This is a genomic window from Phycisphaerales bacterium (genome assembly GCA_016716475.1).
Taxonomy (GTDB): Bacteria; Planctomycetota; Phycisphaerae; order UBA1845; family Fen-1342; genus JADJWG01.
Genome location: JADJWG010000002.1, coordinates 1324925 through 1382595 on the forward strand (window position 1 = coordinate 1324925; position 57671 = coordinate 1382595).

General features: G+C 65.1%; 45 protein-coding genes (1 of these 45 cut by a window edge). 28 read left to right on the top strand and 17 right to left on the bottom strand.

Annotated features, from left to right (window positions below; all coding sequences use genetic code 11):
• Nucleotides 1-38 precede the first annotated feature (38 nt).
• From IPM18_13125 to IPM18_13160, 8 genes are all read left to right on the top strand, one after another.
• Entirely contained in the window at nucleotides 39-707 is a 669-nt protein-coding gene (locus IPM18_13125; GenBank protein ID MBK9120521.1) for a hypothetical protein, read from the top strand.
• Nucleotides 708-789: 82 nt separating this feature from the next.
• Nucleotides 790-1209: a DUF3060 domain-containing protein gene (locus IPM18_13130; GenBank protein ID MBK9120522.1), complete on the top strand. Its 420-nt coding sequence runs from the start codon at nucleotides 790-792 to the stop codon at nucleotides 1207-1209.
• A gap of 158 nt (nucleotides 1210-1367) precedes the next feature.
• Nucleotides 1368-1919 carry a hypothetical protein gene (locus IPM18_13135; GenBank protein MBK9120523.1) on the top strand — a complete coding sequence of 184 codons (552 nt, stop codon included), beginning with the start codon at nucleotides 1368-1370 and terminating at the stop codon, nucleotides 1917-1919.
• A gap of 35 nt (nucleotides 1920-1954) precedes the next feature.
• A complete protein-coding gene (locus IPM18_13140) occupies nucleotides 1955-2554 on the top strand; it encodes a TlyA family rRNA (cytidine-2'-O)-methyltransferase (GenBank protein ID MBK9120524.1) in 600 nt (199 codons plus the stop codon).
• A 60-nt stretch (nucleotides 2555-2614) separates the two neighbouring features.
• On the top strand, nucleotides 2615-3724 hold the full coding sequence (gene waaF / locus IPM18_13145) for a lipopolysaccharide heptosyltransferase II (GenBank protein ID MBK9120525.1): 1110 nt from the start codon (nucleotides 2615-2617) through the stop codon (nucleotides 3722-3724).
• Nucleotides 3721-4650, top strand: a complete 930-nt coding sequence (locus IPM18_13150) for a hypothetical protein (GenBank protein ID MBK9120526.1) — start codon at nucleotides 3721-3723, stop codon at nucleotides 4648-4650. The genes waaF and IPM18_13150 overlap by 4 nt, the downstream gene beginning before the upstream one ends.
• Nucleotides 4647-5516, top strand: coding sequence for a hypothetical protein (locus IPM18_13155; GenBank protein MBK9120527.1), 870 nt, complete (start codon nucleotides 4647-4649; stop codon nucleotides 5514-5516). The genes IPM18_13150 and IPM18_13155 overlap by 4 nt, the downstream gene beginning before the upstream one ends.
• Nucleotides 5513-6694, top strand: coding sequence for a glycosyltransferase family 4 protein (locus tag IPM18_13160; protein MBK9120528.1), 1182 nt, complete (start codon nucleotides 5513-5515; stop codon nucleotides 6692-6694). Before IPM18_13155 ends, IPM18_13160 begins: the two co-directional genes overlap by 4 nt.
• Here IPM18_13160 and IPM18_13165 read toward each other — a convergent pair.
• From IPM18_13165 to IPM18_13190, 6 genes are all read right to left on the bottom strand, one after another.
• Nucleotides 6680-8257, bottom strand: coding sequence for a hypothetical protein (locus IPM18_13165; protein ID MBK9120529.1), 1578 nt, complete (start codon nucleotides 8255-8257; stop codon nucleotides 6680-6682). The genes IPM18_13160 and IPM18_13165 overlap by 15 nt on opposite strands.
• Nucleotides 8233-8979, bottom strand: a complete 747-nt coding sequence (locus IPM18_13170; GenBank protein MBK9120530.1) for a glycosyltransferase family 2 protein — start codon at nucleotides 8977-8979, stop codon at nucleotides 8233-8235. Before IPM18_13170 ends, IPM18_13165 begins: the two co-directional genes overlap by 25 nt.
• A 126-nt stretch (nucleotides 8980-9105) precedes the next feature.
• Nucleotides 9106-10248 (bottom strand): hypothetical protein, encoded by a 1143-nt coding sequence (locus IPM18_13175; GenBank protein ID MBK9120531.1) that lies wholly within the window; start codon nucleotides 10246-10248, stop codon nucleotides 9106-9108.
• Nucleotides 10249-10260: 12 nt separating this feature from the next.
• Complete coding sequence (gene rnpA, locus IPM18_13180) at nucleotides 10261-10716, bottom strand: ribonuclease P protein component (protein MBK9120532.1); 456 nt, start codon at nucleotides 10714-10716, stop codon at nucleotides 10261-10263.
• Nucleotides 10717-10726: 10 nt separating this feature from the next.
• Entirely contained in the window at nucleotides 10727-11260 is a 534-nt protein-coding gene (locus IPM18_13185) for a type 1 glutamine amidotransferase (protein MBK9120533.1), read from the bottom strand.
• A gap of 137 nt (nucleotides 11261-11397) precedes the next feature.
• Nucleotides 11398-13329: a zinc ribbon domain-containing protein gene (locus tag IPM18_13190; GenBank protein ID MBK9120534.1), complete on the bottom strand. Its 1932-nt coding sequence runs from the start codon at nucleotides 13327-13329 to the stop codon at nucleotides 11398-11400.
• Nucleotides 13330-13567: 238 nt separating this feature from the next.
• Between IPM18_13190 and IPM18_13195 the strand changes: the two genes are divergently transcribed.
• On the top strand, nucleotides 13568-14734 hold the full coding sequence (locus IPM18_13195; GenBank protein MBK9120535.1) for an acyl-CoA dehydrogenase family protein: 1167 nt from the start codon (nucleotides 13568-13570) through the stop codon (nucleotides 14732-14734).
• A 114-nt stretch (nucleotides 14735-14848) separates the two neighbouring features.
• On the opposite strand, the gene IPM18_13200 is transcribed toward IPM18_13195, so the two are convergent.
• Together IPM18_13200 and IPM18_13205 are read right to left on the bottom strand one after the other, a co-directional pair.
• Nucleotides 14849-15325, bottom strand: a complete 477-nt coding sequence (locus tag IPM18_13200) for a CHRD domain-containing protein (GenBank protein ID MBK9120536.1) — start codon at nucleotides 15323-15325, stop codon at nucleotides 14849-14851.
• 251 nt (nucleotides 15326-15576) lie between these two features.
• Nucleotides 15577-16542 carry an SDR family oxidoreductase gene (locus tag IPM18_13205; protein ID MBK9120537.1) on the bottom strand — a complete coding sequence of 322 codons (966 nt, stop codon included), beginning with the start codon at nucleotides 16540-16542 and terminating at the stop codon, nucleotides 15577-15579.
• 130 nt (nucleotides 16543-16672) lie between these two features.
• Here IPM18_13205 and IPM18_13210 point away from each other — a divergent pair, with 130 nt between their 5' ends.
• From IPM18_13210 to IPM18_13230, 5 genes are all read left to right on the top strand, one after another.
• On the top strand, nucleotides 16673-17989 hold the full coding sequence (locus IPM18_13210) for a UDP-glucose/GDP-mannose dehydrogenase family protein (protein MBK9120538.1): 1317 nt from the start codon (nucleotides 16673-16675) through the stop codon (nucleotides 17987-17989).
• Nucleotides 17990-18070: 81 nt separating this feature from the next.
• Nucleotides 18071-19120 (top strand): AmmeMemoRadiSam system radical SAM enzyme, encoded by a 1050-nt coding sequence (amrS, locus tag IPM18_13215; GenBank protein MBK9120539.1) that lies wholly within the window; start codon nucleotides 18071-18073, stop codon nucleotides 19118-19120.
• A gap of 184 nt (nucleotides 19121-19304) precedes the next feature.
• A complete protein-coding gene (gene ligA, locus IPM18_13220; protein ID MBK9120540.1) occupies nucleotides 19305-21347 on the top strand; it encodes an NAD-dependent DNA ligase LigA in 2043 nt (680 codons plus the stop codon).
• Nucleotides 21348-21441: 94 nt separating this feature from the next.
• Nucleotides 21442-21906 (top strand): PTS sugar transporter subunit IIA, encoded by a 465-nt coding sequence (locus IPM18_13225; protein ID MBK9120541.1) that lies wholly within the window; start codon nucleotides 21442-21444, stop codon nucleotides 21904-21906.
• Between the two features lie 214 nt (nucleotides 21907-22120).
• Nucleotides 22121-23554 (top strand): SpoIIE family protein phosphatase, encoded by a 1434-nt coding sequence (locus IPM18_13230; GenBank protein MBK9120542.1) that lies wholly within the window; start codon nucleotides 22121-22123, stop codon nucleotides 23552-23554.
• Here IPM18_13230 and IPM18_13235 read toward each other — a convergent pair.
• From IPM18_13235 to IPM18_13260, 6 genes are all read right to left on the bottom strand, one after another.
• Nucleotides 23537-23830, bottom strand: a complete 294-nt coding sequence (locus IPM18_13235; GenBank protein ID MBK9120543.1) for an IS66 family transposase zinc-finger binding domain-containing protein — start codon at nucleotides 23828-23830, stop codon at nucleotides 23537-23539. The two genes, IPM18_13230 and IPM18_13235, sit on opposite strands and share 18 nt — an antisense overlap.
• 449 nt (nucleotides 23831-24279) lie before the next feature.
• The gene (locus tag IPM18_13240) at nucleotides 24280-27450 is read right to left on the bottom strand and encodes a hypothetical protein (GenBank protein MBK9120544.1); all 3171 of its coding nucleotides are present in this window, start codon (nucleotides 27448-27450) and stop codon (nucleotides 24280-24282) included.
• A 58-nt stretch (nucleotides 27451-27508) separates the two neighbouring features.
• A complete protein-coding gene (locus IPM18_13245; GenBank protein ID MBK9120545.1) occupies nucleotides 27509-28417 on the bottom strand; it encodes a carbohydrate ABC transporter permease in 909 nt (302 codons plus the stop codon).
• Between the two features lie 11 nt (nucleotides 28418-28428).
• Complete coding sequence (locus IPM18_13250; protein ID MBK9120546.1) at nucleotides 28429-29337, bottom strand: sugar ABC transporter permease; 909 nt, start codon at nucleotides 29335-29337, stop codon at nucleotides 28429-28431.
• Nucleotides 29334-30827, bottom strand: a complete 1494-nt coding sequence (locus tag IPM18_13255; protein MBK9120547.1) for an extracellular solute-binding protein — start codon at nucleotides 30825-30827, stop codon at nucleotides 29334-29336. The genes IPM18_13250 and IPM18_13255 overlap by 4 nt, the downstream gene beginning before the upstream one ends.
• 2 nt (nucleotides 30828-30829) lie before the next feature.
• Nucleotides 30830-33370: a hypothetical protein gene (locus IPM18_13260; GenBank protein MBK9120548.1), complete on the bottom strand. Its 2541-nt coding sequence runs from the start codon at nucleotides 33368-33370 to the stop codon at nucleotides 30830-30832.
• Between the two features lie 332 nt (nucleotides 33371-33702).
• On the opposite strand from IPM18_13260, the gene IPM18_13265 reads away from it, so the two are divergent.
• The 5 genes from IPM18_13265 to IPM18_13285 all read left to right on the top strand — a co-directional run bounded on the left by IPM18_13265 (nucleotide 33703) and on the right by IPM18_13285 (nucleotide 41663).
• A complete protein-coding gene (locus tag IPM18_13265; GenBank protein ID MBK9120549.1) occupies nucleotides 33703-34740 on the top strand; it encodes a LacI family DNA-binding transcriptional regulator in 1038 nt (345 codons plus the stop codon).
• Nucleotides 34737-35816 (top strand): type II secretion system protein, encoded by a 1080-nt coding sequence (locus IPM18_13270; GenBank protein ID MBK9120550.1) that lies wholly within the window; start codon nucleotides 34737-34739, stop codon nucleotides 35814-35816. The genes IPM18_13265 and IPM18_13270 overlap by 4 nt, the downstream gene beginning before the upstream one ends.
• 178 nt (nucleotides 35817-35994) lie before the next feature.
• Nucleotides 35995-36648, top strand: a complete 654-nt coding sequence (locus tag IPM18_13275) for a hypothetical protein (GenBank protein MBK9120551.1) — start codon at nucleotides 35995-35997, stop codon at nucleotides 36646-36648.
• Nucleotides 36649-36793: 145 nt separating this feature from the next.
• Entirely contained in the window at nucleotides 36794-40078 is a 3285-nt protein-coding gene (locus IPM18_13280) for a hypothetical protein (protein ID MBK9120552.1), read from the top strand.
• Between the two features lie 88 nt (nucleotides 40079-40166).
• Nucleotides 40167-41663, top strand: coding sequence for a family 16 glycosylhydrolase (locus IPM18_13285; GenBank protein ID MBK9120553.1), 1497 nt, complete (start codon nucleotides 40167-40169; stop codon nucleotides 41661-41663).
• A 200-nt stretch (nucleotides 41664-41863) separates the two neighbouring features.
• Here the strand turns inward: IPM18_13285 and IPM18_13290 are convergent, their stop codons facing one another.
• Nucleotides 41864-42652 carry an NERD domain-containing protein gene (locus IPM18_13290; protein ID MBK9120554.1) on the bottom strand — a complete coding sequence of 263 codons (789 nt, stop codon included), beginning with the start codon at nucleotides 42650-42652 and terminating at the stop codon, nucleotides 41864-41866.
• Between the two features lie 194 nt (nucleotides 42653-42846).
• Complete coding sequence (locus IPM18_13295; protein ID MBK9120555.1) at nucleotides 42847-43575, bottom strand: HAD-IA family hydrolase; 729 nt, start codon at nucleotides 43573-43575, stop codon at nucleotides 42847-42849.
• A 532-nt stretch (nucleotides 43576-44107) separates the two neighbouring features.
• Here IPM18_13295 and IPM18_13300 point away from each other — a divergent pair.
• From IPM18_13300 to IPM18_13340, 9 genes are all read left to right on the top strand, one after another.
• Entirely contained in the window at nucleotides 44108-44812 is a 705-nt protein-coding gene (locus IPM18_13300; protein MBK9120556.1) for a hypothetical protein, read from the top strand.
• Nucleotides 44813-45022: 210 nt separating this feature from the next.
• A complete protein-coding gene (locus IPM18_13305) occupies nucleotides 45023-45619 on the top strand; it encodes a biotin transporter BioY (protein MBK9120557.1) in 597 nt (198 codons plus the stop codon).
• A gap of 270 nt (nucleotides 45620-45889) precedes the next feature.
• Complete coding sequence (locus IPM18_13310; protein ID MBK9120558.1) at nucleotides 45890-47032, top strand: hypothetical protein; 1143 nt, start codon at nucleotides 45890-45892, stop codon at nucleotides 47030-47032.
• 24 nt (nucleotides 47033-47056) lie between these two features.
• Nucleotides 47057-47338, top strand: a complete 282-nt coding sequence (locus IPM18_13315; GenBank protein ID MBK9120559.1) for an amphi-Trp domain-containing protein — start codon at nucleotides 47057-47059, stop codon at nucleotides 47336-47338.
• 48 nt (nucleotides 47339-47386) lie between these two features.
• Nucleotides 47387-48991, top strand: a complete 1605-nt coding sequence (locus IPM18_13320; GenBank protein MBK9120560.1) for a phosphotransferase — start codon at nucleotides 47387-47389, stop codon at nucleotides 48989-48991.
• A 33-nt stretch (nucleotides 48992-49024) separates the two neighbouring features.
• Entirely contained in the window at nucleotides 49025-49915 is an 891-nt protein-coding gene (locus IPM18_13325; protein ID MBK9120561.1) for a GAK system ATP-grasp enzyme, read from the top strand.
• Nucleotides 49912-51006 (top strand): HprK-related kinase B, encoded by a 1095-nt coding sequence (locus IPM18_13330; protein ID MBK9120562.1) that lies wholly within the window; start codon nucleotides 49912-49914, stop codon nucleotides 51004-51006. The genes IPM18_13325 and IPM18_13330 overlap by 4 nt, the downstream gene beginning before the upstream one ends.
• A gap of 132 nt (nucleotides 51007-51138) precedes the next feature.
• On the top strand, nucleotides 51139-51444 hold the full coding sequence (locus IPM18_13335; GenBank protein ID MBK9120563.1) for an amphi-Trp domain-containing protein: 306 nt from the start codon (nucleotides 51139-51141) through the stop codon (nucleotides 51442-51444).
• A gap of 176 nt (nucleotides 51445-51620) precedes the next feature.
• A complete protein-coding gene (locus IPM18_13340) occupies nucleotides 51621-54152 on the top strand; it encodes a family 10 glycosylhydrolase (GenBank protein MBK9120564.1) in 2532 nt (843 codons plus the stop codon).
• Here the strand turns inward: IPM18_13340 and IPM18_13345 are convergent.
• Nucleotides 54139-57671: the 3' portion of a CHASE domain-containing protein gene (locus IPM18_13345; protein MBK9120565.1), read on the bottom strand. It continues 631 nt past the right edge of the window; only the last 3533 of its 4164 coding nucleotides appear in the window; the start codon falls outside the window, past its right edge; the stop codon is at nucleotides 54139-54141. The genes IPM18_13340 and IPM18_13345 overlap by 14 nt on opposite strands.

Below are 57671 nucleotides of genomic sequence, written 5' to 3' on the forward strand. Positions count from 1 at the left end.
CACCAGCCCACGCATCGGGCTGTGGCGAAAGCAGCAGGATGAGGGCACCCGGATCGTCACCCGCAGCGGAGCGGACCCCGCGGCGGGAGGCGGTGCACGCATGGGTGCGTGAGCACGATGACCGCTGGCTCTTCATCGTGGGCTACGTGGGCCTGGCCGTGGTGCTTTCCGTTTGGATCAGCTTGTTCTGGCTGGTCGCCGTAGTGAGTCTGCACCTACTCCTGGAGGTACTGCGGCAAAGACTGCTCGGTCCCGGCGCGCTCGCGGCGCGCGTCGTGTGGGAACTGAAGCTCGACTTGGCGCTGATCCTCTTCTCGTTTGTGCTCGCGGTGTACATGGAGGTGGTTCTTGGCGCGGCCGGACTGGGAGGCGTGGCCCGGCTGGGGGTGCGCGCCACGCCACGGGCGGCCGGGTGGATCCGCATACTCCGTGGTGCGCTGCTCTCGCTGGATGACGCCGCGCAGGTAGGGCGGGCCGCACTTGCCTGGCGCAAGCGTGGAATGGCTGACCGTGTGGATGATCTGCCGGCGGCGCCCGTGTATCGCTTTCACCCGCGGGAGTGGACCCCCGGGGATCATCTCGCGATCTGGCTCGCGGTGGTGTGCATTGCACTGCTGCTGTGCGCCCCCCTGCTTGTGTCGTTGCCGCTCGGCGAGGTGGGGCAACTGCTCCTCGACGAGTTACAACCGTTCCCACTGGCGGAGTGAGCCGCGGGTCTGGCCAGCCGCCCGCCGTGTGCCTATCTTACGGGTCGGACGACTGACGCAATCCTGTTCGGGAGACCGAGGTATGCTGCGAATCATCGTAGCCGGCACTGCGACGGTGCTGTGTTTGACGGGCTGCGCGCACACCGGCCTGCGTGGCCATGCTGGGCAATATGAGCGTACGTTTCAGGATGAGGTCGGAGTGTGGGGCAACGCCAACGAAGTCACTCTGCTGCGGGGCTCGGAGGTCAGCAAGCTGTCGATCCTTGGCGATGCCAACCGGGTCACGATCGAGAACGGCGCGACGATCCGTAAGCTCGAGATCGCCGGCCGCGACAACGTTGTGGAATACCCCGACGGCGAACGCTTCGAGTACAACTATCTCGGCATTCACAACCGTCTGATACGCAAACCCGTGCCGACACCACCGCCGCTCAGTCCGATCGAGGATATACCGGCTGAGCCCCCACCCCCACCCGTCGAAACCGGTGATCCACACTCCTAGGCCGGAGTGCGGTGCAACCATGCTTGAGACGGCGGGTACCATGGATTGGGTCGGCGGACGATCCGTGCACGCGGATCCACTGAACCATGCCACCCTCGCAGTACGCGAGGGGAGGAACTGTCGTGTATGAATGCCGCCAAGAACACAGGGAGCGATGGTTGGAATCGGCCACACGCCACCGACGCAGCACCTTCCCGTCAGCATGGGGCGCTGCCCTGACTGTCGGCGCACTGCTGCTGACCGCGTGCGATGCGCCCCCACCCGCCCGGGAAGGACCGCAAACCCGTCCGGCCGAACGTTCCACTGCACAGGCCGAACCCGGGACCGACCGGACCGCCACGCGCGACGCCTCCCAGTCCGACACACCCTTCACGACGCAACCCATTACGACGCAGCCCGCAGCGACGCAACCGGCCACGACACAGCCCGAGCGGGCGCCCTCCGAGCCGCCCCCCAAGTACGTGACGATCCTCAAGCAGTTCGATGCCGAGCGCCCCGCCGAGTTGACTGCCCGCATCGAGCGCGGCAATCGCCTGGTCATTGACACACGCAATGTCGAGCGACTGGAAATCCACCGCGACGAACTCGACTTTGCCCCGCAACGGTCCATCGCCCTCATGCTCGACGGGCAGCCCTTTGAATGGCTCCCCCGTTCGACCGTGAACCGGTTTGAGCGTTCGGCCAATGGGGTCTGGGCGCCGCTGCCGTAGCGGCCCCCCCGGGCCTGACTGGGGCCAGCGTCCGTATGACCGCATCGGAACCGCAGTACGTTTCGCGCGGAGGAGTCAAGCTGGCAGCCGCCCTGCGCGCCTTCCGCATCGACCCGCACGGCTGGACGGCCATCGACCTTGGTAGTCATGTCGGGGGATTCGTGGACTGCCTGCTGAAGCACGGCGCAGCTCGCGTGCATGCCGTGGACCCTGGGTACGGAATTCTCGACTACGCCCTCCGCCGTGATCCGCGGGTCGTCGTGCATGAACGCACCAATGCGCTGCGCTTCGTGCCACCGGAACAGGCCGACCTGGTTACCGTCGACGTGGGTTGGACCGCCCTGCGGCTCATCCTGCCGCTGTTGCGGCGGGCGCTGCGGCCAGAGGCACCCGGGGGCGCAATCGTGCTGGTCAAACCGCAGTACGAGGCGGCCCCCGCGGCTCGACCCGGTGGGGTTGTCGCCGAAGACCGGTTGGCGGAGGTGCTGGTGGAGTGCCGGGGGGAGGTGGCTCGCATCGGTTTCGAAGTCCGCGCCGAAATCGAGAGTCCCCTGCGTGGTCACGGTGGGAATCGCGAGTTTCTCTGGCACCTTTTCGATACAGTCACCTTACGTCCGACAGCGGGCGCCCCATGAACATCGAGGCGTGACTCCACTCGGTGCCACGCTTGTCGCCATCGGTTAGACTTGTGCCGTATGAAGAGAACTGTGGCGCAGGAGCCGCGCCGGTTACTGTTGATACTCCCCAATTGGGTCGGCGACGTCGTAATGGCGACACCCGTGCTGGCCGCGCTGCGCACCCGGCTGCCCGGGACCCACATCGCCTTTCTGCACCGCCCCTACGTGGAGGAAGTGTTCGCGGGAGGCGGGTGGCATGACGAGGCCCTGACATGGCCGACGGGCGGGGGTTTCCGGCGCGAGGCGCGGCAGTTCGCGCTCGCAAGTCGGCTGCGTGCCGCACGCTTTGACGCGGCCCTGCTGCTGACCAATTCGTTACGGTCGGCCCTGCTGACATGGTGGGCAGACATCCCGCGGAGGATCGGGTACGCCCGCGACGGCCGGGGACCGCTGCTAACCGACCGTCTGCCCGTGCTGAGGTCCGAGGGAGAGTACACGCCAACCCCACTCGTGCCGTACTACGGGCGGTTGGCGGAAGTGCTGGGCGTGCCCCTGGTGGACCGGCGGTTGCGGCTGGTCGTTACGCCCGGGCAGGAACAGGCCGGGCAGGCGTTGCAACGACATTATGGACTGCAACCCGGTCAGTATGCCGTGCTCAATCCGGGTGCGGCCTTCGGCAGCGCAAAGTGCTGGCTTCCGGAGCGGTTTGCGGCTGTCGCGGATGAACTGTACGGAAGCCACCGGTTGCGCTGTATCGTGACCGGAGCGCCGGGCGAGGCCCCGCTCATGCAGGCAATCGCCGCGCACGCGAAAAGAGAACTCACCTGTGCCCTGCAGCCCGGGACGACACTGGGGAGTCTCAAGGTTCTGATCCGGGATGCGGCGTTGTTGGTCTGCAACGACACCGGCCCACGCCACTACGGCAACGCATTCGGAGTCCCCACGGTGACGATCTTCGGTCCGACCCACCAGGCGTGGACGGACACGGACTACGCCGATGAACTGAAGCTGCAAGCCCCCGTACCGTGTGGTCCGTGCCAACTGCGTCAGTGCCCACTTGATCTGCAGTGCATGCACGAGGTGACGGTTGCACAGGCATTGCACGCTGCGCAGACATTGCTGGATCGACGGCGCCGTGCGATCCTGGCGGAGGTGCCTGACGCGCCCGCCGAACGATTCCTCGGGTGAGCACAGGCATGCTGTTTACGGAACACATTCGCATGGATCCGGCCTACCGCGAGCCGCTGCGGAGGTGTGGTCTGGACACCGTCGAGCGGGTGCTACAGCGGATCGATGGGCGTGTGGCTGCGTGGAGCCGCTCCACGGATACGCTGTACGTCCCGGGTGCGGGCCCGCAGGAGCCCGGCTTCTATGTGAAACGTCATTTTTTTCGATCGTGGCGCAAGCGGTTCCGCGGAGCGCTGCGCGGGACCTTTTTCGGCATGCAGCGCGGGCAGGCCGAATACCTCGCGCTGAACGCAATGCGCAACGTGGGAGTGCCGGCCGTGCGGGCGGTCGCGTATGGTGAGCGGCGGGTGGCACACTTTCTGACGGCTTGCTTTCTCATTACGGAGGAGGTGCCCGGGGCGCAGAACCTGACCAGCTATGCGCTCGACATCGCACGGGGGACCCGCACGCTGACACCAACCCAGCGACACACATGGATCGATGCGCTCGCCGATGCGCTCGCAGACATGCACGCGACGGGCTGCTCGCACGGGAACCTCTTCTTCCGCAACATCATGGTCCGGCCAAGTCCGTCCGGTTCACCGGAGTTCTTTTTCCTTGATGCCCAACCGTTGCGGCCGTGGGAGCGCCTGGGTACGCCAGGGGTGACCTGGTGGATTCGGGAACTTGCGCAGGTTGCGGTTTCCGCGCTGCGCTTCACACACCGGACGGAACGCCTGCGTTTCCTCCGCCGGTATCTGCGTGAATCGGTATCGCCGGAAACACTGAAGGGACAGATCGAGCAGATCGAAAGATTGGCAGAGCAGTGGCGCAAGCACGAGGAGCGCCGCATCCGGCTGAGTGCGTTGTTCGAGCAATGGAACCTGCGACTGGCCGCTGAACTCGGTGCGGTCTCCCCGCCCCCGCATGCGGAGCCCACGCAGTGAGCCGACTCGTGCTGTTGCGCCAGGACTGGGCAGCGCGTCTGCCTGGTGGTCCGGATGACCTACAGCGGCTGCTGGTCGCAGCTCCCATGGAGGGCGATCCGGCCGGTACTTGGGAGCCGTTGACGAAGCCCGGGCTGGGCGGGCGTGAACGCTGGCGGTGGCGGCTGCCGGACGGCCGGACCGTGCTGTACGTCAAACGATATACCCGTACGCCACTGCGAGCGGACGTGGACCGTATTCTACGCCAGCACCCTGCCCATAGTCGCGCCTGGTGGGAATACACCGAGTCGGCGCAGCTCGAGACACAGTACGTCGCAGCGGTGAAGGCAATCGGCGTAGCGGAGGACATGCTGGGCTGGCGCGAGCAGCGCAGCGTGGCACTCTTTGAGGCCTTACCGGGTGAAGCCCTCGACCGGGCGTGGCAGCGCTTGACGGCCATGGGGGCCGCAGTGACCCGCGGCGCGCCGCGGCTTGACCTGGTGCGGCGATTGGCTCGCTTCCTCTCGGCTTTTCACCAGACCGGCGCTCGACACCGGGACCTGTACCTTTGCCACATCTTTGCCGAACTGGACTCATCCGGCCGCAGGCCTCCACGTTTTGCCCTGCTGGACCTGGCGCGCATCTTGCGTCCACGCGTGCGGCGCATGCGCTGGCTGCTGAAGGACCTTTCGCAGCTCGACGCCTCCGCCCGTGAGTGTGGCGCCAGCCGGGCGGACCGGCTGCGTTTCCTGACGGTCTATCTCGGGTTAGAGCCAGGCGCTCCGCGCATCCAGTGGCACGCACGGAAGATCGTCCGCCGCAGCGATCACCTCCTGCGGCGCATCGCGCGACGCGCGGCGCGCCAAGTGCCGTCGGGGGCGTCATGAGAGTCGCCATCGTACAGCAGCACGTCGATCCACAGCGCGGCGGGGCCGAAACTTCCACCGTGGAGATGGCGCGGGCGCTGGCTGCCGCCGGGCTGCATGTCACGGTGCTGTACATGGGGTCCGAGACCGGACCGTTCCTTTCCGACAACGTGCGCTACTGGCCGCTGCCCGTCACGGCGCGAACGCGCCTGGGGCGGGCCTTCCGGTTCCTACAGGCCGTGAGTGCGGCCTGTCGCGCCACACCGTTCGAGATCGTTCATGCCGTAACGCCGTCACTGCGCGCCGATGTCTACCAGCCGCGCGGCGGCACCTACGCAGAAACCGTGACGCGGACCCTGGCGCCGGTGCGGCCGGCGCTGTGGCGTGCGGTCAAACACCTGGGCCGCCGGTTCAACATGAGCCAGCGCTTCTACTGGCGAATCGAGGAGCTGCTGCTCGCGGGCCGTAGGACGCGGGTGCACGTGGCGGCACTGTCGGAGTACGTGCGGAGGCAGATCCTCAACGGGCGTGAATTTCCACCCGAACATGTCACCGTTGTTTTCAATGGGGTGGATTGCACCCCGCCCGAGCCGCAGGAGCGGGGGCGCCTGCGGCGCACGGCGCGCGCCGAGCTACAACTCGAAGACGACACCCCCCTGCTGCTGTTCGCGGCACACAATTTCAAATTGAAAGGCCTGGGGGAACTGCTCGCCGCCCTGCCCCATGCGCCGGGTTATCTCCTGGTCGCCGGCCGCGACGACCCGGTCGTCTACCGCCGCCGCGCGGTCGCGCTGGGCATCGCCGACCGTGTGCGCTTCGTGGGCACCACGACACCGATGCGCACGTGGTACGCGGCCACGGATGCGCTCGTACAGCCCACCTGGTACGACCCGTGCAGTCGCACCGTGCTTGAAGCTTTGTGCTACGGCCTGCCGACGGTGACCACGCAGTTCAACGGTGCGGCCGAAGCGCTCACGCCAGCGACCGGTCGCATCGTGGCCACACCCGCGGACAGGTTGGCCCTCGCCGCCGCACTGACCGATGTGTTGAGGCCGGAGATGCGCGCCGGTGCGCGTGACGCAGCGCCGCACTACCAGCGGGACTTATCCATGACCCGCCATGCACGCGAGTTGATCGCCCTGTATGAGCGAATCGTGCGGAGCCGGCCACACCCGGTGGCGCGATCAATTGAGGAATAATGCGCGGATGCGGGCCACCAGGACTGCGAGCGTTTCCTGCACATGGAGCGCATAGAAGTACTCACGATCGCGGGCAATGCTGTCGATACGGAGTCGCGCTTCCAGGGCCGCCACGTACTCGTCGTACTCCGCCGCACGCCACGGATCATGTTCCAGCATGCGCGTGTTGAGCCGGCGCAGTTCCAGGAACACGAGCCGGCGGGCCTCCGCGTTACGGCGCTGATGGGCGCGTAGCTCATGGGACTGGCGCACGAGTTCGGAGCGCTGCCGTTGCAGCCGGTCCGGAATGCCGCGCACATGACGCTGCGGATTGAATCGCAGATCGCGGCTGCGGTGCCGGGCTGCCCGGACATGGGCCTCGGTGACACCCTCCTGAGGGAGAGGCAGATGCACCGTGGCACTCACGCAGCCAAGGGGCGCGAGAGACACACCGAAGCATGCTGCGAGGAACCCCTCCGTCATCTCGTCATACTTCGCCCCGCCGATGCCGTGGATGAATGCGTCCGCGAGCACCAGCCGCAGGAAGCCCGAGAGCGTCAGGGCTCGCGGCCGCAGGTGCCAGCCGCCCGCGCGCTCGAGCGGCCACGGTTGCACGTGATTGGCATACTCGGCCAGGGCCGCACGCGGCATGGCCCCGAGCACGCGGTTGTCCGTTGCCAGCTCAACTTGGTCGCCGACGGTGCGGACAAAGAGGCGCCGCCTCGGCTCGTCGGGGCGCAGCACCCAGAACGGCAGTTCGACCGTGTCACCTCGCACGAGCAGCGGTGGGACCGGGCGACCGGTGGCACGTACGCCGTGGGTCGCGCGGTACGCGTGCTGGGCCGCGTTGTACGCTTCCGCTGTCCGCTGCGGCGCCAGTAGGAACGTGGCTACGTAGGCACGAAAGGCCGCGGTGGAGGCCAGGTGCGAAAGACGCAGATCAACGATACCGCTGAGTCCGAGCGCGCCGGCGACGGCCGCATGGCCGCGCGCGAGCGCTGCGCAATACACGGGATTCGGATCGTCGATCGTCAGAAACGCGCGGGCGAAGGTGTCGAGCAGGGCTCGATCACGGAATTCGTGCAGACTTGCGAGCGTCGCGAAGAACTGGAGCCAGTCACTGCGCGGGATCCGCGGCTGGGATTCGTAGGGGAGCAGCGGCTCACACCCGGGGATGAGCACGTCGACTCGGCGCAGCCCGTGCGGAGTCGTCTCCGGCAGGACCAGGCGCTGCGTCTTCGGGAGGTCGGCATCGACAGTCACAAACACCGCGGTGCCGCCCGCCCGTTCCGCGAGCGCGTGGGCCGCGACCGTCTTCGCGAAAACACCGGCGTGAAAGAACTCGGCCTGGTGCCCGGTCGCAACGATCGGACGGGACTCCGGGAGGGCGAGGGCACGCCGCAGGTCGGCCCGCACCTGCGCAAGCCGGGAGTCCAGCAGCGGTGCATCCGGGAAAGCCCCGGGCGCCGCCTGCAATGAAGCCCGCAGGTGCGCCGGCGCCGGTTCGCAGAGCAATCCCAGGTGCTCCGGCGGCGTCCGCAGGCGTGTGCGGTCGATCATCAGGCGTGCCGGGGGCGACGACATGCAGCCAGCGTACACGGTTGTGGGGTAGGAGTCTCGCGCTGCAGTTCACGCACGAACACGGAGAGGTAGTGCTGCAGGCGGGCGGCCGGATCGTCCAGCGTCCCGCCGAATTCGCGGCTGGCATCGCGGTAGATTCGCCGCACGGGCAGCTCACGAATGCGTAACTCGGCCCGCACGCACTGCACCCAGAATTGCAAAGGGAACGCGTACCCGGGTTCGTCGAGTGCCAGCCGCTGCAACGCCGCGGTGCGATGGGCCTTGAAGCCGCAGAAGGAGTCCGTCAGGTGCAGACCCAGTATCTGCTCAAGCAAATCGTTGATGGTGAAGTTGATCCGCTGCCGGTCAGGCGGCGCTACGTCGCCGGCCCCCGGGTGCAGGTAGCGCGAACCGCTGAAGATGTCCGCCTTGCCGGCCCGGGCCGCGGCGACGAACTCCGGAATCCACTCCGGCTCATGCTGCTCGTCGCAGTCCATGGTGATGACCCAATCATAACGCCGTTCCCGCGCGAATCGGAAAGCGTCGATCACACTCTGGCCGTAACCACGATTCTCCGGATGCCGGATCACCTCAATCCCACCCTCTTGACGCAACAATTCCGGCGTTTGATCCGTCGAACCGTCATCGATGACGAGCAGGTCATGCCCTTGCCGCCGCACGGCGCGTAACACCCCGGGCAGGTAACGTTCCTCGTTATATACCGGCATCGCGATCAAAAACGACATGCCGCTCTCCGTCGTCGCCGGCGCGACGCTCCGCCCCTCCGGTCAGTGCCCGACGCCGCTACTTGCGCCGGCCACGTCGCGGACGCGCTCTACGACCGGATGATTCTTGCGGGGCGGTTTCGAATGTCAAACCGGCCCCCGGGAAAGCAACTCCAGGCACGCAGCGGCGATGGTGCGGGCCGCGCACGGGCGCGCCAGTCCGGCGGCCCCCGCGCGCAGGCGGGCCAGCGCCGCCGGGTCCTCGAGCAACCCTGCAACCCGCTCTGTCAGCAGCCGCACATGGTTGACACGTACACCTGCACCAGCTTCGAGCAGGTAGTCACTGTTGCGCTGCTCCTGCCCCGGGTACGGGTACAGCACGAGTAATGGCAGCCCGCACGCCATCGCCTCGGCCATGGTCAAACCACCGGGCTTGCTGATGGCAAGGTCCGCGGCGCACATCCATTCGTGGACCCGATCTGTATAACCCACGACACGGGCCACACGGCCACGGCGCACCGCGGCGGACTCGAGGTCCCGCGCGAGGTGCGCGTTCCGCCCGGCCAGCGCAACGAGCTCCACAGTCGGCGGGAGTGCGAGCAACTCATCCCAGGCCTCACCGGCCCGGCGGCGTGTGTAGCCACTGGCCAGCAACAGTACCAGCGGCACGCCCGGTGCTATCTCACAGCGATCACGCGCTGCCGCGCGCGTCGGCAATTGTTGAAACTGTGCCCGGAGCGGAACTCCGGTGACGCTGATTTTCTCACGTGGCACGCCCCACTGGGCCAGCAGGGTGCGGCCGAGATCCGTGGCTGTAAAGTAGCGGTCCGCCGGTTCCTGCGCCCAGACACGGTGCGTTTCGTAGTCCGTCGCAATGATGACCTGCGGACAGTGCAATCGCCCGGTCGCCCGTAAACGTGCGGCGACTTCCGCTGTCAGGTAATGCGTGTTCACGATCAGGTCCGGGCACCATCCCCGGATGAAGCGGGCCATACGACCGGTATTGGCATTCTGCATCAACACGCGAAAGCGATCGAATGCACCTCCCGGCGGACGGTCGGCGGCTTCATACATCCAATTCATCAGCGCCGGCCAGTGCTGCACCAACCAGAGGTAGCCGCCGGCGTAGAAGCGTCGGAAAAACGGATTCACCACCTCCATCGCGTCGATGACGGCGATCTCGGCCTGCGGCGCGGCCGCGCGCAGCGCCTGCTCCATCCCGCGAGCTGCCACGACATGGCCATTGCCCGCCGATACAGTGAGAATCAGGATGCGCCGATGCACGTCCACGTATCGCAACCCCTACCGTTGTGGGTGATCCGCTTCAGGGTGGGAGCGCAACCGCCGAATCAGTTCGGCCGCGAGCCGCACGAGCGACACCTGTAATTCCGCGACCGTCGGACGAACCCCGGGACGCGGCATGCAAACCAGGTCGAGCCCCGGCGGGAGCTTCTGCTGTGACAGGCGAAACGCAGCCCGCAAGCGCCGTTTCAGCAGATTCCGATGCACCGCCCCACCGTGCCGCCGCCCAACCACCAGTCCGATGCGGGAATGCACACGAGCACTGCGCCGCCCCCAAAGGGTAACGTTCTTGTCCCCCAGGCGCAGCCCCACATGCATAACCCTTTCAAACTCGACGTGCCGGGTGATGCGCAGCCGACGCGGCATGCGCAGCCGCGCCCCAACCGGGCCTTCTGCCCGGGACTTCGCACCTGTGTCGACGTGTCGGCCCGGCGAGCGCGGGTCTGAATCGGTCACGAGCACGACCTCACCGCCGGCTTTCCGCGAGGCGCGCGACCAGCGCGGCGCCAAAGGCCGGCAGGTCCGACGGTCGGCGGCTTGTCACGAAATGCCGATCGACGACCACGGGTTCGTCAACCCACAGCGCCCCGGCGTTCACGAGGTCGTCGCGTATGCCAGGCGTGCTCGTCATGCGCACGCCGCGACAAATACCCGCGGAAATCATGATCCACGGACCGTGACAGATGGATGCGAGCACCTTGCCTGTCTCCGCGAAGTGCCGCGTGAGCCGCAGCACGCTCGCATCACGCCGCAGTTTGTCCGGCATCCAGCCCCCCGGAATCACCAAGCCCGCATAGTTCGCCGGGTCAAGATCCACAATCGCCGAATCCACGCGGCACGGGTAGCCGTGTTTGCCCCGCGCCGTCTCTCCGGCCATCAGCCCCGCAACCGTGACCAGCGCACCGGCCTCTTCCACCCGCAGTTTCGGATACCAGAGTTCGAGGTCTTCGTACTCATCCCCGGCCAGCACGAGTACGCGCTTTCCGCTGAGATCCGCCATCACGAAACTCCTGCCGATACCTACGCAACCCGCGTGTTCCTGCCACCCACGGCACTCGTCGAACAGCCCGCTATCTTAGTCCACCACCCCGCGAAACGCGCCACAATGAGCGGGCGATGCCCATGCGGCACGCGGGGTTACAGACCGGCCTTGCGCACTGCTTCCATCAGGCGCGCCCGCACCGCGCTGTCCAAGACGGTTGGCGGCGCCTGTTCCAGCCGGGCACGCATGCGCGGCCCCCCCGCGGCGATCACGCGGCCAAACCAATCCCATCCGGGGCGCCCGGCATCCAGCGCTGCGATGTCGTCCAGTTCGAGCTGTGCAGGCCACCCGCTGCGCAGTTCGCCCCGTCGCGCTTCCAGACTGCTCGCCACGGTGTAAGCCAGCGCGCGCACCCATGCCGGCTGGTCCCGCGCCTCACGCCACAGCGCCAACTCACGCGCGTAGCCATCGTTGTTCGAGAGGGCCACAACCACAAGCGCCGCGGAAACCGCCGGGTACTCCGGGGCGCGCTGGCCAGGATGCAGCCATCGTTCCAGGCGCGGCGTCACTCCAAGCCCCAAACTCAACCATCGGTCCAACGCATGCTGTGCCAGTTCCCACCCGCCCTCGAGTTGCACGAGCAGGTCGACCTCCATCTGTCGTTCCGGGGTCGTCGCCCGTACACGCAAACGCGGCACACCTGGATACTCTGCGTGTAACTCCAATGCTCGACCCGGTAAGGCCCAAGCCGCGGCCGTGGCGACTTCGCCGGCCGCAACCTCGAGCGGATGCTTCCGCGGCGTCGGGCCGAACATCCGCCCGCGCAATTCCGAGATCGTCCAGGTGAGCTGCTGCTGCTCGGCCGCTGAGACCTCTGTCAACGCGCGCCCCAGGGCGTCCGCGATGTCATGCAGTCGATTGGTATATTGCGGTGCACGGTCACGGAGCATCAGGCCCGCCGCCGCAGCCGTTGCGGGTGGACTGCTCTCGGAAACCCCGCGGACAAGATCCCGAAAGCGTCGTACATCTTCCGGCCGAAAGGCCAGACTATCTCCACGCGGGCGGGTCAACTCGAAGACAGCCAGTGTGAAGCGTTCTGCACGTTCCTGGCCGAGCCACGCCCAGCTCTCCCAATAAGCCGCACACACAAGCTGCAACACCTCCACGGCGGCGCGCTCGTCCCTTGCGAGCGCGCGCAAGCCATCGGCGGCTCGTCGCAGCTCCCCCTCGGCCTGCGTCAGCGCCGTGGCGGTGGCGCCGACCCGATCGGCCACAGTGGCCCGCTCCAGCACCAGGTAGCGCTCCAGCCGGTCGAGCCAGTACGCCGTCAGATCGCTCAGGACCGAGCGGTCACCAAGCAAGGCCCGGGCGCGGAGCGCTGCCGGTCGTAATGGCGACAGCTCCTCGGCGCGACGCAGCAGTTCGAGCCAGGCCGCCAACTGCCCGGGATGTTCTGTTCCAACCCCACTAAGAAGATCCAGCGCTGCGATGCAGGCCAGCAGTTTCGGCACGTCTCGACCCGGCGCGTCCAACACTGCACCCAGTGCTTCCGCCAACGCCGGCGCAGCAGGAATGCTGACACCATGATAAGCAGACAGCGCGGCCGCGCGCTCCTCTGCCGTGCGGGCCCCCAGCAGGGCCGCCGCCAGCTCGGCGCCGGGAACAGTCTGCGGCCGATCGACAAAGAGCTCCGGAGATGCCGGACGCGTACGGATCCACCACGTATTTGCTGCAATCCACAAGAGGAGCAGGGCCACACCGGAACCCAATACAAGCGTGACCCAGCGGTGCCACGGCCACAGCGCCAGCCGGCCGCGTAGGGGGAGTCGCCGACCGGCCACGAGGTCGTACGCGCAGCGACGGCAGAGCGTCGCTGTCGGACCGAGTTCGTGCTTGCAACGAGGACAGATGCGACCCTCCATGGGCGAGGCGCTGTCCGGCTCGGGCAGAAGTGCGTCCAAAACATGCCGTGGCAGTGGCACGGTGAACGAAACACCGCACTCCGGGCACGGATGTACACCCCCGGCGACCGCATCGGGTACGACCACGGCCTCGAAACAATGCGGGCAACGGACTCGCAGTGGCATCCCGTACTCACCTGTTCCGGGGGGCGGGCACCGAGCCCTACAGTTCTTCTGAAAGCGTTGTAGAGCGGCACCGCCCCGGCTTCAAGCCACCACCGGACCAATTGTCCGCGACCGGCGCGCAATAGGATTGTAGCGGCACAACCGCGACCCGGCTCGATCGGTATAATCCGCTGCCCCATGGTACCCTGTGGTGCCGTGCTGGCCTGATCTCGCCGTGGACAGTCCGGAGACTCGACGCGTGACCCCGAACAGCCAGTCCCCAGATTTCTACCACCTCGATGGGCTACTCACCGAGGACGAGCGCCAACTCCGCGACATTGTCGCCCGCTGGGTAGATGAGCGGGTGCTGCCGATCATCGCCGAGTGCTTCGAGCACGAGCGCTTCCCTCGGGAACTCGTACCCCAGATGGCTGCGATGGGACTCTTCGGACCGACCTTCCACGACTACGGCTGCGCTGGTGTCAGCAACGTCGCGTATGGCCTGATCATGCAGGAGCTGGAACGGGGCGACAGCGGCCTACGCAGCTTCGCTTCGGTACAGAGCGGACTGGTGATGTACCCGATCCATCGTTACGGATCGGAGGAGCAAAAGGCACAGTGGCTCCCGGATCTGGCCGCGGCGCGCAAGGTGGGGTGCTTCGGCCTGACCGAGCCCGATGGGGGCTCCGATCCCGGCACGATGAAAACGCATGCGCGGCGCGACGGCGGCGACTGGGTGCTGAACGGCGCGAAAATGTGGATCACGAATGGCACGGTAGCCGACGTTGCGGTGGTCTGGGCTCAGACCGCCGACGGTGTCCGGGGCTTCCTGGTGGAGCGGGACACCCCGGGCTACACGGCACGTGATATCGCCCACAAGTTCTCACTGCGGGCGTCCGTGACTTCGGAATTGTTCTTCGACCACTGCCGCCTCCCGGCCTGCAACCAGTTGCCGACTGCCGAGGGGCTGGGAGCGCCGTTGAGCTGCCTGACACAAGCTCGGTATGGAATTGCCTGGGGGGCGATCGGTGCGGCGCAGGCCTGTTACCAGGAGGCCCTGCAGTTCGCACGGCAGCGCGTGCTGTTCGGCAAAGCCCTGATTCACAAGCAGATGATCCAGGTGCGGCTGGCGGACATGCTGCGGCGAATCACAACCGCGCAACTGCTCGCCTGGCAGCTCGGGCGACTCAAGGATGCCGAGCAGATGCATCATACGCAGGTGTCGCTGGCGAAGTGGAATAATGTGCGGATGGCGCTCGATGTCGCGCGCGAGGCGCGTGACCTGCTCGGCGCGGGCGGCATCAGCGTGGAATGCAGCCCTGTGCGGCACATGCTGAACCTGGAAAGCGTGATTACCTACGAGGGCACGGAGACGATCCACCAACTCATCGTCGGGCGGGAATTGACGTGCGAAGCGGCATTCTGACGCGGCGTGGCACGCGCGCGCCGGTGAGCACCTACGCGAACCGGGCCAGCGGATGCTTGTACATCCGCCGGCCCGGCACTGAATCCTGCTCTTGCGAACACGGCCTCCGACGGCCTAGCGGCGACGCAGCAGCGCCAGCCCGCCCAGCGCAAGGAGCGCCAGCGAGGTCGGCTCCGGCACGACTTGGCCGCGAATCTCACCACCCGGGAAGGTCTGCGTGTGGACGTTGACGTACCAGAGTCCGGCCAGCAGGTCGGCCTTGTGCAGGTCGGAAATAATTGTGTTACCAACGAACGGACTGGCCAGCCCACCACCACCGATATTGACGGTGACGCCTGCATTCACGCCGATCGGCGCTGGACCGTGGAAGTGCGCCGCTGACACCGGCGCAACCAGATCCTGGTAGGAAACATTCCACGAGAGCAGGTTCGTGCTGGTATCGAGGGTCACCGTCGCGAACCCAGAGCCCGGGCTGGCGTTCGGCGGTACCTCCTGCAGACCGTCAAGGGTGAAGTTGTACGTAATCACGTCGGCAGACGCGATCCCTGTGGCGAGAGCGAGCAGCGCGATGGCAGTTGCGAGACGCCTCATTCTGAACTCCTCCATGGGTCGTTTGGACCTGTTTCCGCTGCGTGAAAGGGCGGGACGCACCCAGCGCGGACCCACTTGGGGAAAACCTATTCACGTCCGGAAACACTTCGGCCTCACTGAGAGTAGCGTGATCAGGTAAGAGCCGCAACCAAAATCCCGCCCGTCGAAGCCCGCAACCGCTCCCGAACATCGTGTTGGCGGTACGCACCGGCCGCCATAAGCAGGTCGCGATCCAGATTCGGCTGACGTGGCTATTCGTCCACAGCGGTTGTCCCGGCCTGGCTCGGAGGGGGTTGGGTACGGAACCAGGTGATAGTTTCGGCGAAGCCGGCCTGCCAACCGACGCGCGGCTCCCAGCCCAGAAGTTTTCGAGCGCGGGTGATGTCTGGGCGACGAATGTGCGGGTCGTCGGGTACCGGGGGCGTGTGACCGAGGGGGCTGCTACTGCCTGCCAGGGCCACGACCTCGCGGGCTGCCGCGGTGACCGTGATTTCGACCGGGTTGCCAAGATTGACCGGCTCGGTTACGTCGCTTGCCATCAGGCGAACGAGACCGTCCACCATGTCCGTGACATAGCAGAAGCTGCGGGTCTGCTCGCCATCCCCGTGAATGGTGAGCGGCGCGCCGCGCAGGGCTTGCGCGATGAAAGTCGGCAGCATGCGACCGTCGTCCGCCCGCATGTGTGGGCCATAGGTATTGAAGATCCGGGCAATGCGCACGGGCAGCCCGTGGCGTCGCGCGAAAGCAGTGATCAGGGACTCCGCAAAGCGCTTGCCCTCATCGTAGCAGGACCGGGGACCGATGGGATTCACGTGACCCCAGTAGGACTCGCGCTGTGGATGCTCTTGCGGATCTCCGTAAACCTCGCTCGTGCTGGTGTGCAGCAAGCGGGCGCCGTGGGCGTATGCGAGCTGCAACAGGTTCTCCACGCCCCGGGAGCAGACCGCCAGAATCTCGAGCGCGAGTCGTTCGAAATCCGCCGGTGACGCCGGACAAGCAAGGTCGTAGACTTGCGCACAGCGCGGCTCGACAGTCAGGGGTTTCGTGATATCGTGTTCGATGAAGTGGAAGCGGGGTCGAGCCCGCAGTGCGTCGATATTGCTGCGAAGACCGCTGCTGAGGTTGTCGATGCCGATGACCTCATGATCTTCGGCCAGCAGGCGTTCCGCGAGATGACGGCCGATGAACCCCGCGCAACCGGCAATCAGGATACGCATGCAGACGTCTCCAGCGACACAGTAACCAGCCGGCGGAGCCATCCGTCCCAGGGCGTGGCCTGCGCGGCCCGCGGATTATACGAGTTCGGCCCCGCGACCGCGTGGGCACCCAGCACCGAACGAGGGCATCATGCAGATCGCCGTAATTGGCAGCGGGTACGTGGGCCTGGTCACAGCGGCTTGTCTGGCCGACAGCGGCAATCATGTTGTGGGGGTCGATAACGACGCCGCGAAAGTAGCGGAACTGCAAAATGGCCGCTCACCGTTCTTCGAACCCGGACTGGGCGAACTGGTTGCCAAGAACGTAGCCACCCAACGCCTGCGCTTCACGACCGACCTGGCGGCCGGAGTCGCCGGAGTTCGCGTCGTGTTCCTGGCGGTAGGTACGCCGCCGCGGCCGGACGGCTCAGCCGACCTGAGCGCCATCGAGAGTGTGGCCGTCGCCGTGGCAAAGGCGGTGACGGGTCCGGCGGTCATCGTCACGAAGAGCACGGTGCCAGTGGGAACGGGCGCACGACTGGACGCCCTGATCCGCACCCACACGTCCTTTCATTGCCCGGTCGTAAGCAATCCAGAGTTCCTCAAGGAAGGGGCGGCCCTGAACGATTTCCTGCGGCCGGATCGCGTGGTGATCGGCGCAGACGATGCGGAGGCGGCGGAGGTCATTGCTGAACTGCACCAGCCGTTTGTACGGAACAACAAGCCCGTGCTGCGCATGAGCCGGATCGCCGCGGAACTGACGAAGTACGCTTCCAATGCTTACCTCGCCACACGCATCAGCTTCATCAATGAGATCGCGGAGATTTGCGAACACCTCAACGTGGACATTAACGAAGTGCGCCGCGGAATGGGGTCCGACGCCCGTATCGGACACCATTTTCTGTATCCCGGCGTGGGATACGGCGGGAGTTGCTTCCCGAAAGACGTTCAGGCCCTGGCGGCATTCGGGCGGGCCGCGGGCGCGGATTGCCAATTGCTGGAAGCGGTCCACCGCCGCAACCTCGCCCAGCGTGAACGCATGATCGATCGCATCCGAACCCGACTCGGCCCCGACCTGCGCGGCAAGCGGTTCGCCGTCTGGGGGCTCGCGTTCAAGCCGCAGACGGATGATCTGCGTGAGGCCCCGGCGCTGGCGATCATCGATGCACTGCTGGCCGACGGGGCGCAGATTGCAGCGCACGATCCTGAGGCGCTTGAGCCGGCACGCAAACTGTACGGTGACCGCATCACCTGCTACACAGACCCCTACGCGACGCTGCCGGGAGCCGAGGCCCTGCTGATCATGACGGAATGGATGGAGTTTCGCAGCCCCGATTTCGCCCGCATCGCCGCATCCTTGCGGCAACCCTTGATCTTCGATGGTCGCAATCTCTTCGAGTTGGACATGATGTCACGATACAATATGGAGTATCACAGCGTCGGTCGGCCGACCGTGCGACCGAAGTAGCCCGCGGCGCGCTGCGCAGCACACACCGGCCGGCCGCGCACACGACGGGAGGCGGCCGTGCCTCGTCTGACACCACCCGCGATGGCGCTGGGGGAACTCCTCGCCGGACATACTGCGCCGGCCGCAGACCCCTTAATCCGCCGTGAGGCGGACGGCGTGCTCCGCTGCCTGGCCTGCGGACATCGTTGCCGCGTACTGCCCGGACGCGCAGGCGTTTGTCGTGTACGGTTCGAGCGTGACGGCACACTGCGGGTACCGCACGGCTACGTCGCCGGACTCGCCGTTGATCCGATCGAGAAGAAGCCCTTTTTTCACGTCCTGCCGGGCCGGAATGCGTTGTCATTCGGCATGTTGGGGTGCGACCTGCATTGCGCCTACTGCCAGAACTGGGTCACGAGCCAAGCGCTGCGCGATGATGAGGCCGTCACCGCGCCGACCTTCATCACGCCCGCGGAAATCGTCCGCCTGGCTCAACAGCACGGTTGCCCGCTGCTCACCAGCACCTACAACGAACCGCTGATTACCGCAGAGTGGGCGGTCGAAATCTTCCGGGCCGGCCGCCCGGCCGGCCTGCGCGGCAGCTTCGTGTCCAACGGGCATGGCACGCCCGAGGCACTCGCGTACCTGCGACCCCACGTGGATTGCTACAAGATTGACTTGAAGGCCTTCCGGGATGCCAGCTATCGGCGACTGGGTGGCGTGCTGGAAAACGTGCTCGCGACAGTTCGGCTGGCGTGGGAGCTGGGATTCTGGGTGGAAGTTGTCACGCTCGTGGTGCCGGGGCTGAACGACGAAGAAGCCGAGCTGCGCGACATCGCGGAGTTTCTCGCAGGCGTGTCGCCGGAGATCCCCTGGCACGTGACGGCATTCCATCCTGACTATCGCATGACCGAGCTTCCGCGCACCACCGTAGAAGGGGTCTTGCGCGCCCACGCCGTGGGACGTGCGGCCGGGCTGCATTACGTCTATGCGGGGAATCTTCCCGGCTACGTCGGGGCCTGCGAGGACACACATTGTCCGGATTGCCGGCGCGCAGTGATCCGGAGGCGCGGCTTCAAGGTCCTGGTGAACGAGCTGCACGCGGGTGGTTGTCCGGAGTGCGGACGGGCCTTGGCAGGCGTGTGGCAATAGGCCCCCGGCGATCCCGGCGGCGCCGCCAGACCCGCAACGCACCATCGACCCCGGCAGGTGGCGCTGCCACCCGCGCGGATTGCGGAGCACGGCCCCCCTGCCGCTCCGGCCTTCCACCGGACCGCACTTGCCCCTTGACCGCGGCGCCGGTTCAATGCGCGCGAACCTTGTGAGGAGGGTTCGCATGGCGGATACGCCGTCGCGGGATTCGACCGACCTGGTCGCCCGCATCGAAGCCCTGCGGACGAAGATCCGCCGGCACGACCATCTGTACTACACGCTGGCGACGCCGGAGATCTCCGACGAGCAGTACGACGCGCTGCTGCGCGACTTGCGCGCTCTGGAAGCTGCACACCCGGAGTTGATCACGCCGGACTCACCGACCCAACGCGTCGGAGAACAGCCGCTCACCGGATTCAGGCACGTCCGCCATGCATGGCCCATGCTGTCGATCGACAACACCTACTCGGCAGCCGAGCTACGCGAGTTCGACGTCCGCATTCGCCGGGCGCTTGGGGAGGAACCCTTCGCGTACATGGTCGACCCCAAGATCGACGGCGTCGCGGTGTCACTGCGTTATGAGCATGGTGCTTTCGTGCTCGGAGCCACCCGCGGCGATGGCGAAACCGGAGATGACATTACAGCCAACCTGCGTACCCTGCGGAGCATTCCGCTACGGCTGGTCGGCACGGATTGGCCAGCGGTGCTGGAGGTGCGCGGGGAGGTGTACTGGCCGCGGGCGGATTTTGACCGCGTCAATCGCCTGCGTATGGAAGCCGGAGAAGAACCATTCAAGAACCCGCGCAATGCGACTGCCGGGACACTGAAACAACTCGACGCGCGCCGGGTGGCGGAGCGGCAGTTGCAGTTCCAGTGTCACGGGTTCGGTGTCTTGGTGCCGCCGCCGGAGGAGGATGCGCTATACAGCGTGCTGCTCGAGCGCGTGCGGGAATGGGGACTACCGGTGAGCCCACACCGCCAATACTGCACAGACATTGCGGAGGTGCTCGCGTTCGTAGAGCGCTGGGAGGCCGAGCGCCGCACCTTACCGTACGACACGGACGGGCTGGTGATCAAGATCGACGCCCTCTCCCAGCGTGCCCGCTTGGGGTTCACCAGCCGCGCACCGCGCTGGTGCATCGCCTACAAGTATGCGGCTGAGCGGGCAGAGTCGCGGCTGCTCTCGGTGGATTACCAGGTTGGCAAGCTGGGCACCATAACGCCGGTCGCGAACCTCGCCCCCGTGGACCTCGCCGGTACGACCGTCAAACGCGCCAGTTTACACAACTTTGACCAGGTGCGACGCCTCGACCTGCACCTCGACGATATTGTGCAGGTCGAGAAGGCGGGTGAGATCATCCCGCAAGTGGTCGCTGTGGATGCAAGCCGCCGCAAACCCGACGCGCAGGCCATCCAAGCGCCGACGGCCTGTCCGGAATGTGGGGGCGAGGTGCAGCAGGACGATGGTGGCGTCTACCTGCGGTGCATCAACCCGGCGTGCCCGGCGCAGGTCATCGAGCGGCTGCGGTTTTTTTGCGCCCGGGACCAAATGGACATCGAAGGCGCAGGCATCAAACTGATCGAAGCACTGGTTCAGGCGGGACTCGTGCATACCTATGCCGACCTGTACCGACTGCACGAACGCCGCCCGGAACTGCTGCTGCTCGACCGCATGGGTGAAAAGAGCGTCGATAACTTGCTGGCGGCCATCTCCGCCAGTCGCAATCGTCCACTGGCGCGTGTCCTCGCGGCGCTGAACATCCGGCATGTAGGCGTGAACACGGCCGAATTGCTGGCCACGCACTTTGGTGATATCGCTACCTTGACCGCGGCGGACGAGGTGGCGCTGCAGGCGGTAGATGGGATCGGGCCCGAGGTAGCACGGGCGGTGCGGGAGTGGTTGAGCAGCGCAAGTGGCGCCGCCACGATCGCCGAGCTGCGTGCCGCGGGTCTGCGCATGACGCAACCGCAGACCGTGGTCAGCACCGCGTCCGGACCACTGGCTGGTCTGACCATCGTGGTAACAGGCAAGCTGGAGCACTACTCCCGGGATGAAATCGAGGCGCTGATCAAGACGCACGGCGGCAAGCCGGCCAGCAGCGTCAGCCGCAAGACCGCGTTCGTGGTCGCAGGGGCGGAAGCCGGCAGCAAGCTCGAAAAAGCCCGTTCTCTGGGAGTACCGGTGCTCACGGAGACCGATTTTCGGTCCCGGATCGGCGCTGAGTGACCGATTCCGAATACGCCCGGCCCGGGGCTCGGTGGAAACCACCCGCCTAGCGCGGTATACTGGGCGTTTTGTATCCAGAGGTCAGGGAACGAGTATGGAACTACGCAAGATTCTGACGCCTGAACGCGTACGCGTCCCGCTGCAAGGTAAGGACAAAACCTCGGTTATCACCGAGTTGATCGATCTGCTCGCCGCGGACGGGGGGCTCACCAACCGTGAGGCCGCATTGGAGGCGGTACTCAAGCGCGAGGCCGAGCGTTCCACCGGCATCGGCTACGGGCTTGCGATCCCGCACGGAAAGACCAATGGCAGCGACAAGCTGGCACTCGCGGTGGGGATGCCGGCTGAGCCGGTTGACTTCCAGAGCGTGGATGGCCGACCGGTGACTTTCGTAGCCCTGCTCGTGAGCCCGCCGGACCAGACGGGACCACACATCCGGGCGCTCGCCAAGGTCAGTGGGCTGATGAACAACGAGGAATTCCGGCAGAAACTTGGACAGATCCACGCGTCACAAGAACTGTACGACGCCATCATGGAGTGCGATGCCGCTGACCATTGAGCCGGGCGGGACGGGCGGTATTGCGCAAGTTCTGCCTGGTGGGGGCGCGGGGTTCCGGCCAGTGCGGGCGCGTGAACCGAGGCCGTCCGAACGATAGTTCGTGGGGCTGCAATTTCCGCGCAGTTTCATGCACGTAAGGGTGGAAATCTTCCGATCGAAGGAGGTGGGGCGCAGGCGCCGCTGAGGTGCCACCGTGGCTTCGATCGGGTGCCGCATGGCCCGTCCACACATCCAGGTCATTGTCGCCGGCGACCGCGTACCGGAGTGCCTACGGGGCGCATTAGCCAGCACACATGCGACCAGCAGTTTCATGACGCTCGGTAACGCCCTGCACGCCGAAGCATTGCAGCATGCCGCGGCGGTCGTGCTCGTACTGCCCGATGCCGTCGGCCCCCTGTCCGGACCACTCCGTATCCTTTTCGACCGGCTCGAGGGCGCCCCACGCGCGACGCTCCTGATCACTTCCAGTGGTCGTCCTGTCCCGACCCTGCGACACCCACCCAGTGTGCCTGTTACGGACGGAAGCAATCTCGACGAGGCCGCCTTGGGCAGCCGCCTCGCCGCCCTCCTTTCCATGCGCAAATCGCTCCACACGCTTCACACCGGGCTGGTCGCGAACCGCCGCACCGGCGAGCACATCGCGCAGCGCTACATGCGGCAGCTCCGCCTCGCGAGTCAGGTTCAGCGCGGCTTTCTGCCGACCAGTCTCCCGCAGTTGCCCGGTCTGCAGTTCGATGCGCTGTTCCGCCCGGTCGACTATGTCTCCGGCGATATCTACGATGTACATCGCCTCGACGAGGAGCACGTCGCCATCGCCCTGGCCGACGCCACCGGTCACGGCATCTCGGCCGCCCTGTTGACCGTTTACATCAAGCGGGCCCTTCGTGGCAAAGAGATCCATGGAGGGCGCTATCGCATCCTCCCCCCGGATGAGGTACTGCAAGGGCTGAATCGCGACATCCAGGATGCCGAGCTCTCGGACTGTTCATTCGTGGCGGCGGTCTACGGCGTCCTGAACACCCGTACACGTTCACTGGCGCTGGCCCGCGGCGGCACGCCGTATCCGTTGCTGCGTTCCGCGAATGGGAAGCTCTCGACCGTCACTTCGGCCGGCAGCGTGGTGGGCGTCATGCCGCATCCGCACTTCGAAGTGGCCTACCTGCAACTGGAACCGGGCGACAGTCTCGTACTGTACTCCGACGGTCTTGAGCGGATGGTACTGCCCGAATACGTCCAAGACGGGGTGCCCGCGGGACTGCGCCGCGCAGCCGCCCGCATCACCGGCTGGAATCGTACGGCGATCGCGGCGGCCGAGCGTTCGGCCACACAACCTGTGGCGGCCCTCTCCGCGCCGGTGCTCGCGGCGGCCGGGAGCGGTGGCAGCCATACGGCTACGCAAGCCCGGCCGCGACCGCACACCAACGGCGACCGTGGGGGACAGGTGTTCTCGGCCTCGGCCGCTGAGCAAGTCGGACGTCTGCGGCCAAAACGCACCACGGACGTACTGCACTCGAATTGGGCGCGAACCCTGGAGCGGGAGGGCTGCCACGCGGCCCTGGCACAACTGGCAGGTCGTCAGAAGGCCCTACGCCGCCTCGGCTTTCCGCTCGATGACTTGACCGTCGTGACACTACAGATCGACGACTGAACTGCAAACCTTCCATGCAATGGGCAACGCGTCCGGCACGACCGGTTCGACGTGCTTTTTGCAGCTCGGGCAGTAGTCGAGGTGAATCGTGTGCTCGGTGACGACCGCTTGCAGGTTCTCGGGCAGGTCTTCGATCAGACGCGTGCGGGTTCGATTGCAGCGTTGCAGCGGGCCGCCGCAGCCCGGGCAGACTGTGCGGCGGTGCGTGCGGCGCTGGTCGATGCGCGGCGGCGGCGGCCGGCGGGCGCCAGGGTGCCCGTCACGCGCGCCGGGCATCGGCGTTCGGCTGTGTAGACCGGCGTCATGCCAGAGGGCGTGCTGGGCGAGGCGACGCCGGGCGCCTGGGGCTGCGATTCCAGCAGTGCGAGTCGGGCATCCTGCTCGGTGATGCGGCGGGCGGCGCTGAGCAGGGCGAGCGTGACGGCGTGGGGTCCCAAAGCGTAGAGTTCGCGTGCCGCGGCCTCATCGCAGCGGCCGCTCCGTAGCGCCGCCACGAGTTCGTCGAGCGAGTTGGAGTGCGTCGCCGCGCTGCGCATGGCGCGGATATATGCGCGGGCGCGCTCCCAGCGCAAGGCCTCTGCGGCAGAATTCTCAGAAAATCATGCAGACGGGTAAAGTGTTACGGTACCATGACTTTCCAGATGAGCGAGGCCCGGCTGACGGTGAAGGCCAGCGTGAACCGGGCGATCTGGCAACAATGCTCGCCGAATTCCAGACCAAACCGGTTATTCGAGCCAGATCTCAAGACGCGCGATTCGGCGTTCCCGAAGGCGGGTGGCGTGCTCCGTGGCCAGTACCGGTGCGTCTATGGGCGGGCGGGCATCGAGCTGGTAGCGGACGGGGCGTACGGCGTCGGGGCCAAAGGTGTTGCGCCGGGTGTGGTTGTGGTAGACCAACAGCGTGTGCCCGAGCAACGCACAAGCGAATGCATCAGCGGGAAGCGCGTATTCGGCACCCGCCCATTCCAATCGTGTTTCGGCGCGCGTGAACCAGTCGCCGGGCAGCGCGGGAGACGGTGCGAACTCGAGCTGGCCCGCAGTGTCAAGACGGAAGGGCCGCGGGCCGACGGTCATGAGCAGCCACAGATGAATGAATTCGGCCGTCGAACCACTGAGGCGGGCGATGAAGCCGCGGCCGCGCGTGGCGGGATCAGGGTTCGCCGAGGAGGCGATGAAAGAGCTGTTCTCGAGGATGCTGCGTCCGTACGTGTGTGGCTCCATGAACGGGACGAGCATGGTGGCGGCGTCGTGGAAGAACTCATCGTAGAGGCCGACGCGCAGGAGCTCAAGCAGGTACTTGTAGGTCATGTGCAGCCAGACCGACTCGTTCTCAAACCAACCGGGGGTGAACGTGCGGGCCCGGCCGATGTCCTGCGAGCAGGATGTGAGCGGCGCATTGAGCTTGTACATGCTCAGGTCCCGGTCGTAGAGCGCACTTGCGCGGACCGCAGCGTAAATGCGGCGGGCGACGGCGCGGTCGCGTACAAGACGGAGGCGGTGGACCTGGCCTTCGAGGAAGAGCGGTAGCGGTTCAGAGCCGTCGGGAATGGCGCTAGCCGGGTCGACGGGGGCGGTGCGTGGTTCGTTACGGAAGTAGGTGTGCGTGAGGCCCGTCGCGGGGTCGGTGCAACGGTCCGCCGCGTGGCTGGTGCGGTGTGCCACGAGCTCGAGTAGGCGCGTGACTTCGAGGCCGGAAATCATGGCCGTCGCCTCGTCGGAGTCGCGGGCAAGAGCCGCACGGAATGTCTCGCGCGTCGTGACCTCCGCGCGCCAGTTGTAGTCCGGCGCGGCGAGGTGCGCCAGCGCGTCACGGGTGAGAGTCGCAATTGGTGCGGGAAGCACAACATCAGGTACCGAAGCGAGGTGGTCGCGCAGCCAGTTGGCGAGGCGGCCGAGGGCGAGGGCTTCGCAGCTCGACGAGCCGAAGAGACCCGGCAATCCGTTCATCGCATCGTTCCAGCCCGGTCGGCCCGCTTCCATCTCGAGGCCACGGCACTGCGCATCGAACGAAATCGCTTTGATGGCGAGGAGTGCGACAAGTTTACCGAACGGTGTCACCGGTGGTAACGGTTTCGTACGTGGCTGGCCGCAGGTGACGGCATCGAGTTGACGCATGCCCGCAGAGCGGCGCTGGTACTTGGTGCGGCGCGGATTGACGCGGGCCCCTTCGTCAAACCAGTCGAGGTGGGGGCCGTTGTGCAGGAACGAGGCGAGCTGATCGGGATAGATAGCCACCAGAGCTTCGAGGAGGTCGACCAGATAAGTCCAATGGTCAATCCAGTAACCCCCGTCGTGGCCGGTGGCCATGAGGCGGCGCTGGCAGCGCGCAATGAGCTGGTGCAGCCAGGCGGTGCGATCCCCCACCTCCAGGGCGTGGCAGTCGAGCCAGTGGAGCAGTTCACCGGGCTGGAAAGGGCGCGTAATGATCAGGCGGAAGTCGCTCCATTGCTCTGGAGTAAGCTCGGGGGGAGCCAGTTCGGCCACCTGCTTTTCGGCGGCGATCCAGCGGTAGCCCTCAACTCCAAGGGGATTGAAACCGTCGGCCTGGAGGAGTTCGAGGAACATGCGCAATTCGAGGGCGCGGACCTCGGGATAGAACCATACGTCGTTGCGTCGATTCTGGCAGATGTCGCGATAATTGCCCACACCGCTGGAGAGTGGATGCGCTGGCACGACGAAGTAGTTGTAATCGCGTTCCAGATCACCATGGCGGCGGGAGAATACATGCAGCAGAGTCGGGCCGGCACCTGAAGGGAGCGTCACGGGCACCCCGCCGCGCAGGACGTTGTCGAGGTAGTTCAGGCGCGCATAGGCATCGAACGCGGGGTGTGCGGAGACGGTCGCAGCCGGCGCCGTGACGTCCGCGATCGCGCGGCGGCTCTCCGCACGGGCCCTCTCGAAGTCGGCTGTGGTCGCGAAACACTGAATGAAGCGCGTGGCGAGACCTGCGTCGGGAGCGGCACCGATGAGGGCCACGAGCTCGACGGATGCGCGCGGCGCCAGCCGGGTACGAAGCGGGACGAGGGCGCAGGCCAATCGGTTCTCCCACATTTGCGCAGCAACAATGGCGCCCCCGTTGCGGACGAAGAGGTGTGGGAACGCGAGACTTTGGCCGGGACCGAAGACCACGTCAGGGTCGATGAGCGGTTCAAGCGGCTGAAGCCGCGCTCCTGCGATGCGCCAGGCGGCATAGAAGTTGCCTCGCACGACCGTGGAGACCTCCGCTTCATCATGAACAGCGACTTTGGTTGCGAAGTACGGCACATGCCTGGCAATGATGCGCGTATAGGCGTAGGCCGCTGTGATATGGCGCTGGTGCTTCAACGCATGGTCACTCACACCCGCGGGCAGGATGATGGGGAGGCCGTCGAGGGCCGTGAGTTCAAGCGGTACCGGACCCATGTTCGTGAACCGAACACGGCGGATGAGGGCCCCGAGCGGAAGATGAGGGGGTGAGTAGTACTCCACGTGAACCTGCAGTCCGCGCGCGGGGTTAGTGCTGGTGAGCTCCAGGCCGTCGGCGTGGATGCTCAGCTCACGGACTTCCCCGCACTCGGCGGACCCCAGCGTGCTGAAGGGTTCATAGAAGTCGCCCGCAAGCAGGCAGAACGTGCGGAATCCCTGGATCCCGACCAGTTGATACGCCCAGTTCGCCGGTAGATACTCGGCGATGGCATTGTCCTTGTCGGAGCTGCCGAAGGAGACGATGGCCTGGGCCCGGTTGACGTAGAAACACCAGAGCGGGGTACCCGACAGCCCCGCGAAACCGGGAAGGAAGCTGGAAAATGCCGGCCCCGCCTCGAAATGGGAGATTGTAAAAGCGCCATCTGGGCCGAGACGGTACACGGGATCCATCCGCTCCGGGACGCAGGTGGGGGCAGCACTGTGCACGGACATAGGCGGGCTCGATTCCACAGAGAGAGGCAAACTGCGCGGCAGTCGCACCACCGCTGGACTATCCCTTGATTCCGGTACTGGCAATGCCCTCGATGAAGGTGCGCTGGCTCAACGCGAACAGCACGAGCAGCGGGAGGGTGACGAGCGTGCAGGCGGCCATCAGCAGGTTCCAGGGCGTGCCACCGTGCTGGGCCTGATAGAACTGCAGGCCGAGTGCCAGCGTGAAGGTTTCCTGGTGATTGAGGTAGATGAGGGGTCCGAGGAAATCATTCCAGACGAACATCGTGTGAAAGAGCGCGACGACGACCAGCGCGGGGCGGGAGAGCGGCAGAATAATGCGCCAGAAGATGCCCCAATGGCTGAGCCCGTCGAGACGCGCGGCTTCGGACAGGTCGTTGGGAATCTGGAGGAAGAACTGGCGGAGTAGAAAGATGTTGAAGGCGTTGCCGAAAAGGGCGGGAACCCACAGCGGTGCCAGCGTGCCGATCCAACCGAATGACTTGAAGAGGAAATACGAGGGGATCATGATCGCGGGAAACGGAATCATGGTCGTCGTGAGCACGCACAGAAAGATGGCATTCCGGCCCGGCCACTGTATGCGGGCGAAGCCATACGCAGCGATTGCGCTGGAGAGAACCATGCCACATACACCGAGCAGAGCGACGATGAGCGTGTTGCGCAGGTAGAGGATGAAATGGACGTTATCACTTGTCAGAACACCCTCGTATCCGGCGCGTTCGAGACCGTCGGGGCCGCTGAAGCGCGCGCGACCGGCGTAGTAGTTCTCGTACGCGTAGAGGCCGATCCGGGCGGGTTCCCGGGGCAGCAGTTGGAACTGCCCGGTGGTGACTTCTTCCTGCGGCTTGACGCTGGTACCGACCATCCAGACGAGGGGCGCCACCCAGAGGCCACCGACGATGGCGAGGAGCACGGCGCGGGCCCAGTTCGCAAGCGAGGATCGAGACATCCTGATCGGCCTCACTGGTAGTGAACGACGCGCTTGCTGAGTTGGAAGGCGCAGACGGTCAGAACGAGAATAATGAGCAACTGCACCCAGCTCAGCAGGCAGGCGTAACCGAAACGCTGGAAAGTGAAACCAACGTCGTAGAGGTACATCGAGTAGAAATACACGTTCTGCTGGGGGCCGCCGCCGCGGAGCATGATGTGGGGAATCGCGAAGACCTGCCAGACGAAAATGATGCCCATCACGATGTTATAAAAAATCGTGGGTGAGAGCAGCGGCAGCGTAACGTTCCAGAGGCGATTCCAGGGACCGGCACCATCGACGCGTGCGGCCTCGTAAAGGACGGTGGGGACTTCCTGCAAACCCGCTAGATAGATGACGACCGGATGTCCGATCGGCCATAGACTGAGAATGATCATGGCGGGCATCGTCCAGCGTGCATCTCCGAGCCAGTTCGGCGGCGCGGCACCCAACATGTGCAGCAGCGGGCGCAGCACGATGTTCAGCAGCCCGTATTCCCCGTTGAATACCCACATCCAGATCATGGCGGTTGCGACCATCGGCACGAGCGTGGGGACAAAGATGAGGGCGCGCCAGAGCGTGCGGCCGGGAACCGGGGCGTTCAGCGCAATCGCAAAAAGGATCGCAAGCAGGGCGCTGATCGGCAGGGAGAACACTGCGTAGATCGCCGTGTTCTTGAGGACCTTCCAGAACGTCGGGTCATGCAGCAGCGTGCGAAAGTTGTCGAAACCCGTGAAGACGGGACGGCGGATGCCATCGAATTCGCAGAGACTGAGATACAGCGCCATCACCATCGGCACCAGCATGAAGAGTGCAAAGCCAACAGCCCAGGGGCTGATCCACAGCAGGCCTGCGGAGAGCGAATGACCTTGGCCGGAGCAGTTGCGGGTGGCGCGGCTCATGGGTACGTCTCGCCATAGCGGGCCAGACTCTTGCGGGTGGTTTCATGGATCTGATCCATGCGACGCTGGAGGTGATCCAGGCGCGGACCGGGGGCGGCGCTGCCGCGCCAGACGTCGAGGTACGCAGCGTGGAATGCTTCGCGTAATTCAAGCCAGTCGGGCAGGGGGGGGTCGCCCACGGCGCCGGGCAGGCGGGCGAGGCGTTCGTGCACGGCGATCACGGGATTGGGGTGCGTGGCCGTGAAGGTCGGATCCGGGTGCCTGAGCGGACTGCCCTTGTAGTGAATCCAGTTGAGCCATTCGATCGGGCGGAGCGGGGGCATGGGGCGGTGCTCCGTGCGATCGCCCGTGCGGTAAGTGTAGTACTCATAACCGGGCTGGGGCTCGGCTTCTCCCGAGGGGACCTGGACGGGTGGGCTGGTGTAGAGCCAGGCGATGAAGGTCCAGGCGGCCTCCGGGTGCCGCGCGCCGCGCGGGATGATGAGGATGTCCTGGCCGACGTAGCTGCGCGGCTCTCCGTCGACGGTGGGGACAGGCGCGGCAGCGTAGCGCAGCGTCGGGGCATAGTGACGAATCATGTTCGCAAACCACGGCCCCTGCTGCATCATCGCGAGCTTACCGATCATGAACGGATTGTCAGGAGAGTTGAAGTTGCTCAGGCCACTCTCAAAGCGGCCAAGGTCGTTCCCACCGAAGGTGTCGGCGAACTCACGGATAAAGGCGAGCGCGGCTTTCCACTCCGGTGCGTTGCCGACCAGAACGCCACTTTCGCAAACGGTGAAATGGCCGCCGAACCACAGTGGCCAGGTGTACCAGTACCAGCCGATGTTACCGACGTGGCCGGGAATGAAACCCATCCGGGTCAGCACACCGCGTTCATCACGGCCAGCGAGGACGCGACAGTAGGCGAGGAGTTCGGACGTGGTGCGCGGGGCACGGTTCGGATCGAGGTGGGCGGCGCGGAGCGCTTCGGCGTTTTCGGCGAAGACGTCCAGGTTGTAGTACAGGGCGAGTGACCAGGGTGTCAGCGGGAGGCCATAGAGCTCGCCGCGATAGGTGCACTGTTCGTAGTATACCGGAATGATGTCGTCCGCGGAGATGCCGGCGTCGGTGGCGCGCTGCCCGAGTGGCAGGAGGGCGCCCTTGTTGGCGTAGGAAGCGATCAGGTGAGGCCAGAGGCCGATGAGATCGGGCGGGTCGCCGCCGGCAATCGCGACCAGACTCTTGAGGTCGATCTGGGTCGTGGATTCATACTGGACGTAAATGCCTCGCTCCGCACCGACCGTGTCATTGAAGACCCCGACGAGCCGCCGCATCGCGACCCCCTCAAAGTCGGTCCACTTCTCCCAGTAGCGGACAACCACGCGGTCCGGCGGAAGATTGCCGATCGTGCGCGGGCCGAAGAACACGAGGCCGAGCGCTGCCGCGGCCATGGCTGCGATGATGCCGACACGGAGTATTCTGGCGAGTCGTCGCATAAGCCAGAGCATCGCTACTCGAAATAGATGTCGTCCAGGTAGATCGTGAGGCCGGAGGGGTTGACGTCCCAGGAGCTGCTGCAGCCGAACCCGGCGATCACATGCCGCAGATCGCAGCCGGTGAGATCGATCGAGTACTGCCGCCAATCGGTATCGATCCGATGCACCGCTGTCGCAGGAAACGCAAGTGAGTCCCCGTACTCTGTGTCCACACCGCCAACGGTGAAGCTCACCGTGCCGGGGGCGGCGGCGCGCGCCCAAAAGGTAAGTCGGCGGTAGCCACGGAGGTCGAAACCGACACCCGCATGCGCTTCGTCGCGGCCCCAGTTATGCGCAGGATGCAACCAGCGCAGACCGGCCCAGCGGCAGGGCGGACCGTAATCGCACAGGTTGGGGCCGGCGCCCCTCACCGCGAGTGTCAGCTTGATACAGGTGTCGCCACTGCGCGGGTTGGTGCGCCAGGCCTCGTCGACATGGACATCCCCGGCATCGCCCTGGCGGCCGGTCGGCGTGAAGTGGTTCTGCGGTGCGTGAGCGTCGCGATAGACACAGAACGGCGGGCGCGGTGCGGTCTCGCCGGCGGGCTGGGACGTGGGAGCCGGGTGCGCCGGGACGGTCTGCGGCGGCGGGCCGTTCGCCTGGAATGCCGCGGCAAGGGGTTTCGCTACCCGCCCCGCATCGTAGAGCCCGAAATGCGGCTCGAACGCACGCCACTCCTTCCACGTCTGATCGAAGGCCTCGAAGTAAGCGAACACGAGCGGGTACGTAGCGAGTTGCTCATAGTATTCCCGCTGGGCGGCCGGGGTGTAGGTCGCGCCGCCCGCAGTGGGCCAACCAACTTCCTTCAACCAGACGAACCGGTCGGCTCGACGCTGCAGATCCTCATAAGCACCGCGCGTCCACCGTACAGCGGCCTCCACGGTACTGCAGTGGTGGTAGACAGGATGAGCGTTGGGAAAGACCCAATCGCCGACGTGCAGGACCCGGGCCTCGACGTAGTCGCCGATCTCCTCCGTCGTGGTCACGGGTTTATGGATTGCGGAGCGCAAGCGATCCATCGCAACAACCAGTTGCTCAAAGCTGTAGCGCTGGCCGAGCCCCTCGTTACCCACGCAGACGCCGAGGACCAGCTCATGCGCGCCTAGGGCGCGCGCGTGGGCGAGTTCCTCTTCGTCAAGCGGGTCCCAGACCCCGAGGATCACACCGCGGAACCCCGCTGCGGCGGCCAGGGGGATGATTTCCCTGAGGCGCTCCGGCTTGCAGCCGTAAGTAATCAGTCCGGAGAAACCACCCTTTCGCAGGATCGTGAGATCGGCCCGGACCTCCGGCGTGTCTGCGTAGGAATTCTCCTGCGGATTGGAGTGGGTCGGGTTGTAGCAGATCCAGGCGAGGGCTGTGACGCGCTGTTGCCAATCCTGCGTAACACGGGCCGTCTGGCTGCGCAACGCCAGCTTCGGTGTGCGGTCACTCTCGAACAGGCCCCAGTGCTTTTCGACTTCGTCCGGGTGCGCGCCCCCCTTCCACTTCTCGTCAAAGGCCTGGAAATAGAAGTTGGGCACTTGCTGGCGTGTGGTCCAAGCAAGGAAATCGGCATAGAACTGGGCTTGTTCCACCGTACCGGCCCGGCCGCGGATGTGCCTTGCTTCTTCACCTTCGGTATGCCTCTTCGTCGCCCAGCCGACTTCGGTCAGCACGATCGGGTGGGCTGGATGAGCCGCCTGAACCATGGCGAACTCGCGCTGCGTGAATGCGACGGCATCCTCGAGCTGCACACCGCGCCACATGGCGTAGATGTGCGTTGCGATGAAGTCAACCTCCGCCGCGATTTCCCTGCTGCGCGGCTCAAGCCAGAAGGTGTAGTCATCCGCCGTCGTCACGGGAACACGTGTACGCGCGCGCACCTCGCGAAGATACGGGATGAGCACGTCGGGGGCGACACGGTGCGCGGACCAGGAAACTTGGGTTTCATTGCCGACGCTGACGCCGATCACGACATCCGGGTAGGCATTGGCGAGCTGGATGGCGCAGGCAACTTCACGGCGGTTGGCGGAGACCGCTTCGGGGCCGGATTCCGGGGCGATCCACGCACCGAGCAAAACCTGCATGCCGAGCTTACGCTCATGGATGAGGCGCACAACGGATTCGGCCGCTCCGCCGGCTGCATACATGCGGAGCAGGCCCCAGTGTCTGGCGAGCAGGTCGAGGTCTTCTGCAAGTTGCGCTTCGCTGGGCTGCGCGCCGCCGGGCGCCTGACCGTCGCGGTGCGGGCCGTAGGAAATCGCGTTGCCGACCCAGCGGCCGCCCTGCCAGAGTTGCAGCGGCCGCAGGTCGCTTGGCGGGTCCGCTTGACCGGCGATCACGGCGGCGGCGGACCATGCCAACCCAGCCACCAGCAGCCAGGACGAGCACACACGGATGTGCAGCGCGCTGTTTCGCCAACCGGCACGCAGTAGCGCTATCCATTGCAGCGGAAGGTGGATCAGCGGCGCGCGGCCTGGTGAATTGCATGCCATGGCAATCGCAATGTAGCAAAGGTGCCGCGCGTCAACCAGCATAAAAAAGTGTTCCGTTCGCTGTTGACGGCACCGCGTCCGGCCACCCCAGGCCGGGCGCTCAGCGTGGCGGCCCGCCAACCCACTTGTCGATCACAGTGTTTATGAATCAGTTTCATCACCGGAGGTGCACGCTGGGTGCGGAGGTCGCCAGGGCGGGTCATCGGGCACGTCTGATAATTCGACTCACCGGGTCGAATATCCTGTTATTTCAGCACTTCTCAACGGAGACTTGACGCCCCCGCATGCGGGAGCTATGCTTTGGTACAGTTTATGAAACTGTTTTGTCGCACGGTTTACTTTCACTTCAGACCCCGCGGCAGAAAGTGCTCTTCATGTCATCGGTTCGTGCGATTGCCAAGCAGGTCGGGGTATCCATCAGCACCGTCTCGCGCGCGCTGAACAACGACCCGGCGGTGAGTCCGGCCACGCGCGAACGAGTCATGCGCGCGGTCAACCACTGCGGCTACACCGCCGCGGTCGGCAAGCGCACCCTGACGGGTATCGGATTGTGCTACACCGGACCGCTCACCGTCTCAGACCCCTTCGACTCGGCCGTGCTCGGTGGCATTACACGCGGGCTCGACGAGGGGAAGTTCGACCTCGTCGTCCTCAACATGCAGCGCGACATTCAAGCCAACGAGACCTACACCGACTTCTTCCGGCGTAAGGGGCTGCGCGGTGTCCTGCTGCGGACCGTGGCGGATCTCCGGCACATCTGCATCGACATCGCAAACGAGGAATTTCCGCACGTGGTCATCAGTGACCGCTTCGAAGAGCCGAATGTGAACTTTGTCGATTGTGATTCGCGCAGCGACACGACCCGGGCGGTCGATTATCTCGTCTCTCTCGGGCACAAGCGGATCGCGTTCTCGATGCATAACACGCGGGATCGTGATCACCTCGACCGCTTTGACGGTTACTGCGAAGCCCTGGCAGCGCATGCCATCCCGTTCGACGAGCGCCTCGTATTTCGGCACCCCTACACGAAGGAAGGCGGGGCGGCGGCCGTAAACATCGCCATCACCATGCGGCCGCGACCGACGGCGATTGTTTTTGCGGATCCCCAGACGTCGATCGGCGCGATCAAGCGGGCCTACGAGCTGGGCGTGCGAATCCCCGACGACCTCTCGATTGTCGGCATTGATGACACGGACGCCAGGTACGGGGCCTGCCCCACGCTGACGGCGGTGTGTCAGGATGCCGCCCGGCTTGGATATGAGGCGGCCCGTTGGCTCACGCGCAACCTGACCGGCGCAGCGGCCGTAGGACTGCGGCGCACCTTCCCGACCTTCTTCGAGGTGAATCAGACCACCGCTCCGCCGGGCTCACATCTTCGAACCCGCGCGAGCCGACAGAGGAGCGCAACATGACGCCCTGGCGAAACCTGCTCGCCGCACCGCGGCGCAGGGGCTTTACGCTGATCGAGTTGCTCGTGGTGGTCGCAATCATCGCGCTGCTCATTTCCATCCTGCTGCCCGCCCTGAGTCGTGCCCGGGAAGCCGCCAAGACGACGAAATGCCTGTCCAATCTGCGCAGCGCCGGACAGGCCGCGCATGTAATCTACACCGAACTGGGTCGCATGCAGCTCGTCGCGAACCAACAGAACGTAGACGCGGTCGACCCGGCGCGGACTAAGTACTGGTATACCCAAAACGGCGAGCTGATGACCTGGCCGCTGGCCCTGGCGCGCGGCACCGGTATGCCATACGGGAACAACTGGGATTGGGGTGTTCGGGAGGGCACCTACGCGCTCGCCAGAGAACGCCTCCAGGAGATGAACGCCGAGTTGAAGTTCCTGGTGTGTCCGAGTGACGCGGTGCGCGTGGCAACACCGTTCTACCCGCGCGAAACCGGGCTGCTGTCCGGGGCCCCCAGCGGACCCGCCGGGGCGGGGGCCGTGGAGTATTGGGGGTTCCTGAGCTACGGCGTGAACGAGGATGTGGTGGGCTCGGACGTGGCACCGACCGCCCTGACCGGCCTGACCATTCCGGCGTGTTGGCGCGCGGGCTTGCTCCCCAACGGAGACTGCGTGGAGTGCTATGGCGAGGTGTTTGCGCCCCCGGGATTCCCGTGCGCGAACGACGGGCGGCGGCTGCAGGGCAATCTGGACAAGATCTTCCGGCCGAGCGAAGTCGCCCTGTTCACGGACATCGGGGCGAGTCTCGACGACATCCCGAACCCGGAGCCCGAGTGGCGCTTTGCATCGCTCTTGCTCAGTGCGCAGGCCAAGGGTCCGTATCTGGGTGACTTCCAGGAACGGCATGGCCGCCTGCCACTGTTCCGGCATCCGGGCGGGCGGATCAATGTGGCGCGCGCGGATGCCAGTGCGCTTGGTGTGAACGGCACGGGTCGCAAGATTGATATCCCAGGTGATAACAAGGTCAATTACTTCACGCCGCGGGTACGGGTGTCGCCCTACAAGCCGGCCGAGTGCCCCGGCTTCTGAGCCCCCATGCCATGTGTCTGATAAACGCGAACGGATGGAACTGTTTCAGTCGGATTCCGGCTGCCCATGCCTTTACAATGGGCACAGGAGCTCTTGCATCGTTGTGCTGTAAGCCACCTCGGCTGGCAATTCACCTTTGGGCACCGCAGGGCGCCACATCCAAGAGGAGGAGTCAGAAATGCGAACAATCAAGTGTCTCGTAGCTTTGTCTGCCACGCTCTGCTGCGCGGCACCGTCCTTTTCCAGCGTGACCGTGACGGTCGACCCGGGGCTGAACTGGATCGGCTACATGAACGTTTTCCAGTTACCGGTAGGCAGCGGCGCGTATGTCTTCGGCAGCCCCTGGGGTACCGCGGATCTGCAGGCCGTGTTCGACGGACCACAACTCGTGCTGAGCCCCAATACGAATACTTACAACCCTGGGGACGCGTTCTGGGTGAACCCCGACGGCACCGGCGCGAAGTGGATGAACGCGAACATGTATGTCGAGGACCCGACCCTTGTCGGCCAAACGGTCGAATTCGTCGGGCACACCCTGTCCAACACGTTCGTGGATGGCTACTCCACCCACGCGTTCATCAAAGTCCTCGACCCGGGCGCGGGCTGGGCAACGATCGCAGAAGTGAGCGTGCCATTGGTTCACGGCCAGCCCTTCGCGCTGAACCTCGCCGTACCCAACATTCCAGGTCTGGTGCCGCAGTACGGTTTTGCGACCGATGGCGCGAATGCGAATCCGGCCACGGTCCACCAGCTTGGCCAGGTCGTCGTTGTGCCGGAGCCGGCAGCCCTTGTCCTGCTGCTGTCCGTCGCGACGCTCATGCGCCGTCGCTAGCAGTGAGGTTGCACGCCCCCCGGATCTTCCGGGGGGCGTCGGCAAGTGTTCCACCAAGTCCCCGAAGTTCAGTACATGAACGCCGAGCCGTCCGACTGCTCTGTTGGTGAAGAAGTTTCGCGGATCACGCCAGGAGGCCAGGAAGATGTTCGCACGTAAACCTCTCATGCGCTCATGGTGCGCGGCAAGCTGCATCGTGGCCCTGCTGACAGTCGCGGTCGCAAGTGGCCAGATTCTCAACGAGAACTTCAATAGTGCCACCGGGACGGGTGGAGGTACGTTCTTCACCGGCTCGGGCTTCGGTCTCCTGTCGGGCTGGGACAACGGGATCTTCGGCGAGTCTGCGTTTGCAGGCACCACCGGCAACGCGAGAATCGGCTTCGCCGCAGCAAGCGGCAGCCCCACTGCCGGCCTGAGCGGCACTGGGGCGGGTGTGATCGAAGTCGGCGGCGTGGAATACGACCTGCTCCGGCAGGCATTCAACACGGTCACGGGCACGGGCGGCGGGATCTTCCTGGCGGGCGGGGCCGGGCCGGATACATTCAACTTCGTCAGTAACTGGGACGACGGCATCTCCGGCGAAATCGCCTTCGGTGGCACCTTCGGTAGTGCGGTGCTGAACGGCCACATGAGCGCCGCGGGACTGCCCGGCGGCGGCATCGGGGGATCAGGCGGCGCGGTGCTCGACGTGGACGGCGTGACGCTCAACACTGGGGGGTGGTATGCGGGTCTGCAGTTCGACCTCGGCGCATTGCCCGGGAGCGTCGTCTTGCGTAATGCGGGCTTCGAGGAAGCCAGCGCCTGGGTTGCCTTTGGCAACGCGTATGAAGCTCCCGCGCCGATCGAGGTGCCGCCCCGCTCCGGCGCGGCTGCAGCCAAGATGTTCGGCGCTTTCCCCGGTCCCTCGGGCCTGTTCCAGGACCTGCCGACACAACCCGGACAGACGGTCACCTTCTCTGCGTTCGCATACGCCCCGTCGTTTGACCCGATCGCGGCCACGGGCAACCAGGCACAGCTCCGCATCGAGTGGCGCGACGCCACGGCGGCCAATGTGCTGTCCATCGTCCAGATCGTGGTGCTCGATCCCGCGGCACCTGAGTTCGTCCAGGACACGTGGGTCCAAGGTACGTTAAGCGCCACGGCACCGGCCGGGGCCGCCGTAGCCCGCGTGCTGCTGTGGTTCGACCAGCCCGCATTCGCGGGCGGCGCGGTCTGGTGGGATGATGCGTCGGTGCAGACTTCGGGGCCCGGGGCAACCGACCTCAGCCAGTTCGCTCTGACAGCCACGGCACGCGGATCGGTGAACGCTGTTGGAGAAGTGCTCGGTGGTATTCAGCTTCGCATTGAAGACCCCGCGGGCAACCGGTTGTACGCCGACGTGCCCGCGACCGGTTCCTTCCAAGCCATCGGGGGGCCGTTAAACACATTGCTGGAAACCGATGCGAACGGTACGCCCGCCCCGGGTGCCTTCAACCGCAATGCGAGCTACTACCGCGTCGTGGTCGCATTCTCTGACATCCAACTGTGGGGCACGGGCGGAACGATCGAGCTCGATGATCTGTTGCTCTCCAACACGAACCCCGCCGGGAGCGCGTGGTACGCGGGCCTGTTCTTTGACGACCTGCAGATTCCCACACTCAATCCGAATGCGTTCCAGATCCTGGATCCGAACATGCTGATCCTTGTTGCGGATATCAAAGGCGACGCGGCCTATCCGTATGCGCTGCGCCTCGAAGGCATTCGGGCCGTGGCGAGCGCCTTGGACGAAGACTTCAACACCGTGGTCGGCGATTGCGGGAGTGGCAACGCCTCCGACTGCCTCATCTACGATCCAGCCACGGGCGGACCGGGCTACACACTGAATATCGACTCCGGCATCGAAGGCGAAGCGGCCTTCGCCGGCGTCGCCCAGCCCGTCTTCCCCTTCCTCGACGCCGGCATCTCGGTTTCCGGCGACCCGACTGGCGGAATCGACGGCAATGGCGGGCTCAAACTCGAGGTGCGCGGCCTCGCACCTGGCGTGGGCGGCACCTGGTACGCTGGTATCGACTACGGCGGTCTGGCGTTGGCATCGAGTGACCTGTCGCAGGTCACCCTCACCGCCGACATCCGTGGACGCCAGGGTGCGTTTGGTGGGCTTGGCTACTACGAACTTCGCATCGAAGATGCCGAGGGTGACCGCCTTGCATTCCAGATGCTCGCAACCGGCAACTGGCAACAGGTCGGTGGCACGCTCGCTACCGCCGTCGAACTTCCGCCGGCCAACGGCACCCCCGGAAACGGCTTCGACACAGATTCGGCCTCGTACCACGTGGTTATCGCGTTCGTCGACGCGCCGCCGCTGATGCCGCTCGCAACCACCTGGGTAAGCGACGGCATCCTCGAGATCGATAACCTATACCTCACACCGGCGACCCAGGCCGTCGAAGTCGGCCGATTCGAGTTTCTTGAACCCGGCAACACGCAGTTCAAGACGGTCGGCGGGTTCATCACCAGCGCTGACGTCCAGACGCTCGACTTGGCGGGAGCGGCCGCCGGTCTCACCGTGATCGACTTCGAGCATGGCACACCCGGCGCCAGCGGCCCGATGACCGGCCCCTGGGATCCCGCACTGCCCAACGAGTTCACCTTCTCCGGAGGCGTCACCAGCTCGCTCATCGAGACTTGTGCAAGCTGCGGAGTAGGTGGCAGCCAGGCGGCGCGCCTGGTCGTGACTCAGACGACCAACTCATGGTGGGCCGGAATGTTCTTTCAGGCGGTTCCCATGGATCTGAGCGCTGGCGCCGGCGACAACCTTGCCGCACTCGCTGACCGCGAGCTCTCGGCGCTGCTGAACGCCGCCGGGACCACGCTGCCTTACGGCGTCGTGGAGTTGCGCGTCGAGGACGCTCAGACTGATTCGTTGTACTTCCGCCTCGTGGCCAACGGCTCGTGGCAGTCGATCGGTGGGCCGCTCAGCGGTGCGACGCGCGGCTTCGCCGACCCGGGTCAGACCAACGGTTCGTTCGACTACTTCCAGCCGACCTACAACATCACCGTCGCGTTTACGAACTTCACGACGCCGACCTGGGGAAGCCCCATCAACCTCGTGATCGACAACATGGCGTACACCGCAAGCGGCACGGTGGTCACAATCCCCGATTCGTTCACGGTGACGGCCACGTTCGCCGAAGAGACGAGCACATGGAACACCGGCGGCCAGCTCACCGTCGATAACGTATTGCTCGCACTTGTGCCAAACTGCAACGGCGATCTCTCGCTTGACCTGCGCGATTTCGCTCTGGTACAGGCCTGTTTCGCCGGCAGCGGTGTCCCCGTCGCCCCGGAATGCGCGTGTGGTGATCTGGATGGAGACGGCGATGTCGATGCGGCGGATGGTATCCTGAATGCTATCCGGATCGTTCCACCGCTGCTGGTACTTCCGGAGTAACTCCTCCGGCGATTGAGACTGCACGCTTCCGTCGCGTGGCGACGAGTAGTTTCCCGGCCACCAGGCAGTTTCGGGAGAGAGTGGCGCCGTGCTTGTGACGTACCCCACTTTGCTACGCCGCACCGGCCATCGGGCCGTGTTCGCAGCACTCGCTCTGGCCGGGGCGTCTTTCTCGCTGGCCCAGAGCCAACTGCTCTGGTCCGACGAGTTCGACGGCACGAGTCTCAATCCGGATCACTGGGAGTACATGCTCGGCAACGGATGTACGTATGGCATCTGCGGTTGGGGTAACAACGAGCTCCAGTGGTACACGGCCCGGCCCGAGAACATTTTCGTCGCCGATGGCTTGCTGCACATCGTGGCGCGTGAGGATTACTGGAACGGCCACCGCTACACTTCGGCCCGCATCCGTTCCTTGAACCGGGTTGATTTCCTCTATGGCCGCATGGAGGCGCGCATTCGTCTGCCGCAGGGCGCCGGGCTGTGGCCGGCGTTCTGGATGCTGCCTTCCAACTCACCTTACGGTGGTTGGGCGGCCAGTGGCGAAATCGACATACTCGAGGCCGTCAACATCCCGCATGCGGCGCACGGCACGTTGATCTACGGCGGCGGCTGGCCCCAGCAGGTATACAACAGTGCCAGCTTCTCGACCGGGGGCAATTTCGCCGACGATTTTCACGTCTACACGCTGGTGTGGGAACCGGACGTCATGCGCTGGTACGTCGACGGAGTGCCCTACCACACCGTGACGAGCGCGACGTGGTGGAGTTCGGCAGCACCGTCGAACCCGCGGGCACCGTTCGATCACCCGTTCCACTTCCTGCTCAATGTCGCCGTGGGTGGAGATTGGCCGGGGCCGCCGAACAGCACGACGTCGTTCCCCCAGGTCATGTCAATTGACTATGTGCGCGTGTATGACTTGTGCACTACGTGTCCATTCCACGGTGCGCCGTTTGAGCTGCCCGGGCGCATCGAGGCCGAGGATTTCGACCACGGCGGAGAAGGCGTCGCCTACCATGACGCCGATGCCGTCAACCACGGCGGGCAGTACCGGGCGGAGGGCGTCGACTTGCAGGTCGCCTCCCACGGTGGCTACAACGTCGGGTGGATCGAGCCCGGCGAGTGGATCCAGTACACCATCGCCGTTCGCCGAGCCGGAACATTCGACGCGGTCGCGCGCGTCGCGTCGCCCACCGGCGGCGGTGTGTTCAACCTGCTGCTGGACGGCTTGCCAATCGGCGGGGACTTCCTCGTTCCAGGCACCGGCGGCTGGCAAGTGTGGACGGCCGTCGAACAGCGCTTCACGCTCCCGGCGGGCGAGTCTGTGCTGCGGTTCGCGAATGGCGCATCCGTTTCCGGCTACAACCTGAGTTACTTCGACTTCTTCTTCGCGGCGGATATCAATCGCGACGGCAACGTGGATTTCAGTGATGTACTGCCCCTCCTGCTGTGTCTCGGTGGACCGGGGGCACTGCCGTCCAACCCAGCTTGCCACGGCCAGGCGCTGTTGAAGTGCGACATCGACCGTGACCTCGATCTCGATCTGTGGGATCTCGCCGAATTTCAACGGACCTACGGAGGGTGACGCCGCGGCGCCGAACAGGAGCCACAGCGCCAGACGCTGGCCCGTCCGGTCCGCGCTCGTCTGTTCCCGCGCTGGTTGCATGCCGCCGCTCCACCCGAGGTTCGTGCATTCGCCGCCGCCGGGCTAGAGTTGCGGAACGTGGCCCCGCGTGGCACACATGCGGTATACGCCCAGAACATGTCTGCAAAGCACCCTATCCGTTACTTCCGCGCATGCCGTGCAATGACCACGGCGATACGTTCAACCACCGCGCGCTTCAGGACCGTTCGCTCATGTCGAATGAAACCCGGCAGCGCCTTCGGGCTCAACACCCAGACTGACACGCCGCGTGGCTGCTTGTCCACGTACCAGCCCGGATACAGCACGACCGGCCGGATCGGCGGCCTCAGTCCTGTCTCCACCTGGATGATCTCACGCACCCGTTCGGTCAGTGCATGTACCTGACCAATAGGGTCGCGGTCGGGCTCATGGCCGTCGACACGAATACGTCGGCCGTCATACGTCACGTGCACATTGCGGCGCCCCACGTATTTCGAGCGCGTCTTAGTTTCGATGACATACACCCCCGTCGGTCCGACCATGACGTGGTCGATGTTGAAGCCGTTGTCCACAAGGTCGTGAAACACCTCGTAGCCGCCGCAGCGCAGCCCATCGAGCACCTCGGCCACACTGCGCTCACCCATCGCACCGAGGGTATGACGGCGAATGGCCGCGCGCAGTTCCGGCCATTTGCGCAGCAGGAAGTAGGCCGTCAGCGCAGCCGCCACCACCGTGAATCCTGCGGCGGTCCACGCGCTCGGCGCTATCGTCAACAACCAGCGCAGCCACTCGAAGACCCCGAGGTATATGACCAGCACACAGATTGTGAACCAAGGCACAACCCCTTCGTACAGGATCTCGTCTGCCTGCCTGGTTTGAGACAACCCGGGTGTGCGCAAGGGAGGTTCACGGAGGGGGGACACAGGCACGGCGCGGTTGGCAGGTTTCATCATACTCCCCGGGACAGTAGCTGGAGCGTGCTCTTGCTCGTGTACGGCCCAGCATAATGGAACCGATCCGTGGGCTTCAAGGTCCGGACATCACAAGATCAATTGCGAGTGCTCGAGCCACCGGGTGGAACACCGCTACTAGCCATACCAACTCAGCCGCGCTGGATTGCGGCCATGGTCACGGGACCACTCAGTCACGATGTTATGGAGCTGTCACGGTCCACCCACAATGCGAGAGTGGCCAGATCCGGAACGGTCCATGTCGGCCGAACCGCAGCCCCGGCCGCACGGGTCGCACCGGGACCGCTCCGAACGCAGCGGCGATCCACCCAGACGGTGCGCAAGCCGAGTGCCAGGGCGGGCGCATGGTCGTGGTACAGACTCTGCGCCACATGGATCAGATCGTCGCGCGCATAGCCCTGCCCGGCGAGCCACGCACAGGCCGCCCGAAAGTGGCCAGGAGCGGGCTTATAGGTGCCGGTATCTTCGGCCGTAATCACGGCATCGAACTCCATGCCGAGCTGCCGCTGGGTGCGAATAAAGGAGGCCCGATCGACGTTGGAAAGAACCAACAGCCGGTAGCGGCGCTGCAGCGTCTGGAGCGCGGCCACGGTGTCACCAAAAGCCGGCCAGTCGCCGACGGAGTCGCCAAAAGCCGCGCACTCTGCGGCCGTGGCCGACACACCGTGGCGCGCGGCGAGATGCGCGAGCACCTGACGGAGGACATCGGGATAACGCAAGTGTCGTGCCGCCGTTTCCACAGCGGCCTCTTCCTCACCGAATGCTGCCAGGAGGGCCTCGTCTCCGACCTTGAGTACGTGGCGCCTGCGCCACGGCGCGAGCGCAGCCAGCAAGCCGGTTTCCCAATCGATGAGGGTTCCATAGCAGTCGAAACTCAGCACGCGGGCCTTGAAGTTGAGCATGGAATCTCCCGTCGGTGCCGGTACATACTCGGACGTAGAGGGCGCAAAACCCGAGCGCGCTGTGCCCTACCAGGCAATTCTAATCGTATCCACGTAGACCACACTCGATGTGAGAGCGATGCGGCCAGCCCGTGTTGCGGGCAACCGGGGGACTCCGCTCGAATCACACGGGTATATTGGAGGCGACCGATAAATAAGGTTCTCGTGTGCTTTGATAACTTGCACAGTCGCGAGTGGGGCGTGCGATCGGCAACGGATGATTTATCCCTCTTGAATCTGATAGATTGATGACTTAGCATCAGGAGATTCGTGGAAAGAAGCAAGCTGGAAGTCCAGCGGAGTCAGCGACCACCTGGGCGACGATGCATTCCCGACCGCGTTTCGGACTTCCAAGACCCCACGATCAACAACAAATTCAGTAAGACCGCACGGGCACCCACAAGAGGTGTCCATGCCTTCATCCATTTACAGCTTGGATGCACGGTGCACCCGAGCACTTTGTTAAGAAGAAGCAGCCACTCAGGAGGAGAGAATGAAGACCCCGTATTTCATCACTGCACTCACAGCCGTGACGCTGCTGTTGTCGAGCACGGCCCAGGCCGGCCTGTCGCTCGTGCAACAGGCACAACCAGACGGCACCACGTCGTTGTTCAATGCCATTGCCACGTTGAATTTCGGGAACCAGAAATCACGCCTGGAGGCCGCCGGACAGGCGACCGTGCAGGGCGGGAACCCCGGGAACGGCTGGTTCAACAACCAGCTCCGTTCGTGGGAAGTCCTGTGGAACAACAGCACGGGAACGGTGACGTTCAACGTGTTCGCCTCGTCCGATTGGACCGGCGGAGCCGCGATGTCCACCACGCGTACGCCGGTGTTCACCGCCGGATATGCACTGGTAGGTCTCGACATCGGCGCGCGCCTCACGAGCACGGACCAGAGCGTGACACTCAGTGACGTAGCGTTCAACGACGGCAACGGGTTCGTGGCGGTTTCCACGGCGAACGCCACGTACAGCGGCAACCAGTTCTTCAACAACTACCACGGCTTCGCTGGTACGCTGGGCAATTTCACGTTGCGCGGCAAGGCGATCTTCCCAACCGGTACCGCCACCGGCGACTCCATGCGGTTCTTCATCAATGGTCGCCAGGCGGAAGCCGTCATTCCCGCGCCCGGCGCGATCCTGCTCGGCAGTCTCGGCCTGGGCTTGTTCGGCGCCTTGAAGCGCCGCTTCGCTTAAGCCAACAGCCCGTCGCGCAGCGCCGGTGGAAACGCTGTGCGCCGTGAGTCAGATGAAGAGCACGGCCGCGGGTGTCCCCCGTGGCCGTGCTCACAATGTTCCAAGGTTTTCTGCGCCACGCGGCAGTCCACGGCCCTGCCGGCACGATGGTTGCGACGATACGGCGGTCCGCTATCATTCGCCTCCATGCATACGCCTGCACCAGCGCACATGCGCGCCGCCGCGTTCGACATGGCCCCCGCCCGTCACCGGAGCATCGCAGCCGGTGTGGGGATTGTCGGTTTCGCCCTGCTTACGGCCTTGGGTGCCCAGGTCTATGTCCCCCTGCCCCAGACGCCTGTACCCATCACGCTGCAAACGCTGGTCGTCATGCTGGCCGGAATCACGCTCGGGCCGCGGCTGGGGTTCGCGAGCATGATGTTCTACCTGTTGCTGGGGGCGGCGGGCTATGCCGTCTTCGCCGAGGCCCGCTGGGGCTTCGGAGCCATCCTCGGTGCCACGGGCGGCTACCTGCTCGGCTTTGCGCTGTGTCAGCCGCTGATCGGCTGGTGCGCTCGAAGGGCGAATGCCACCTGGCGCGATTTGATCGGGGCGAACCTGGTCGGGCACGCCGTGGTATTCGCGTGCGGACTGGTGTGGTTGAAGATCTTCCTGGGCGTGGGCTGGGGTGAGGCCGTCCAGTTGGGGCTGGTTCCCTTTCTGCCGGGCTGTACGCTGAAGGTCGTGCTCGGCGTGCTCATCGGCAAGGCCGTGCTGCCGGCCGCACGGTATTGGTGGCCGGGGCGGGTGGAAGCGGCGGGCCGGTAAGCGGCGACGGCGGCGGGACTGACGGCGTAGGAGCGGAGGGCGCCGTTCGCGTGGTGTGCCGCACGTTGCGGTCGTGTTCCGCTCAGCGCTGCTCCACCCGAAACGAAGGTTGCTTCACACAGTCTTAACACGACGCACGGTGTCCGCGGGCTGATCTTCTTCATATAATTGTGCCAGATTGCGCTGCGCAGCCGACCGCATGCCGCGGTTGGAGCAGGCCGGTGGATCGAGGATGAGGAGGCATTGCGCCACTTGGGAGTAGTGAAGTTCATGCCCGCGGAGATCGCGCGTGTCGACACGGCGGCGTTGTCGCCGGAAGTGACGGAGTGGGACCAGGAGGTCTACGACCGCATCACGTCCACGACCCTCACACCCGAGCAGGCGGAGCGGATCGTCACACCGACAGAGGTTTATCCGCGGCAAACGGCGGTCTTCGGCGTACACTGGCATCCCGAGTTCGTGCCGATGGAGCTCATTACGCGGCGCGTCGCCACGATGTTTCCCAACGCGACGAGCCAGCTCCTCGTGCCCACCCAGCACAACGTCCTCATGGAACTGGACGGCTTCGCCGGGGTGGAGGTGGATGCCTACGCTGCCGGTTTCAACCGGAAGGTGCAATTCCTGGTGCACTTCACCGCGGCGCGCGTGCAGAGGGCCGACACGTTCCGGGCCATGCTGAGCCATACGTACCGCTACCGCGCCAGCCAGCTCTACGAGTTCATCGACACGATCGTCGATCCGCGGTTTGAAGAGCGCGTCGAGCAGGCCGCCGCCAAAACCGGGGCCGCGTCCGATCTCGTGCACTTCTGCCGCCTGCACGTCACGAAGCTTAAGACGCTGATCGAACAAAACGAGGCCCGCACCGAACCGGACATGCTCAAGAACAAGCTGATCCGGTTCTACTTCGCGGCACTGGCCGATCGTTTTCCGCGCCCCGTGATCGACCGGGCGCAGGTTTTCCTGAACGCCGTCAAACAGATTGTGAAGGCCCAGTTTTCGCTGCGGTACTTCTACAGCGCCCAGGAGATCATCGAGGAAGTGCGGGCCTTGGGCGGCGGCCTCGTCATCCCGCATCCGGAGCAGTTCTGGCCGGTGCTGCTGGCGGATTTCGATGTGGACGGCATCGAAGTGTGGAACCCGCAATCGCGCGAGTACACGGAGTTCCTCGTGCATTGCGTCACGCAGCAGAACCGCACGACCCGCCGCGGGCAGCGGCGTCTGCTGATCACGATGGGGGACGATACGCACTTCGGCGAAAAGGTACTGGCGCCGCAGCATCAGGACGCCGCCAAGGCCAGCCGCGAACTCGGCGTGCAGCCGGCCTGGGACGACCTGGCGATTCGCAAGGCGCTCACGGTGGCCGGGGCGGATCGCGCGTCGCTGATTCAGGAATACAAGGCGCGGCTGGCCTGAGCGGCCGTGGGAGTCGACGGTTCCATGGGAAAGCGGGAAGCGTTCTCGTTCGAGGCCCTGCAAGATGCGGAGGCGGTCGCAACGTACCTCGGTGCGCTTGCGGACGGCGTCCGGGAAGGTCGCGTCGTGTTGCGCAGCGACGGGCGCACGCTCCAGCTCGGTCCACGCGGGCTGCTGCGATTCCGGATTGAGGGCAAGCGCGGCAAGCACCAGTCCCGTCTCGTGCTCCAGGTTGCCTGGCGCGAAGACAGCGGCACGGAAGAACCCCGCCCCAACGACCTGACGATCGACGCTGGCAAGACCTAACGGCCACTCATGCTCTCCTATGACGGCATTCAACGGAATCTCCAGCTCATGCTGGTGCAGGTGCGCAAGCAGCTTGAGAACATGCGTCGCCTGCTCGACGCGCCCGATGCCAAGCTGGTCGGGGCCATTACGCGGGCCGATGACTACGTCGATACGCAGAAGAGCATGATCGAGAACGAGTGCTTCGGGCTGCTCAGCCGACACCAGGTGGAGCAGGGGCCGGAAGTTGACTTCCTCCGCGCCGTCACCACGATTACCGGCAACCTGGAACGGATCGCCGATTTCGCGGCCAACGTGGCCCTGCAAACGCGCTTCCTCGTCGACCCCGCGCACCTGCAGCGCTACGACTACGGTGGCTCGATCGACCGCCTGCTGGTCGGACTGGATCGCGTCATCGCCGCTCTCTTCGAACGTGACGCCCAGCTCGCCCTGCGCATCGGCTACATCGAGGACGAACTGGACGCCATCTACCAGCAGCAGTTGCACGCCATTATCGAGGACCTGCGCAACACGTCCGACGTGGAGGACCGCATCACCACGCTCTTCATCCTGCATTACCTGGAGCGCATGGGTGATGCGTTGAAGAATATCGGCGAAGCCATCCTGCTGGCCGTGCTGGGCCAACGTCTCAAGATTCACCAGTACCAGATTCTTGACGAGACCACCGCCGGCGCAGCCGGGCTACGGCGGCCCTTGTCCGAACTGGAACTGGCCTCTATTTGGGGCACGCGTTCCGGCATGCGGATCGGCACCGTGCAGGGGGCCACGACCGCCGCAGAGGGACACCGAGTCGTGTTCAAGGAGGGTGACCGGCAGAAACTCCTGCAGGAGCGCGACACGCTGCAGCACTGGGCGGAAATCGAACCCGGGCTGGTGCCCTCCGTCGTTGAGTACCAGGAGTTGGAGCGCGGCGCCGCCCTGCTGCTGCAATACATGGACGGCACCACGCTGCAGGATCTTGCACTGAACGCCGACACGGAGCGCATCGGGCCGGCCCTCGCCCGGCTCGAAGAGACCCTGACCCGCATCTGGACGCAGACACGCACCGACACCCCCTGCAATGGCCGCTACCTGCGCCAACTCGAAGACCGCATCGGCGACGTTTATCGCCTGCACCCGCGGCTCGACGGCAAGGCGGTTGAGATCGGTGGTGTCACCGTGCCCCGGTTGAGTACGCTGTTGCCGAAACTGCGTGCGCTGGACGAAGAACTGGCCGCGCCGTTTACCGTGTTCATCCACGGCGACTTCAACATCGACAACATCCTCTACAATGCGGCGGCGGATCGCGTGCACTTCATCGACACCCACCGCTCACGGCTGCTGGACTATGTGCAGGACGTGTCGGTGTTCTGCCTTTCGAACTTCCGCCTGCCGGTGTTCGCCGCCCGAACTCGGCAGACCCTCGAAGCGGTGATGCAACGCATGCTGCGATTCGCCCGGGCGTTTGCCCGTGCGCAGAACGATGCCACTTTCGAAGCCCGTCTGGCACTGGGACTGGTGCGCTCCTTCGTAACCTCGACACGTTTCGAGTTGAACACCCGATTTGCACGCGGCATGCACCAACGGGCCACGATCCTGCTGACGCGCCTGCAAGCCCACCGGGGAAGGCCGTGGGCGGAATTCGTCGTGCCCGACAGCGTACTGATCTACTAACGGATCCCCGCGAAACGCGCGGCAGGAGTGGACATGGCGGATGCAGCGTTTCGAATCGGCGTGGTCGGCGTGGCCGGCGGCTGGTCCAGCGAGCGGCTGGCCGATGCCGTCGCCCGGCAGACGGGCACACGCGCGCTGCTTGAGCTCAAGCACGTGGTCGCCGATCTCGACCAGGGGGTGCTGCGCTGCGGCACGGCGGACCTTACCGCATTCGACGCCCTGATCATCAAGAAACTTGGCCGACGCTATGCTCCGCACCTGCTCGACCGGCTGGAAATTCTGGGCGCGGTCGAAACACGGGGCGTGCGCATCTTCTCGCACCCGCGGGCGATCATGCGTCTGCTGAATCGGCTCGCATGCACACTGGCCCTGCGAACCGCCGACGTACCGATGCCCCCGACCGTGATCACCGAGCATGTCGACGAGGCCGCAGCCGCTGTCGCCCGGTTTGGCCGCGCAATCCTCAAACCGCTGTGGAGCACCAAGGCCCGCGGAATGGCGGTACTCACCGATGGCCCGGACCTCGCCGGGCAAATCGCCGAATTCCGCGCCGCCGGCAACCACCTGATCTATGTGCAGAAGATGGTGCCGCTACCCGGCAAGGATCTTGGCATCACGTTCCTCGGCGGCGAGTACCTCGCGAGCTACGCACGTGTCGGACACCACGAGTCGTGGAACACCACCACCGACAACGGTGGGCGCTACGAACCCGTCGAACCCGCGCCCGAGCTCATCGAGCTCGCACGACGCGCCCAGGCCCCCTTCCAACTCGACTTTACCTGTGTGGACGTCGCCGAGACGCCCACCGGACCGGTGGTCTTCGAAGTGTCCGCGTTCGGCGGTTTCCGCGGACTGCTCGAAGCACACCAACTCGACGCCGCTGAACTCTACACGGCTTACGTCCTCGGGAAGCTGCGCTCATGAGCACCCCGCCGCTCAGCATCGCGGCGCGCCTGGCCGCCCTGCGCTCCGCGTATCCGCCCGTCGCGCACTGCCGATTGAACCTTGCCGGCCTGCACGTGGCCGTGGAAAGCAATGCCCGCGACGTGCTTGCCGGCATCGCGGCGTACTACCGGCACTACCGGGCGGACGACGGTCCGCGTGCCGCGGACGTGCAAATCGCCCTGCTGGAAGCACCGCCGCAGGACGTCGATCTTCCCCTGGTGCCGATCCAGCCGAAAGATCCGCGCAAGCGACTGAAGGACGAGATCTGTGACCTGGCCGACGGCCGCGTACTCCGCAAGCTCCAGACGGGCATGGTGTTCTATTTCGACGTACAGCAGGGCGCAGCAATCGGCCCCTGCCGTCAGTTCCCGAACCAGACAGTCAACTTCATCAACAACCGCTTCATTCAGCACCACATCGACCGCGGCTGTGCCGTGGCGCATGCCGCGGCCGTCGCGCGCGGCCCCTACGGCATCGCGATCGCGGGTGTGCCCGGCCGGGGGAAAAGCACGCTGGCGCTGCGGGCTCTCGATCACGAGCTCAATTTCGTTTCGAACGACGCCCTGTTGCTGCGGCGTGCCACTTCTGGCGTCGCCCTCCTCGGCGTACCCAAATTCCCGCGCATTAATCCCGGGACGATACTGCACAACCCGCGCCTGGCCGGCCTGCTTGAACACGGCGAGCGTGTCCGGCTCGAGGCCCTGCCCGCCGCCGCCCTGTGGGAAGTCGAGCAGAAATACGACGTGGATATCGAAGCGGTGTACGGCCCCGACCGCATGCAGTTGCACGCTGAACTCGCCGCCCTGCTGATCCTGAACTGGCAGCGCGCGGGCGGCCCACCCCGATTTGAGCGCGTCGCCCTGGACGCACGACCCGATTTGCTGGCAGCCCTCACGAAGCGGGTTACGCCAAACTACTTCTGCCCACCGGAACACCGCCGGCCGGATTTCTCGCCAACCGACTACCTGGCACAGTTGGGTGCAACACCCGTTTACGAGGTCACCGGTGGTGCCGATTTTGACGTGGCCGCAGAGTGGTGCCGTGTCCGCATCGCGGCGGCGCGTGCCTAGGTAACATACGCGGCGGCGCGGCACAAATTACCCGCGGCCTGCGGCCGACGAACACCGGCCGGCGTGATATGCTAAGAGCCAGGTAAAGTTCAGTTACGCCATGCGCCGGTTTCGGCGGAAGGAGGCAAACCGATGAAGTCGCAGGAAATCGAACTTGAGAGCCCCATGGAGCTGGCACAGGTCATCCAGTACCTGGAGGATATCGCGACGAGTTTGAAGGCCGGGCGGGTCTGTGTGCAACACGGCGAGGAGCAGATTGAGTTGGCGCCCACGCCCGAGGTGACCGTCGCGGTCCGTGCCAAGAAAAAGTCCTCCAAGGAGTCGATTGCGCTGAAGATCGGCTGGCGTATTCCGGAAGTCGAGCCGGCCGACGACGAGTCACCCTCTACGGCTGTCCCGACACCGGCCGCACTCTGCATTACGTCCGGCACGAAATAGACCACCTGCCGACTGCTGCGCGGCCAGTCCTCGCCCACGACTCTACGCCCCCTGCGTGCGCCGCCCCTGGTGTGTCCACAGAGCGCGTTTATAGCGCTGCTTTCGGCGGCCCGAATTGCTAAGATGGAGCCAGGAACAGGATGCGCAGCGGGGGCCGTGTCGGAGGATCCGGGAAGATGCCAGCGCTGTTGATCTCTCACTGCGCCACCGTGCGCACATCGCCTGCCACTTTGGCTCTCATGGCTGCCCTACTGACGCTGACAGCCGGCTCCAGCGTGTGGGCGTCCGATCCGCCGGAATATCGGGCCATGTGGGTAAGCCGATTCGAGTGGCCCCACACCAACCCGGCCACCGCGCAGACTCGCATCGATACGATCATGCAGCAGCTCGCGGCCGCGAATTTCAATGCCGTGTTCTTCCAGATACGCGGGCAGGCGGATGTGCTGTACCCCTCCCCCGATGAAGTCTGGTCGCCCCTGATCGGCGGGACTGATCCGGGCTGGGACCCGCTCGCGTACGCCATTGCCTCGGCCCACGCGCATGGGCTTGAGTTTCACGCCTATATCAACACACACACCTGCTGGCAAAGCGGCAATGGGACCCCGCCCGCCAATCCCAACCACCTTTATTACGCCCACTGCAACGCGGCTGATCCGGAGCACCGCGACTGGCTGCACCACGAAACGGCGACCAACCCGCCACAGTACAGCGAGAGCGACTACGTCTGGATCGCCCCGGGGGTACCTGCGGCCCAGGCCTACACACGCGCTCAGGTGTTGTACGTGGTCGAGAACTACGCTGTGGACGGGGTACACTACGATCGTATCCGGACACCGTGGTCGAACCGCCCGTCGTACGACCCCATCAGTCTTGCGCGTTTCGGCGACCCACACACGAATCCCGCCGGGCTTGCTTTCAACGCCTGGACCGCCGACCAAATTACGCGACAGGTACGCGACCTGTACGCGGCGGTGATGGCCGTCAGACCGGAAGTCAAGGTCAGCGCAGCGGTCTTCAGCAATCCCCTGACCGCCCCAACCGCCCAGTTGCAGGAGTCGCTCTTGTGGGCTCAAACGGGTGGGCTCGATCTGCTCGTTCCGATGATGTACTTCGCCGGGGGCGCGGGATCAACTTGGGACACGCGTCTTCAGCAGTGGCTCGCGGGCGCCGGCGGCCGGCAGGTCATCGCCGGGCACATCACCAGCCAGGGGGTCAGCTCCCTCCTTGAACAAATCACCCTCACTCGGGTGCGCGGCGCACATGGCAACGCGGTCTTCTCCTGGAGCTCGTTCACCGGCTGGGCGTCATACCCCGCTTCGGTCTACGCCCAGCCCGCCCCGGTGCCGGCGCAGCCCTGGAAAGACAATCCCACCAGCGGCATCATCGTCGGGTACGTCACCGATGATCTCGGGCAGCCGGTCGTTGATACGCAGATCACGCGTACCGGATCAAACTACACCGCGCTTTCAAGCGCCGACGGCTTCTACTCGTTCCTGCTCGTCCCGCCGGGCTCGTATACGCTCGCGGCGTTTCACCCTGGCTATGCCGCGACAGCGGCGTCGGATGTGCTGGTCGCAGCCGGGCAGGTCAGCCACGTGAACATGGACATCGGTCCAGTGCTGCCACCGATCCTCGCGGAGATCGACCCCACACCCGACGGCGCGGTCGTCAACCAACCCTACAGCCGGCAGCTCGCGCTCGTTCAGGGACTCGCCACAAGTTGGACACTGTTGGCGGGGCCACCGGGAGCGACGGTCGATGCCCAGGGCTTCGTGAGTGGCTGGACGCCGACCGTGGCAGACGCCGGCCAGACCTTCCACTTCACCGTGCAGGTGACCAATCCGGTCGGCGAGGACACACTCACGTGGCCGGTCCTCGTTACCAGCCGGCCACCCTGCGACCGTTTCGGGCTTACCGGCTTCGACGAGTTCGCCACCGGCACGCGCGTGCTCTTCAACCTGCCACGCTTCAGCGGATCGACGAGCAACCACTTGCTCGAATCACCTAACGTGGCCGTCATTACGGGCGACGGGGGCAGCTTCAGCGCGCCCCACGCCTGCGAGGTCCGTTGGCAATTTGTGGACGCCGCGCCCCAACGCTGGCTGCGGCTCACGACCTTCAACGCGCCCGAACTTCCCAACCCCACGGTCATGCTCGACCGGCCGATCCGTATCCGCATGCGGCTCGACAGCGGCCGACTGCGGGTGGCGGTCGGCATTCGTGAGACGAACACCAACGCGGAACTGGGCGCGAACGGTGGGACCAGCGGCTCGATCGAGTGGGTCGGAGCGGCCGGTGCGGTGAATGGTGCGCCGCAAGGCATGCTGATCGAGGGACAGCCGGGCGTCTGGCAGACGCTGATCTTCAATCCATCGACCGACCCGATATACGGCATGACGGGCGATGGCACACTGTTCTCTGCAACGAACCGCGGGGTGCTCGAGCACATCGCGTTCTCCAGCGTGGACAGCGCCGGACCCTTCACCGTCTACCTCGATGACATCGACTTTCTGTGTGATCTGCCGGCGTATGGTGATTTTGACGGCGACGGGACCGTGGGGGCCGCCGATTTCGCCTGGTTTACACTTTGTCTCGGCGGCCCGCATGTCACCGTGTCGGATCCGTGCGCTGCAGCCGATGCCGATGCCGACACGGATGTCGATCTCGCGGACTTCGCGACTTTCCAGTGCGTCTTCACGGGCTCATAAGTACCGCGCCGGTGTAGCGGCGCAACAACTTGAGCAGGGCCGCGCGCTGGATGGGTTTGGTCGCATAATCATCACAGCCGGCTGCCAGGCATTTCTCGCGATCTCCTGCCATGGCGTGAGCCGTGAGCGCGATGATCGTGCCGGAGTAGCCCCGGCTTCGGAGTTGGGTGGTGGCGGTGTAGCCATCCAACACCGGCATCTGCATGTCCATCAGGATCACGTCGAAGGGCCGGCCGTCCTGTCGGGCGCAAAGTGCCGCCTCGACCGCAAGCTCCCCATTCTCAACCACTGTCACTTCGGCGCCGGCCTTGTGAAGCAGGTAGCGGATGAGACGCTGATTGTCAGGGCCGTCCTCGGCGAGCAGCACCCGAGCGACGAGCGGCCCGTCCGCCGTTATGGTTTCCGAGGGGGCAGAGAAGCTCGTCTGGAGCGCTTCCGATGGCGCCGTGAGCAGCGGCACACCCTCGAGTAAACCGGTTGCGACGCGCACCCGGAAATGACTGCCGCGACCCACCGAGGTCGAAAGCAGCAGCACATCACCCCCGAGGGCCTGGGCCAGTCGCCGACTGATCGTCAGACCCAGTCCTGTACCGCCGAATCGCCGTGTCATCGAGGCGTCGGCCTGCGAGAACGGCTGGAAGATGTGCGCGACCGCCTCGGCTGTCATACCCAGCCCAGTGTCGATGATATCGAATTCGAGCGCCGTACCCGCGGAATGTTGGTCAGTGAGGCGGATGACCATGCGCACCGTGCCCTGCTCCGTGAACTTCACCGCATTGCCGAGCACGTTGATCAGCACTTGACGCAGACGGATCGGATCACTTTGGATGGAAGCGGGGATCGGACCGTCAAAGGCGATGTCCAGTTCCACACCTTTCGCGACGCTGCGCGCCCGCATCATTGAAGCGACTTCGGCGATGATCTGAAGCGGGGCGCAGGCAATCTGCTCAACCTTGAGCCGTCCGGCCTCGATCTTGGAGAGGTCGAGGATGTCGTTGAGCAGACCGAGCAGATGGCCCCCGTTCCGTAAGATCGTCTCGAGGTTGGCGCGGAGATCCCGCTGCTCGTGGGGGCAACTTTCGATCGCGGCCTCCGCGAATCCGAGGATCGCGGTCATGGGTGTGCGGATTTCGTGGCTCATGTTTGCCAGGAATTCGCTCTTGGCCCGGCTGGCCTGTTCGGCCGCGGTGGCCATCGCACCTGCATGGGCAGTCGCCTCCGCCAGGTCACGGTTCGCCGCGAGCAGCTTGTCCTCCGCGCATTTGCGCGCGGTGATGTTGCGTGCCACGCAAATGACGTCCTGGACGATGCCGTGCACGTCCCGCAGGCCCGACGCCCGCAGTTCGAACCACGTCCGCCCGGCTGGCAAGTCGAGATAGTACTCCGCCTCGCTCACTTCACCGGACCGCAGCACCGCCGTCAACGCGGCCTTGATCCGCTCTCGGGCCGGTTCAGGGAGCGCCACCTGATCGACAGTGCGCCCCACAAAACTCGCGGGTTCCATACAGAGGAGATCCGACGGCGGCTGGAAGTACTCTTTGAAGGCGAGCTCACGATCGAGGACGAACACGAGATCCTGCATGTTGGTGACAAGTGAGCGTATCCAGTGCTCCTTCTCGGCCACCGCCTCCTGCGAGGCCTTGCGGGCCGTCACATCCATGGCCACTCCGGCGGCCACAACTCGGCCGTCCGGCAGACGCTCCGGCTGGGAACGGCAATGAATCCAGCGCACACAGCCATCCTTGCGAAGCAGGCGAAATTCGCCGTCGAACTGGCTGAGCGTACGGATCGCATCCGCGGAAAGTGCCAGGTAGCGTTCACGATCTTCCGGAATGAGCCGCGTACTGATGAGCACACGCCCATCCAGGATGTCATCGAGCGAGCACTCCAGCAGGCGCGCCAGCCCCTCGCTCGCGTGCACAAAACGTACCTGTCCGGCGCACTCCCATTCGAGCTGGTAAACCGCACCGTCGGGCAGGTTGTCGCCGATGGCGCGCAGTCGTACCTCGCTCGCTCGCAGCGCTGCTTCGGCCTGCTTACGTTCCGTGATTTCCCGACATACGGCGTGCAAGAGGGCTCCCTCGCGGTCTGCAATCGCTGTCAGCAACACCTCGACGAAGAAGTCCTCACCGTCGGCGCGGCGGTGCACCCACTCGAAGCGCTGACAACCACCACGCAGGGCCGCCGCGATGATTTCCTCCGATTTTTCACGGGAGCAACGCCCGTCCGGCTGTTGCGGCGGCGAGAGTTCCGCCGGATGACAGTGCAGCAATTGCTCTGCCGATTTCAAGTGCAGCATGCGTACGGCCGCATCGTTGCACTGCACAAAGCGCTCGTTGCGCAGCAGCAAATGCGCATCCGCGGAGCCCTCGATCAGTGTCCGGAAACGCGCTTCGCTATCCCACAACTCGGTGGTGCGCACCCGCACTTCGGTCTCGAGATCCGTGCGCCGACGGATCAGGAACACTGCGAAAGCCGCAAAAACACCGGTTAACAACAAACCGACACCGGCTGTCAAAGAGGCGGCCCGCGCCGGTTGCGCGGCGAGAAAGGCCGGACCTGGCGTGACAACTACCGCGTAGGTCTTTCCAAAAGCGAATAGCGGTTGCCCCACCGTAAACCGCGCACGGGCCCTGGGTAAGGCCGCTTCATCAGTCCACGCACTCTCATGGGACGGCTGTCCGCGGGTAGTTCCAAGCAGGCGCTGGGAACCGTCCGGCCAGAGTTGATACAGGTCGATGATCACCGGTGAGTCTTCCGGCGCATTGGCAGATGGCAGAGCTTGCAAGAGCGCGCCCAGGCGCAGTGCCACCACCGCAAAACCCGTGATGTCGCCAGCCCGATCCCCTTGATGGAATACGGGCTGGAAGATCAGGGAGCCAAACCCGTCATCGGGTTCGTGTACAAATTTCACCGGGTCCGTTGCCGTCACAAGCCCGGTGCGGAGCGCTGCCTCCAGCGCCGTGCGGCGCAGCGACTCAGAACCAAGGTCGAAACCCAGCACCGCATCGTTGCTGCCGGCCGGCTCCACCAGCCAGACCGGGTAAAGCACCGCGCGCCCCTGGGCCGGTTTTTGCCGCCCGTCGCCATCATGCTGCCAGATTCTGTAGTTCGACCGCCCTGCCGTCCGCGCCCAAGCTTCGAACGTGGACCGATCCTCAACCGCTACCCTTTCTGCATAGGCGATGGCACGCAACCCATGGTGCCGCGCGAGACGTGCGCAGAACGAGCGAAACTCATCGAACTCGACGGATTCTGAGTTTTCAATGAACCGTACGACGCTGTCCAGTTGAAACTCACGCAGCTTAAAAAAGGTATCCAGAACCCGTTCGTTGTGCGTATCCGCCAGTTGCACGAACTGGGCCCCGCGCGCGCGTTTTTCAGCTCGGTGGGAATTCGCCGCAGCCAGCACAGTCAGTCCTAACCCGAGGATGACGGTGAGGTACGCCTCGGTATAGCGCAGCCACCGTCGCTGATCCACGACCAGCGCTTCACGCCAGCGTAACACCAAGCCCCCCA

Bases quoted from the DNA above. Each gene is read 5' to 3' on its own strand.
- IPM18_13320 (MBK9120560.1), top strand. From the start codon at position 47,387: ATGCTGGTGCAGGTGCGCAAGCAGCTTGAGAACATGCGTCGCCTGCTC.
- ligA (MBK9120540.1), top strand. From the start codon at position 19,305: ATGGCGGATACGCCGTCGCGGGATTCGACCGACCTGGTCGCCCGCATC.
- IPM18_13325 (MBK9120561.1), top strand. From the start codon at position 49,025: ATGGCGGATGCAGCGTTTCGAATCGGCGTGGTCGGCGTGGCCGGCGGC.
- IPM18_13315 (MBK9120559.1), top strand. From the start codon at position 47,057: ATGGGAAAGCGGGAAGCGTTCTCGTTCGAGGCCCTGCAAGATGCGGAG.
- amrS (MBK9120539.1), top strand. From the start codon at position 18,071: ATGGCGCTGGGGGAACTCCTCGCCGGACATACTGCGCCGGCCGCAGAC.
- IPM18_13335 (MBK9120563.1), top strand. From the start codon at position 51,139: ATGAAGTCGCAGGAAATCGAACTTGAGAGCCCCATGGAGCTGGCACAG.
- IPM18_13160 (MBK9120528.1), top strand. From the start codon at position 5,513: ATGAGAGTCGCCATCGTACAGCAGCACGTCGATCCACAGCGCGGCGGG.
- IPM18_13200 (MBK9120536.1), bottom strand. From the start codon at position 15,325: ATGAGGCGTCTCGCAACTGCCATCGCGCTGCTCGCTCTCGCCACAGGG.
- IPM18_13300 (MBK9120556.1), top strand. From the start codon at position 44,108: ATGAAGACCCCGTATTTCATCACTGCACTCACAGCCGTGACGCTGCTG.
- IPM18_13340 (MBK9120564.1), top strand. From the start codon at position 51,621: ATGCCAGCGCTGTTGATCTCTCACTGCGCCACCGTGCGCACATCGCCT.
- IPM18_13310 (MBK9120558.1), top strand. From the start codon at position 45,890: ATGCCCGCGGAGATCGCGCGTGTCGACACGGCGGCGTTGTCGCCGGAA.
- IPM18_13330 (MBK9120562.1), top strand. From the start codon at position 49,912: ATGAGCACCCCGCCGCTCAGCATCGCGGCGCGCCTGGCCGCCCTGCGC.
- IPM18_13290 (MBK9120554.1), bottom strand. From the start codon at position 42,652: ATGAAACCTGCCAACCGCGCCGTGCCTGTGTCCCCCCTCCGTGAACCT.
- IPM18_13280 (MBK9120552.1), top strand. From the start codon at position 36,794: ATGTTCGCACGTAAACCTCTCATGCGCTCATGGTGCGCGGCAAGCTGC.
- IPM18_13295 (MBK9120555.1), bottom strand. From the start codon at position 43,575: ATGCTCAACTTCAAGGCCCGCGTGCTGAGTTTCGACTGCTATGGAACC.
- IPM18_13230 (MBK9120542.1), top strand. From the start codon at position 22,121: ATGGCCCGTCCACACATCCAGGTCATTGTCGCCGGCGACCGCGTACCG.
- IPM18_13275 (MBK9120551.1), top strand. From the start codon at position 35,995: ATGCGAACAATCAAGTGTCTCGTAGCTTTGTCTGCCACGCTCTGCTGC.
- IPM18_13190 (MBK9120534.1), bottom strand. From the start codon at position 13,329: ATGCCACTGCGAGTCCGTTGCCCGCATTGTTTCGAGGCCGTGGTCGTA.
- IPM18_13130 (MBK9120522.1), top strand. From the start codon at position 790: ATGCTGCGAATCATCGTAGCCGGCACTGCGACGGTGCTGTGTTTGACG.
- IPM18_13305 (MBK9120557.1), top strand. From the start codon at position 45,023: ATGCGCGCCGCCGCGTTCGACATGGCCCCCGCCCGTCACCGGAGCATC.
- IPM18_13240 (MBK9120544.1), bottom strand. From the start codon at position 27,450: ATGTCCGTGCACAGTGCTGCCCCCACCTGCGTCCCGGAGCGGATGGAT.
- IPM18_13125 (MBK9120521.1), top strand. From the start codon at position 39: ATGAGGGCACCCGGATCGTCACCCGCAGCGGAGCGGACCCCGCGGCGG.
- IPM18_13140 (MBK9120524.1), top strand. From the start codon at position 1,955: ATGACCGCATCGGAACCGCAGTACGTTTCGCGCGGAGGAGTCAAGCTG.
- IPM18_13205 (MBK9120537.1), bottom strand. From the start codon at position 16,542: ATGCGTATCCTGATTGCCGGTTGCGCGGGGTTCATCGGCCGTCATCTC.
- IPM18_13245 (MBK9120545.1), bottom strand. From the start codon at position 28,417: ATGTCTCGATCCTCGCTTGCGAACTGGGCCCGCGCCGTGCTCCTCGCC.
- IPM18_13235 (MBK9120543.1), bottom strand. From the start codon at position 23,830: ATGCCCGGCGCGCGTGACGGGCACCCTGGCGCCCGCCGGCCGCCGCCG.
- waaF (MBK9120525.1), top strand. From the start codon at position 2,615: ATGAAGAGAACTGTGGCGCAGGAGCCGCGCCGGTTACTGTTGATACTC.
- IPM18_13260 (MBK9120548.1), bottom strand. From the start codon at position 33,370: ATGCTGGTTGACGCGCGGCACCTTTGCTACATTGCGATTGCCATGGCA.
- IPM18_13225 (MBK9120541.1), top strand. From the start codon at position 21,442: ATGGAACTACGCAAGATTCTGACGCCTGAACGCGTACGCGTCCCGCTG.
- IPM18_13185 (MBK9120533.1), bottom strand. From the start codon at position 11,260: ATGGCGGATCTCAGCGGAAAGCGCGTACTCGTGCTGGCCGGGGATGAG.
- IPM18_13170 (MBK9120530.1), bottom strand. From the start codon at position 8,979: ATGTCGTTTTTGATCGCGATGCCGGTATATAACGAGGAACGTTACCTG.
- IPM18_13165 (MBK9120529.1), bottom strand. From the start codon at position 8,257: ATGTCGTCGCCCCCGGCACGCCTGATGATCGACCGCACACGCCTGCGG.
- IPM18_13250 (MBK9120546.1), bottom strand. From the start codon at position 29,337: ATGAGCCGCGCCACCCGCAACTGCTCCGGCCAAGGTCATTCGCTCTCC.
- IPM18_13255 (MBK9120547.1), bottom strand. From the start codon at position 30,827: ATGCTCTGGCTTATGCGACGACTCGCCAGAATACTCCGTGTCGGCATC.
- IPM18_13210 (MBK9120538.1), top strand. From the start codon at position 16,673: ATGCAGATCGCCGTAATTGGCAGCGGGTACGTGGGCCTGGTCACAGCG.
- IPM18_13265 (MBK9120549.1), top strand. From the start codon at position 33,703: ATGTCATCGGTTCGTGCGATTGCCAAGCAGGTCGGGGTATCCATCAGC.
- IPM18_13270 (MBK9120550.1), top strand. From the start codon at position 34,737: ATGACGCCCTGGCGAAACCTGCTCGCCGCACCGCGGCGCAGGGGCTTT.